The sequence below is a fragment of the Streptomyces sp. NPDC044106 genome (assembly GCF_056433985.1).
Map to the genome: position 1 here is coordinate 1 of NZ_JBWKFZ010000016.1, position 57,671 is coordinate 57,671.

A 57,671-nucleotide genomic window follows, 5' to 3' on the forward strand; every position below is an offset into this window, starting at 1 on the left:
TAGTAGCTCCGCTACGAGGACTTCCCGGCGCCTTGCGATCGCACGCACCAGACGACGCCCACTGATCCGACCGGGGATATGACACAGGCTCTCAGCAGCGGCGGACGTCCGGCACATCGAACAACGCATTCAGCAGGATGCCCAGCTGTGCGCGCTGCTCGGTGTCCAGCGGGGCCAGAACGTCCTCCGCGGCGGCCCGGCGCGCGCCGCGCAGCTCGCCGAGGGCCTTGAGTCCCGTGTCGGTCAGTTCGATGCGGATCACCCGGCGGTTGGTGGGGTCGGGCGCGCGTCGTACGAGATCGGCCGCCTCCAGGCCGTCGACCAGGGTGGTCACGGCGCGGGGCACGACTTCGAGGCGCTCGGCGAGATCGGCCATGCGCGGCGGGGTCTCGTAGTGCGCGAGGGTGCGCAGCAGGCGGGACTGGGCGGGGGTGATGCCGGTCGGCCCCAGATGGCGTTTCTGGATCCGCTGCAGCCTGCGGGTCAGCCGCAGCAACTGTTCGGCGAGCAGGCCGTCGGGGTCCGGGGTGTTCATGCGGGAACCTTATCAGGACCTTGTGCATTGTGAGTATAGGTAACAGTGAGCTATGCTCCCTGAGTCATCGTCGTCCGAGATCCCGAAGGAGCCCATGCGCCACGACGAACCCGCCTGGACGCCGCAGCCCTCAGCCTCCGGCGAGGAGCCGCAGCCGCGCCAGATGCGCCGCATCCTCCGCCTCTTCCGTCCCTACCGCGGCCGCCTCGCGATCGTCGGCCTGCTGGTCTGTGCCGCCTCGCTCGTCTCGGTCGCGACCCCCTTCCTGCTCAAGGAGATCCTCGACACCGCCCTGCCGCAAGGGCGTACGGGCCTGCTGAGCCTGCTCGCGCTCGGCATGATCCTCAGCGCGGTCGTCACCAGTGTTCTCGGCGTCCTGCAGACCCTGATCAGTACGTCCGTGGGGCAGCGCGTCATGCACGACCTGCGCACCGCGGTCTACGGCCGGCTGCAGAGCATGTCGCTGGCCTTCTTCACGCGCACCCGCACGGGCGAGGTCCAGTCCCGGATCGCCAATGACATCGGCGGCATGCAGGCGACGGTCACCTCCACCGCCACGTCACTGGTCTCCAACCTCACGAGCGTGATCGCGACGGTCGTCGCCATGCTCGCCCTGGACTGGCGGCTCACCGTCGTCTCGCTGCTGCTCCTGCCGGTCTTCGTGTGGATCAGCCGCCGCGTCGGCCGCGAACGCAAGAAGATCGCCACACAGCGCCAGAAGCAGATGGCAGTGATGGCCGCGACGGTGACCGAATCGCTCTCCGTGAGCGGCATCCTCCTCGGCCGCACGATGGGCCGCGCCGACTCCCTCACCAAGTCCTTCGCCGACGAGTCGGAGCAATTGGTCGACCTGGAGATCCGGTCGAACATGGCGGGCCGCTGGCGTATGGCCGTCATCTCGATCGTCATGGCCGCCATGCCCGCGGTCATCTACTGGACGGCTGGCCTCGCCTTCCGGATGGGCGGCCCGACCGTCTCGATCGGCACGCTCGTCGCCTTCGTCTCGCTCCAGCAGGGCCTGTTCCGGCCGACGGTGAGCCTGCTCTCCACCGGTGTGCAGATCCAAACCTCGCTCGCGCTCTTCCAGCGCATCTTCGAATACCTCGACCTGCCCATCGACATCACCGAACCCGAGAAGCCGGTGCACCTCGACAGGATCAAGGGTGAGATCCGCTTCGAGGACGTCGAATTCCACTACGACGAGAAGTCGGGCCCCACGCTCCAGGGCATCGACATCGAGATACCCGCGGGCGGCAGCCTGGCCGTGGTGGGCCCCACCGGCTCCGGAAAGTCGACCCTGAGCCACCTCGTCCCCCGGCTCTACGACGTCACGGGCGGCCGCGTCACCCTCGACGGCGTCGACGTGCGCGATCTCGACTTCGACACCCTCGCGCGCGCCGTCGGCGTCGTCTCCCAGGAGACCTACCTCTTCCACGCCTCGGTCGCCGACAACCTCCGCTTCGCCAAGCCGGACGCCACCGACGAGGAACTGGTCGCGGCGGCGCGCGCCGCCCAGATCCATGACCACATCGCGTCCCTCCCCGACGGGTACGACACGGTCGTCGGCGAGCGCGGCCACCGCTTCTCAGGTGGCGAGAAACAGCGCCTCGCCATCGCCCGCACCATCCTGCGCGACCCACCGGTCCTCATCCTCGACGAAGCGACCAGTGCCCTGGACAACCGCACGGAGCGGGCGGTGCAGGAAGCCATCGACGCCCTCTCCGCCGACCGGACCACCCTCACCATCGCCCACCGGCTCTCCACCGTGCGGGGTGCCGACCAGATCGTCGTCCTGGACGGCGGGCGCACCGTCGAGCGCGGTACCCATGAGGAGCTCCTGGAGCGCGACGGCCGTTATGCGGCCCTCGTCCGCAGGGACGCCCAACTGGAGCCCGCGACATGAAGATATGTCCGGAATGTAAGCATTGGCGGGTTACCGTGCCTGCATGCAGACCAAGACTCCGCGACGTGGCACGATTCGACTGACGCGGCGGGGCCGGATCGCCCTGATCGCGACCGGAGCCGCCGCTGCGGCCGCCGCCGTGGCGGTGCCGTTGCTGCTGCCCGATGACAACGCCGGGCCCGACTCCCTCACCATCCCCGAGGGATGGCGTTCAGGCCAGGTGTACGCCGCTGTGGACAAGGCCCTCGGCGTCCCCGCGGGCACCACGAAGAAGGCCGTCCCGAAGGCAGCCCTGAAACTTCCCGGCGAGGCGCGCGGCAACCCCGAGGGATATCTCTTCCCGGCCACATACCCGATCAGTGCCGAATCGACCCCGGAATCCGTCCTCTCGTTCATGGTGAACACGGCGAACAAGAAGTTCGGCGGCGGCCACGTCACGGCGGGAGCCGGCCAGACTCCCGTGAACGGCTACCAGACGGTCACGATCGCGAGCATGATCGAGGCCGAGGCGGGCTCCAAGGAGGAGATGGGCAAGGTTGCCCGGGTCATCCACAACCGCCTCGAACGCGGTATGCCGCTCCAGATGGACTCCACGATCAACTACGCGCTCAACCGCTCCACACTGGTCACCAGCGAACGCGACACGAAGCTCGACAGCCCGTACAACACCTACGCACGCATGGGCCTGCCGCCCACGCCGATCGGCAACCCCGGCGAGGCGGCCGTGCGGGCGGCGGCGAACCCGACGCCGGGGAACTGGTTGTACTTCGTGACCGTCAAGCCAGGAGACACACGTTTCACACCGAGCTTCGAGGAACACCAGAAGAACGTGGGGGAGTTCAACAAGGCGAAGTAGCAGGAGCCCAGGGGGGAGATCTCCTGCTCGCCGGATCGGCTGCGCCTTGACCTCAACCGTGGTTCAGGTACAACGCTTTTCACTGATCATGACGCTCAGTTGCAGGAGGAGCCGACCATGGCCGCACCGATAGCACGTGCCTTTCCCGACGTCCGGCGCGCGGATGCCGGCACGATCCTCGTCAGTTCGTGGACCCTGCCGGCCCCAGGGGTCCAGAAGCAGGCCGCGGACCTCGTGATCGAGGAGTGGGAGCAGCAGGAGCGCCCGGCGGGCATGCTCTCGTTCACCACGTTCCTGAGCGAGAACGGCCGCGAGGTCCTCAACTACGCGCAGTGGACGGATGACGACTCCTACCGGGAATGGGCGCGTGCGGCCCGACAGCCCGAGGGCATGAGCAAGGTCGACCGTATGGTCCTGGGCATCGAGCGCCCCGGCCAGGTGCGCTACGGGCTCTACCGCAGCTACGCACCCGATGAGGGACCGGACGGGGCGCCGGGTGCGCTGGTCACGCCCACGTTCGAGACGACCGGGCCGGACAGCCAGCGCGCCTTCGTCGACAACGTCATCGCGATCCTGGAGCGCACCCGCCCACCGGGGCTGCTCGCCGCGCATTTCCACACGAGCAAGGACGGCCGACGGGTGCTCAACCACGCGGAATGGCGGGACATGTCGGCCTGGCGCCGCTTCGCCGAGGGTGGGGGAACCGTGGAACTGGGCACGATGATCGAGGCCCTGGACGGCGTCACTCCGGCCCCCACCCGGCCCAGCGTGCCGCGCTACCTCCCGTACAAGAGCCTGGTGAACGTCGCCGCACCCTGAACCGGCCGCCGGGGCGTCGCAGCCGCCTCACACCGTGACCGGCGCCTCCGCCAGCAACCGCTGGATGTCACGCACCGCCGCGCGGCCCGCACGGTTGGCCCCGATCGTGCTGGCCGAGGGCCCGTACCCCACCAGATGGACGCGCGGGTCGGCGGCGGCCCGGGTGCCTTCCAGTCGGATGCCGCCGCCCGTCTCGCGCAGCCGCAGGGGCGCGAGGTGCTCGATGGCCGCGCGGAAGCCCGTCGCCCAAAGAATGACGTCGGCGTCGACGCGGCGCCCGTCGTCCCATTCGACGCCGGTCGGCGTGATCCGGTCGAACATCGGCAGCCGGTCGAGGACGCCGTCGGCCCGTGCCTGCCGGATCGCGTCGTTCACGGGCAGTCCCGTCACGGAGACCACACTCCGCGGCGGCAGGCCCTGACGCACGCGCTCTTCGACCATGGCTACCGCCGCACGCCCCCAGTCCTCGTCGAACGGCCCCTCCCGGAACACCGGGGGACGCCGGGTGACCCAGGTGGTCGCGGCCGCGTACGGGGCCATCTCCATGAGGTGCTGCGTTCCGGACGCGCCGCCGCCCACGACGACGACCCGCAGGCCCTTGAACGCCTCGGGGCCGGGGTAGATCGCCGTGTGCAACTGCCGCCCCAGGAAGGTCTCCTGGCCCGGATAGCGCGGCCAGAACGGCCGGTCCCAGGTGCCTGTTGCGTTGATCAGCGCGCGCGTCGACCAGGTGCCCGCCGAGGTCTCGACGAGGAGCCTGCCGCCGTCGCCCTCCCGGACCTTGTGCACGTCGACGGGGCGTCGCACCCGCAGGCCGAAGCGGCGCTCGTACTCGTCGAAGTACTCCCCGATGACCTGCGAGGACGGTCGTGCGGGGTCGGCGCCCCTCAGCTCCATCCCGGGGAGCGCGTGCATGCCGTGCACCTTCCCGTACGTCAGGGAAGGCCACCGGAACTGCCAGGCTCCGCCGGGGCGGGGCGCGTGATCCAGGACCACGAAGTCCCGGTCCGGCTCGAAGCCGACCCGCCTCAGGTGGTAGGCGCCGGACAGGCCCGCCTGCCCGGCGCCGATGACGACCACGTCCACGTCCTGTGGCGCCTGCGCCGCCTGTGCGGGCTGTGCCGTCTCCTGGGCGGGCGCCGCGTCTCGTACCCCGATGTCGTTCACGTTTCTACCAACCTCATCGGGGTCCGGGATCTTCCCGCCCGGCGGACGCACCGCGTTATGGGGGAGGATGGCGGTATGTCCGATGCATTCACCACCCGGGTCCTGCAGGTCACCACCGGTTTGTCCGAGACGGTCGTCGACCTCACCTCCGACTGCGAGGCATTCCTGCGCGAGACGGCGGGCGACCGCGACGGTCTCCTCAACATCTTCGTGCCGCACGCCACCGCGGGGATCGCCGTCCTCGAGACGGGCGCGGGCAGCGACGACGACCTGCTCGCCGCGCTGCACACGCTGCTCCCCGCCGACGACCGCTGGCAGCACCGCCACGGCAGTCCGGGCCACGGCCGTGACCACGTCCTGCCCGCGCTGGTCCCACCGCACGCGACCCTGCCGGTCGTGAACGGAAGCCTGGAACTGGGGACCTGGCAGTCGGTGTGCCTGGTCGACACCAATGTCGACAATCCCGACCGCCGGGTCCGGCTGAGCTTCCTGGGCTGAGCCGCCCCTTCCCGGGCTCGGCGCCCGGCATCCTCAGGAGCGGTCGCCCCGCTTCCAGTGCCGCCGGACCTCGTCGCGCTGCCGTGCGTCGATGCGGTCCGCGATCCACTCGTTCTCCGCCGTCAGCTTGCGGTAGCTCTCCAGGCGGCGTTGGGAGAGTTCACCCTCGGCCACCGCCGCCAGGACGGCGCAGCGTGGTTCCGACGTGTGGGAGCAGTCGTGGAAGCGGCAGGATTCGGCCAGGCCCTCGACGTCGGAGAAGAGCAGGGAGAGGCCGCGCGCGGCGTCCCACAGACCGACGCCGCGCAGCCCCGGGGTGTCGATCAGCGTCCCGCCCTTGGGGAGTACGAGCAGGTCGCGGCGGGTCGTGGTGTGCCGGCCCTTGCCGTCGCTGTCCCGCGCGGCCCTCACCTCCTGGAGCTCACGGCCGACGAGCACGTTGGCGAGAGTGGACTTGCCGGCGCCGGACTGCCCGAGGAGCACAGAGGTGCCGTCGCTGAGCCGGGTGGCCAACTCCTCGACGCCCGCGCCGGTCTGTGCGCTGACGGCGAGAACCGGGACGTTCGGAGCGGCGTCGCGGATGTCGTCCGCCAGGAAGCGGAGGGTCTCCGGTTCGTGGACCAGGTCGGACTTGGTCATCACGACCACCGGCTGGGCTCCGCACTCCCAGCCGAGGGCCAGGAAGCGTTCGACCCTCTCCAGCTCCAGTTCCACGGCGAGCGACACGGCGATCACCGCGTAGTCGATATTGGTCGCGAGGACCTGCCCTTCGGACCGCTTGGACGAAGTGGACCGTACGAAAGCAGTACGGCGCGGCAGCAGAACGCGTACGTCCGCCGGTTCGGTCCTGGCATCCACGGCCACCCAGTCCCCGGCGCAGACGGCCCACATCGGATCGCGTGAGGCGATGGGAGCCGGATCGGCGTCCAGGGTCAGGGCCGAGGAGCCGTCCGCGGAGAGCGTCACCACTTCGCAGCGGCCGCGGTCCACGCGGATGACGCGACCGGGCAGCAGCCCCTTGGGCGCGTGCGGGGCGAAATCCGCTTCGACTCGGTTGTTCCAGCCGTACTCCGCGAGTGGGTGAGAGGCAGCAAGTTCTTCGGGTTCTGCAAGTTCGGTCAACGGTTCAGCCCTTCGAGAAGCGCGTCGTCCGAGCCTACCGACGGGGCGGGGCGCTGCCAACAGAATCCGCTGCCGGACAGGTTCTGTAAGCATTCTGCTTATGCCGGGCTAAGTCCGTGCGCTGAACGGGAGTTCAACACCGTACTGAAACACGTGTCAACGCATTGCCCGCGGTGGACCGTCGCCAATTACCCGCGCGTTTCCGTGGCGCGGACTTCGCTTCCGATTACTCCCGATAAGCAACATGCCGCGGCACTGTGTGATGCAAACGTGACGTGATTCCGGTGGCTCAACGCCCCGCCCGCCTCCAATAGTTGGCCGCCGGTGGGTGGGATGACGAAGGAGGCAGGCGACTGCATGCGTGGCAGCGGGAGAATCACTTGGGCCGCGGGGGCCGTGGCCCTCGCCCTGGCGGTGACGGCTTGTGGGGGAGAAGGGCAGAACCAGGGATCCGCCGAAGGCGGGACCTTCCGGTTCGGCCTGACCGAACCGGCCTCGATCGACCCCGGACTGGCGTCGGAGACCACGGGGCTGATCGTCTCCGAGGTGGTGTTCACCGGTCTCTACCGAGTGACCCCCAAGGGGGAGATGGAGCCTCGGCTCGCCACGGCGGCCAGTACCAATAAAGACTGCACCCAGTGGAAGTTCTCCGTGAAGAGCGGTACGAAGTTCACCAATGGTGAACCCGTCGACGCCGCGGCATTCGTGCGCGGCTGGAACCGCTCCGTCAACCCGGAACTGGCGTCCGACGTGTCGTACCACCTTGATGGAATCGTCGGGTACGACAAGGTGCGCAGCGGAAAGGCGAAGCGGCTCAGCGGATTGACCGCGCCCGACGCCACGTCGTTGCGGGTCGACCTCACGAACAGCGATTGCGAATTCGACAAGAAGACCGCACACACGGTGTTCAGCCCGATTCCCAAGGTCGCCGAGGTCGACGGGTACAAGAAGTTCGCGGACCTGCCGATCGGAAACGGCCCGTTCAAGATGGCGGGCAAGTGGGATCACAACAAGAAGATCTCCCTGGTCCGGAACGACGGGTACGGGCTCAAGAAGGCCAAGATCGGCCGGGTCGACATCACACTGCTCAACGATCAGAGCATGTTCGATCTCGAATACCAGGGATTCCAGACCGGTCTCTTCGACTACGCGCACATCCCGCCGGGGCAACTGCGGTCCGCCGAGGCCAAGTTCAAGGCCTCGGGAAAGTGGCTGACCCAGGATGTGAACGGCATGAACTACCTGCTGCCGATCACCGACCAGGGACCGCTCAAGAGCAGGGACGCCCGCCTCGCGGTCTCGTACGCCATCGACCGCAAGGCCATCACCGAAGGCCTCTACAAGGGCTATCAGCGTCCGGCGTCCTCGATCGTCCCGCCCGCGCTGCCGAAGTCGTACCAGGACAAGCTGTGCGCGTCCTGCCTGAAGCCCGACGCCAAGAAGGCCAAGGCGCACGCGAAGGCGGCGGGTCTCAAGCCGGGCGACGAGTTGTCCATCGTCTTCAACACCGGTGTCGGACACGACCAGTGGATCCAGGCGGTCGCCAAACAGCTCGAGGACACCCTCGGGCTCAAGGTGAAGCTCCAGGGCAAATCCTTCAGGGAAGGGCTCGAGGCCGAACAGAGCGCGGACGCCACGGGCCTGTTCCGGTACTCGTGGGGCGCCGACTACCCGACGCCCGACAACTACCTGTACCCGCTCCTGCACTCCGGTTCGATCGCCAAGGACGAGAACGGCGAGGTCAAGGGCGACAACCGCAGCCGCTATCACAACCCCGCGTTCGACAAGCTCGTCGACCGGGCGCGCGCCACGAAGGACGAGAAGCGGCGGACGGCCATCTACAAGCAGGCCGAGAAGATCGCCATGGACGACATGGCACTCATCCCCACGTTCCACCGGACCGAGTACCGCTTGGTGGCGAAGGACAAGTTCAACGGGCTCGACGCCCTTTCCTTCGGGGAGACGCCGTATCTCGAAGGGATCTCCCTGAAGTAACGGGAGATGGGGAGCACGCGCGGAAGTGAAGAACCGGCAGAGGGAGAGGACACAATATGGGGCGCTTCGTTGCCCGTCGTTTCGGGCAGATGCTGATCGTCCTCATAGGCGCGACCATTGTTCTCTTCGTCTGCCTCTTCGTGCTCCCGGGCGATCCGATCGGCTCACTCGCCGGTGGTGAGAACGCCCATGACCCGGTCGTGGTGGCCGAACTGCGGGAGCGCTACGGCCTGGGTCAGCCGTTCTACGAGCAGTACTTCCACTACCTCGGCAGGCTGCTCACCGGCGACCTCGGCGAAGACTATGTGCAGCGAAGAGAAGTCAGCGAAATCCTCGCTCCCAAGCTGTGGAACACCGCGCAGCTCGCCCTGGCGGCCATCGTCATCAATATCGCCGTCGGAGTGCCTGTCGGCGTGCTTGCGGCCCTTCGCAAATACAGCATCTGGGATGTCTCGGCGACCTTCGTCTCCACGCTGACCATCGGATTCCCGACCTTCGTGATCGGCTTCCTGCTGCAGAAGTTCTTCGTCGTCGAACTGGGCTGGTTCCCGCTGCTGAGCACCGGGAACATCGAGTCCCTGGTGCTGCCCGCGGTGACACTGGCCATCGTCGACGCGGCGCTCGTGGCCCGCCTGATGCGCGGGACGATGCTGGAGGTGCTGCAGGCGGACTACATCAAGACCGCCGTCGCCAAGGGGCTGCCGCCCAGAACGGTGCTGTTCAAGCACGTGCTGCGGAACTCCATCATCCCGGTCGTCACCTACCTCGGCATCTCCCTCGGCCTGCTGATGGGCGGAGCCCTGATCGCCGAGGCGATCTTCAACTGGGACGGCGTCGGGCTCGCCCTGGTCAACGCGGTCCGCCAGCAGAACAACCCCGTCGTCCTGGGAGTGGTGACGTACGGGATCGCCGTCTTCGTCGTCCTGAGCCTGCTGGTGGACCTGCTGTGCGCGGCGCTCGACCCGCGCATCCGGGAAAGCTGACCGCCCGACCCGCTGCCGGCCCGAACGTGGCTTTGGACCCGACCAAGGAACCTGCATGAGTGAACTGACCAAGAGTCCGGCCGCTGTGTCCGACGAACCGCCGGGCGCGCCTTCGCAGACGACGTACTGGCGGGTCGTACGCGTCCGGTTCCTGCGCAACCGGCTCGCCGTGGTCGGTCTTGTCATTGTGGTGGGGCTGGTGCTCACCGCTGCCTTCGGCCCTTTGCTTGTGCCCCACGACCCGGAGACGCAGGATCTCGGCAACACCATGGCGGGGCCGTCGGCGGGGCACTGGTTCGGGACGGACGGTCTGGGCCGGGACCTGCTCTCCCGATTGGTCGCGGGGACCCGCCTCGCCCTCCTGATCGGGCTGGCGTCCATCGTCCTGACCTGCGCCATAGGTGTCGTGCTCGGAGCGCTCGCGGGCTATGCGGGCGCATGGGTCGACGCGCTGATCATGCGGACCGCGGATGTCTTCCTGGCCTTCCCGCTGCTGGTCGGCGCCATCGCCATCATCCTGGTGACGGGGCAGGGCGTCTGGCCGGTCATCGCCGCGCTCGCCCTGTTCTCGTGGGCGACGGTGGCCCGCCTGCTGCGCAGTTCCATCCTCTCCGTACGCGAAGCGGACTACGTCGCCGCGGCCCGCGCGCTCGGCGCCGGTCACCTGCGGATCGTGTTGCGGCACATCCTCCCCAACTCGATGACGCCGGTGCTCGTGTACGCCGCCTTCAACACCGGAACGGCCATCGTCAGCGTGGCCTCTCTCTCCTTCCTCGGGATCGGCGTCGCCCCAGGCGTGCCGGAGTGGGGGAACATCCTCGCCGAGGGCCGGCAGTTCATCGGCGTCAGCGATCACCTCTGGGCGTTCCCCAGCCTCGCGATCGTCCTGACCGTGCTCGGCTTCGTCTTCGTCGGTGACGGACTGCGCGACGCCCTCGACCCGAAGCTGCACTGAGGACGGCGCCCGGGACGTAACGGCGGGAGATCCGGCGGGGCCTGGGGCTCCGCCGGGAAACCGGTGAGTCAGCTGTCGGCGGTGGCCATCTGCATCACCCCTGAGCGGTAGGCGAACGAGACCAGTTGAGCCCGGTCCCTGAGCTCCAGCTTGTTCCGCAGCCGGTACACGTGCGTGCGTACGGTGGCGATGCCGATGGCGAGATCCACCGCGACCTGCTCTGTCGACCTGCCTCGCGCGATGAGCGAGAGTACCTGTCGTTCCCGCGGAGTCAGGGCGGCCGCGACGGGTTGCAGACTTCCTTCGGGCCGGCTGTCCTGCCGGCGGAACCAGGTGACCAGCCGCTCGGCGACCCTGGGGGCCAGCATCATGCGCCCCTCGGCCGCGGCGTGCACCGCCGAGATCATCTCCGCGTGGTCGACCTCTTTGACCAGCAGACCGGTGACGCCCGCGTGCAGGAGGGCGGAGATGACGTCGTCGCTGTCGTCCATGGTGAAGGCGACGATGCGGGGAGCGGGAGAGAGGTTCTCCTTGCGGAGACGTTTGATCATTTCGAGACCGGAAAGACCGTCCAGGGTGAGGCTGGTGATGATGACGTGCGGGCGCCGCGTCCTGGCAATCATCATCGCGTGAATTCCGGAAGCCGTGGAATCGATGACGCGAATGTCCTCTTCGGGTGCCAGAATTGCGCTTATCCCGTTTCGGACGACCGGCAGCTGATCACAAATCAGTACGTCGATTGGCATGTTCCCCCGTTTCACTTCCCTTATCTGGGGGCATGGGAAAGTGCACGGTACTGATACTGAAATCTTGCGCATGCGCGATCCGCGTCCGGGCGTACTGCTGCCCGTGGACGCGACGGCATAAGGCTTGATTTCCCCCGGTTTGGTCTCCCCTGTCCCCCGCGTCACTCCAGTTTCTGGTAGTGACGCTTTGGCTGATGGCAACCCTGCCGACTCTCGGGGGACAGGTCAAGGCTTGAGTTTCACTGCGCCGTGTGCTTTTGGCGACGTCACGATCGAAATCGTGACTCTACGGACGTCATATTCGAACGGTTGCGTCAGGATGGAGCGCTTGCGCCCGTCTGTGGCTGGATTTCGACGGCCTTGCTGTCCGTACTCCGGTCCTCGTGCACGGCCTCCAGATTGCGGGCGTCCCGGACGACGAACAGCAGGGCGGGGGTGAGGAACATCCAGATGGCCCCCACCATGAGGACGGTCGTCGTGGAAGTCAGGCCGCCGGCCGGACCGACGAGTGCCTGGCCCACCGGAAGCAGCCCGATGCTCCCCAGCCATTCGTACGAACTGACCCTGCTCATCGAGCCGATGGGGACGTTCTGTTGCATCGCGGTCAGCGAGAAGACGTTGAACATCGAAAGACCGATGTTGCTGAGGATCGCGGCGACGGCGATCACGGGAACCGGAGCGAGCAGCGCGATGGCCAGGAGTTGCAGACCGTAGAGGCCGAGCGGCATGAAGGAGGCGCGCATGATGAAGCGCGGCCGCATCCGAAGGGCGATCACCCCGCCCAGTACGGAGCCGAGCCCGGTGCAGGCGCTGATGATCGCCCAGGCGGAGGCGCCGCCCAGGTCGTCACGGGCCAGGGCGGGACCGAACACCTGCCAGGCGGGCAGCACGAGGAGATGGAACGAGGCGGCCCACGCCACCATCGTCCACAGCCACGTTCTGGAGCGGAACTCGCCCCAGCCCAGCTTGAGATCGTTGAAGATCGACGAGGGCTTCTCCGTCTCGTCCTTGTCCGGGGCGGAGCCGGGGGCGAGACGGATGAAGTAGAGGGCGGACGCGCTGACGGCGAAGGTCGCCGCGTCGAAGATCAGGGCGGCGCCGGGGGAGAAGAGCACGACCAGGACGCCCGCGATGGCCGGGCCGATGGTGTACGCCGTGTTCTCGCTGAGCCCCATCAGCCCGTTCGCCCGCTGCAACTGCGCGGGCTTGACGACCTCGGGCAGCAGACCCGTCGCGGCCGGGTGGAAGAAGGCGCCGGCGGTCCCCGCGATGAACTGGAGCGCGACCATCGACGACAGCGACGCGGTGCCCGTGAGCAGCATGACGCCCTGTGCGAACTGGGACAGGAAGCAGGCCGCGTCGCACAGGAGCATCAGGCGCCGACGGGACATGCGGTCGGCGATGACTCCGCCCAGCAGAAGCAGCAGCACGGTGGGTATCACGCGGGCGGCGAGCACCAGGCCGAGGGCGGTGGCGGAATCGGTCAGCTCGAGGACCGCGAAGGCGAGGGCGACCGGAACGATCGCGTCACCGATGATGGAGCTTGTCTGGCCGATGTAGAGAAGCCTGAACTCCCGCTGACCGACCAGTTCCCGCAGTTCCCCCCTGCGGGTGGTTCGACGCTTCGTCGGCCCGTCTGCGGAACTGTTCATGTCGTCCTTTCGTGAGTGGGCGCCTGCGCGGCCGGCCCGTCAGGATCCGTCTCTTGCACGTCCAGGAGGGCGTCGAGCTGGTCCGGGTCCATCGCCGCCATCAGCTCCGAGGTCACGGCCTGCGCCAGCTGCGCGACGGTGGGGCCGTCGAGCAGTACGCGGACCTGCAGCCGCACGCCGAAGTCGCGCCGCACCCTGGCCATCAGGCGGATCGCGAGCAGGGAGTCCCCGCCCATGTCGAAGAAGTCGTCGTGGATGCCGACGCGCCGACGGGAGAGCACCTGGGCGAAGTTGTCCGCGATGCCCTCCTCGATCTCGTCGCGCGGCCCGTCGGCCGACTCGGCATCGTCCCATGTTCCTGCCGGGGGCGGGAGTTGGGAGGGGTCGAGCTTGCCGTTGGGGGTGGTGGGGAGTTCCGCGAGGGGAGTGATGGTCGCGGGGACCATGTGGGACGGGAGGTGTTGCGCCAGGTGGTCGTGGAGGGCTTTGAGGGTGACCGACGTGACGGGAGTCGCGGGGGCCAGGACCGTGTAGGCGGCGAGCCGCGGGTGGGCCGGGTCACCGCGGTCGAGGGTGACCGCCGCGGCGTGGACGCCGGGGTGCGCGAGGAGGGTGCGCTCGATCTCGCCGGGCTCGATGCGGAAACCGCGGAGCTTGATCTGGTGATCGCTGCGGCCGTGGTGGTGGAGCCGTCCCGCGGGCGTGCGGTGGGCCAGGTCACCGGTGCGGTAGAGGCGCTCGCCGGGCACGTACGGGTCGGGCAGGAAGCGGCCGGCGGTCAGATCGGGGCGGTTGAGGTAGCCCTTGGTGACGCCGGGGCCGGAGACGTACATCTCGGCGACCGTGCCGTCGGCCACGGGCCGCAGCTGGTCGTCCAGGAGATGGACGGTCAGGTCCGGCAGCGCCGTGCCGATGGGTGTGCCGTGCGGGCGCGGGTCGCTCACGTCGGCCTGGGTGAGGCGGTGGTGGGTGACATGGACGGTGGTCTCGGTGATGCCGTACATGTTGACCAGGTGCGGGCTGCCGATCCCGTAATGGGTTGTCCAGTCGGCGAGTTGGGCGGGCTGGAGGGCCTCGCCCCCGAAGACGATGTGGCGCAGCCGGGTGGGGCCGTAGCCGGCGTGGGCGGCGGCCCGGGCCAGATGGGCGAAGGCGGTGGGGGTCTGGGACAGCATGGTGACCCCCTGTTCGCCGATCAGCCGCCACATGGCGTCCGGGTCGCGGGTGGTGGCGTACGGGACGACGTGGACGCGGCCACCGTGCAGCAGCGCGCCGTAGATCTCCCAGACCGAGAAGTCGAACGCGGCCGAGTGGAACATCGTCCACACGTCGCACTCGTCGAAGCCGAACAGCTCCCTCGAGGTGGAGAAGAGCCGCAGCAGGTTGTCGTGGCTGACCGCCACTCCCTTGGGACGGCCCGTGGAGCCCGAGGTGTAGATGACGTACGCGGTGTCGCGGCCCGAGACCCGGGCCCACTCACCGGCACCGGACCCGTCGCCCTCGTCCCCGAGGTCGCTGATGCCGCCGGTGTCGTCGAGGTCGACGAACGCGCCCGCCACTCCCTCGAACGCCGGGGCCAGACGTCCCGGCGCCGCCACCGCCGCACATCCGGCGTCCGCCACCGTGAGCCGCAGCCGCTCGGCCGGGTAGCCCGGATCCAGTGGTACGTATCCGGCTCCCGTCCGCAGCGCGGCGACGAGCGTGACGATCAGTCCGACGCCCCGGTCCGTACACACCCCCACCAGGGACCCGCGCCCCACGCCCGCCGCGCGCAGCCGCCCGGCCAGCGCCCCCGACAGGCGGTCGAGCTCGGCATACGTCAACGACCGGTCGCCGTCGGAGACCGCCACGCGCCCCGGCCACCGGTCCATGGCCCGTGCCAACACCGCACCTACCCCGGTGGCGCTCTGACCTGCCGGATTCTCGGACGCGTTCAACACCGCTGTTCCCCTTCTCTACAGGTTGGGCCAGTCACTCGGAGGCGGTGGCGACCCAGACGAAGTCTTCGGAGTCCGGCGCGTAAGGAGTGCGCTCGTAGTCCCCGTACTCCCGCTCGATGCGGAATCCCGCTTGTGCCAGCAAGGTGCGTATTTCCGGCGGGAACCGGTAGATGTTCCTGCGGATGTCGTGTCGGCGTTCCAGGACGAGGCCCTGTTCGTCCAGGATCTCGCTCACCCGCCGCCGCGTGATGCTCTGCTTCTCGTGGTCGAAGGTGCTGTAGTCCCACAGAGCGATCCGCCGGCCCGTACGCGGGTGACGGATCTCGTCCACGAAAAGCTGACGGTTGTGGTAGTTGGCGAAGTCCGCCTCGTGGAACACGGGAACTCCCGCGACGAAACGCGCTCCCGGCAGCATGTGGCGGCGAATGGTGGTCAGGGCCGCGAGCCAGTCCTCGTCCGTCTCGAGGTGGAACATGGTCTGGCCGCCCGCGAGGACGAGCTTGAACTGCTCATCCAGGTCGAAATCGCGCAGATCGGCTTCGACCAGGCCCACCCGCTCCTCGGGCACACCGGACTCCGAGAGATTGACCCGGCCCTGCGCCAGCATCGACGGGGAGCGGTCCACGCCCACCGCACGGTCGACGTGCTCCATGCAGGGCAGCAGGACCCGGCCCGTGCCGCAGCCGATCTCCAGCAGCGGGCCCCCGAACTCCTTGGCCTCGGTCAGCAGGAAGGGCAGGTCGAAGCTGTTGAGGTCAGCCCAGAGAACGTCGTAGATCTCCGCTTCGTGGAGGTAGTCGTCTTCGGTCCCGGTCACCGGTACTCCTGAGTTTCGTTGGCGGTGTGCAGCAGAATGCGGGCGATGTCGTGCACGGTTTCCCCGGTCAGCAGCGTGAAGTGATCGCCGGGGACGCGGTGGCGGCCGAGCGGCACCTCCGTGCACAGCGGCCGCCAGATCTCCGGGCTCACGTCGGAGGCTTCCGCGTGGAACAGCGTCACCTGACCCCGGTAGGCGCCCGGAGTGTGCCGCTGCATGGCTCTGGTGGTGCGGGCGAACACCCCGTACCTGTCGCGGAGTTCCGCGGCGCCCAGACCGAGGTCGAGGCCTTGTTCCGCCAGACCTCGGGCCGCGCCCTCCAGTGCCTCGGGCACGGGGGCGTCCCAGACGGTGTCCGGCAGCGGCACCCCGTCGGTCTTGGCGCCGCTCGACCCGAGCAGGTCCTCGACGAACGCCCGCAACGTCTCCGCCTGGGACCAGGGCCCGGTGCCGGCCGGCCACGGCGCGCTGTCGATCAGCGCGACCGGCGCGGCCCAACCGGTCGCGCAGGCGTGGCGGCGCGCCATCTCGTGCGCGACGAGGCCGCCGAACGACCAGCCGCCCAGCAGTGCGGGGCGCCTCACCCCCCGCTCGCCGAGAAGCTCCAGGTAGTGCCGGGCCAACTCCTCGACGCTCGGCTGCCGTTCTCCGGTGAGGGCTGCGTCGGCGGCGATCGCCCAGACCGGACGCGGGCCCTCCAGCAGCCGGGCGAGCGGACCGTAGCAGAAGACTCCGCCACCGATGGGGTGGGTCAGCACGATCGGATCGGTTCGCCCGGGCGCCCCCTCCCGCAGGACGATCACGCCGCCCGACGAGGTGGCCACCGGGGTGGGCCGGGTCCGCTCCCGCTCGTGCAGCATGCGCAGGTACAGCTCCCGCCTGGCCGGTGACAGCGCCTTGACGCGGTCGTCCATGGAAGGCGTGCTGCCGTCTCGCGTCACTGATTCCCTCTCGTCACCCCGGTGCTCCCGTCCCCCCCTCCGCGCGCCGCTACGGCTGCGCGGGTGCTTGCACGGGCTTCAGGCGCCGCTCGTACAGGTAGGTGTAGAAGGGGAGTTCCTCGCGGTAGTAGTCGGCGAGCAGCGCGTTGTTCTCGACCGTGTCCGGGTATTCCTTGGTGCTCTTCACGAAGCCGTTGGTGGCGCTGGCGTCCTGGTGCCAGCGCGCCGTCAGCTTCCATTCGGCCGGCATGCCGGGGGACCAGGAGAGCGCGGTGGGGTCGAACGGCAGCCCGACCCGCTCGCAGTACGCGCGCACGGTGTCCGCCGGCCGGTCGATGAGGTCGTCGGAGTCGACCACGACGGGCTCGACCCCCTGGGCCTGCGCCACTGCCAGGTAGATCTCCTGGAGACGGGCGAAGCCGACCTCCTCCCGGCGCAGTTCGGGGTTGAGAGCGTAGTGCGAGGCGATGACCTCTTGAGGGTCCCGGATGATGAAGGTGTGGCACACCTCGCGCAGGAATTCCTGATCCTCGAGAACGCCCGGGTAACGGAAATCAGTGGTGTCCTTGAAGAACAGGCTCGATTTTGCACCCATATCCCTGATCGCGGCGATGAGTTCGGCCTCGGAACGCACCACCCGGTCCCCGACCTCCGCGGAACCGAAGTCGGCGAGGCGGGAAAAGGGCTCATGCAGGGCGAGCACGTCACCCCGCCCCATCATCATGCGCAGGAACGCGGTCGAACGGGAGCGGGGCGCGCTCCACAAGGCGATGACCTGCGCCCCCGAACCTCCGCCGCGCAGCGAGTCGTTCATGTCCGGCTCCTCTTCTCGAACGGCACGGTCACCGTGGCCTGCCGCTGCGCATGGGTGAGCCGCAGCCAGCAAGCAGAGTAATCCAGAGACCGTCCCGCGGAATACTGAAAGGCTTTACGCAGAAGTTCATCGCTGAGCCACAGTCGGGTAAGCGTCACGCTTACCCCGATCAAGCGCCGGTGGTGAGGACAGTCCCTGGGACTTTCTTTATCGTTTCGAATCGGTACCCGAAGTCCGGCCGAAATGGAGAGCTGCCATGAGCGAGCTGGTCAAGAGACTGGCCAAGCTGCCCGAGAGTCGCCGGGCGGAGTTCCTCGCGCAGCTACGCTCGGGAGCCGAGGACCGGCGCGGCCAGGAACTGGCGCCCAGGAACACACAGGAGCCCGCGCCCCTGTCCCACGCGCAGGAAACCCTCTGGTTCATCGACCGGCTCGCGCCCGGCAGGGCCACGTACAACGTCGCCGCAAGCTTCCGCATCCGTGGCGCACTCGACGTACCCGCCCTGGGCCGGGCGCTGCGGACCGTCGTCACCCGCCACGAGACGCTGCGGACCTCCCTGGTGGACGCGCACTCCGGCCTCGTGCAGCGGGTACTGCCCGCGGACGATCACCGGGTCACCGTCCCGCTCGCCGTCCGTGACCTCTCCTCGGCGCCGCAGGGCGCCGCCGCGGCGGGCCGGGACTTCGCCGCCGAGCTGGGGCGCACCCCCTTCGACCTCACCCGAGCGCCGCTGTGGCGCGCCGGGCTGGCGCTTCTGGGGGACGAGGACCACCTCTTCGTGTTCGTGGTCCACCATGTCGTCTTCGACGGCTGGTCGGCCGGGGTGTTCGCGGACGAACTCTCGGCCGCCTATGCGGCCGAGACGGCATCACGAGCGGCGGATGCGGGTGCCCATGCCGATCCGGATGCGGGTGCGGATTCCGATGCACTGGCCCCTCTGCCCGTCCAGTACGGCGACTACGCCGAGTGGCAGCGGCGCCGTCTGACCGGGGACACCTACGAACAGCTGGCCGCCTACTGGCGGGAACGATTCACCGGCGCCCCCACCCTTGAGCTGCCCACCGACCGGGCCCGGCCGACGGAGACGACGTACGACGGCACCTATCTGCGCCAGGTCCTGGCTCCGGAACTGACGGGCTCGGTGGCACGGCTCGCCCGCTCCTGCGGCGTGACACCGTACGTCGTCCATCTCTCCGCCTTCCTCCTGCTCCTGCACCGCTACAGCGGTCAGGACGACATCGTCATCGGTACGCCCACGGCCAACCGTGACCAGGTCGAGGTCGAGCGGCTGATCGGCTTCTTCGTCAATATGCTCCCGCTGCGCGCCGACCTCTCGGGCGCCCCGACCTTCCGTGAGCTCGTGGGACGCGTCGGAGAGCTGGCGCGCGAGGCCTTCGCGCACGGGGAACTGCCCTTCGAGAAGATCGTGGAAGTGGCGCGGCCCCGCCGGGACCCTTCGCGTTCCCCCCTGTTCCAGGTCGTGTTCGCCTTCCACAACACGGCCGACAACGGCCTCGGCCTGCCCGGGCTCGACGTCCGCCAGGAGTACCTCGACGCGGGCACCTCCCGCTTCGACCTGAGCTGGAACGTCACCGAGCGCCCCGAAGGCAGCGTCGTGGAGGCGGAGTTCAACACCGACCTCTTCGACCACGAGACCGTCGAGGGCTTCCTCGACCACTACGAGCAGGCCCTCACCGCGGTCCTCGCGGACCCGGAGCTGGCGGTCCCGAGGACCCCGCTCCTCACCCCGGCGGCCCGCAAGGAGATGGTGACCCGGTGGAACGGGCCCGCCCTCGCCGTCCCCGACCTCTCCGTCCCCGCGCTGTTCGAGGAGCGGGTACGGGCGACGCCGCACGCCGTCGCCCTGGTCGCCGGCGCCGAGCGGCTCACCTACGCCGAGCTCAACCGGCGGGCGAACCGGCTGGCCCGGGTTTTGCGGGCCCGCGGCGCGGCGCCCGGTGAGCGGGTCGCGCTGTGTCTGCGCCGTACGCCCGACCTGATCGCGGGTGTCCTCGCGGTACTCAAGTCCGGCGCCGCGTACGTGCCGGTCGACCCCGGCTATCCGCAGGCCCGCATGGCGTCCATCCTCGACGATGCCGCGCCGGTCGCCGTCCTCGCCCACGAGGAGTGCGCCCGGAGCCTGCCCGGCGGCCACGACGTGCTCGTACTGGAAGAACTGGCGGACGCCGTGTCCGGCGAGGCCGACGACGACCCGGCTTTCGCGGTGGCTCCCGGGGACGTCGCGTATGTCCTCTACACCTCCGGCACGACCGGCCGCCCCAAGGGTGTGCTCATCGAGCACCACTCGGTCATCGGATTCGTCGCGGCCATGCGGGACCTCTTCGAGATCACCCCCGACGACCGCGTGCTGGGCTACGCGTCGGCCAACTTCGACGTCTCCGTCGGCGAGATGTTCAACGCGCTTCTCACCGGCGCGCAACTGCACCTGGTCGCGGACGAGGTGCGCCTCGACGTCGGCAGGCTGCAGGAGCTGCTGGAGAAGGAGCGCGTCTCCGTCGTCGATCTGCCGCCCGCGGTCCTGGCCCTCCTCGACCCCGACCGGCTGCCCGATCTGCGCATCGTCTTCGTCGGGGGCGAGGCCTTCCCCGGGGAGCTGGTGAACCGCTGGAACCGCGAAGGGCACCGCTTCTTCAACGGATACGGCCCGACGGAATGCACGGTCACCATGGTCGTCCACGAGTGCCCCGGGCACTGGGACGCGTCCCCGCCCATCGGGCTGCCCATCGCCAACCACGTCGCGCACGTCGTGGACGAGCACATGGAGCCGGTGCCCTACGGTGTGGTCGGCGAACTGCTCGTGGGCGGCGAGGGGTTGACGCGCGGATACCTCGGGGAGCCCGGACTCACCCGCGAGAAGGTGATCGCCGACCCGTTCGACAGCACCGCGGACGGCCGTCTCTACCACACCGGTGACCTGGTGCGCAGGCTCCGTGACGGCAGTCTCGTCTTCGTCGGGCGCAAGGACCAGCAGGTCAAGATCCGCGGCCTGCGGATCGAACTGGGCGACGTCGAGGCGGCGTTGGCGTCCTGCCCCGGCGTCAGCCAGGTGGCCGTGGTGCCCTGGGCGGACCCGCAGGGTGAGCGGCACCTGGTGGCCTACACCGCGTCCTCGGGCGAGACGGTCGAACCGGCGCGGCTGCGGGCCCACGCCGCCGACCGGCTGCCCGGCTACATGGTGCCGTCCTTCTTCGTCGCGCTGGAGACGCTCCCGCTCACCGTCAGCGGCAAGGTCGACCAGCGGGCGCTGCCGGACCCGGACCCGGACCGCTCCGCCGTGCGTGAGAACGGCGGCACACTGCCCCGCACGGAGACCGAGCGGGTCATCGCCGAGGAGATCTTCGCCCGGACCCTGCGCCGGGATCGGGTAGGGGTGCACGACGACTTCTTCGCCATCGGGGGCAACAGCCTGCAGGCCGCCCAGCTGATGTCGCTGCTGTCCGAGCGCTTCCAGGTGCGGGTCGGCCTCGCGGAGTTCTTCCGCTCTCCCACGGTGGCCCATCTCGCGGAGTCCGTCGACCGGCTGCGCGACCGGAGCAGCGGCAGCGACGACCTGCTCGCCCTGATCGAGGGGATGTCCGACGCGGACGCGACCCGTCTCATGGAAGCGGGCGCCGCGGACATCACCGATGGGGCGGGCGTCGCGCACGAGCAGGGCTGACCGGGCGTCACGGACCGTACGATCGAGAAGAGACCAGCATCATGCACTTCGGCTTCACCGCGGACCAGGAAGCGTTCCGCGGCCGCGTACGCGAAGAGCTCGGCGCCGACGACGTCCGGGCCGAGTTGGAGCGGCTCGCGGCGGACACCGGCCGGGAACCGGACGTCCGCCCGCTGTACCGGGCGCTCGGCCGGCGCCGTCTGCTGGCCGCCAACTGGCCGCGGGAGTACGGCGGCCGGGACGCGACGCTGGCGGAGGCCTCGATCGTCGCCGAGGAACTCGCGCGGGCCGGTGTCCCCGACACGCTGCACGTCAACACCGTGCAGATCGTCGGGATGTTCCTGCTGCACGCGGGGTCCGAGCGGCTCAAGGCGCGCTACCTGCCCGCCGTCGGCGAGGGCCGGAGCTTCGCGAGCGTGCTGTACACGGAGCCGGAGGCCGGTTCCGACCTCGCGGGGCTGCGGACCACGGCGGTACGGGACGGCGACGACTTCCTGCTCAGCGGCGTGAAGGCGTACAACCTCAAGAGCGACGTCACCGATATCGCGCTGTGCGCCGCGCGGACCGGTGACCCCGACGGGCGCTACCAGGGCATCACCCTCTTCATGGTGGCCATGGACGCCCCGGGGGTGCGCCGCGAGACCATCGCGGGGATCGCCGACGAACAGTTCCACCGGGTGGTGCTCGACGAGGTACGCGTCCCGGCCGCCGACGTCGTCGGCGGGGTCGGCCAGGGCTGGCAGCTGCTCACCCAGGCACTGGCCGTGGAACGCACCGGCCTCGACTACTCCCTCAAGGCCGAGTCCTGGTACGCGGCCGTGACGGCGGGCGGCCTCGAACCGGAGGAAATGGAGCGCTGCGGGCGCTTCGGTGCCGAGGTCGAGGCCGCGCGGCTGCACACCTGGTGGGTACTCGGGCAGCTCGGGCGCGGGCTCGACGAGGCCGACACCACCTGCGCGGCCGTGGCCAAGTACGTCACCAGCGAAGTGGCCAGGTCGGTGGCGGAATGGGCGAGCACGCTCCCGCCCTCCTCCCGGCCGGCCGCGGCGGCGTCGACCCTGGAGGCCGCGTACCGGGAGGCGCCCGGCCTGACCTTCTCGGCCGGGACCTCCGAGATGATGCTCCAGATCGTCGCCGCGGGGGAGAGCGGCGGCACCGGCGCGGCTTCGGAAGCCGCCGAGGACACCCTGACCCGCCATCTCCGGCAGGCACTGCGCTCCCGCTTCGCCTCGGTCACGGCGGCCCTCAAGCTCGGCGTGGACGCCGTCCACGGCGCCCCGGCGGTGGACGGCACGTCCTGCCCGGGCTGGCCCGCGCTGGTCGAGATCGGCGCGCCCGGATTCGAAGTGCCCGCGGACGCGGGCGGACTCGGGCTCGGCCTGCCCGGCTCCCTGGTGGTGTGCGAGGAACTCGGACGCGCCGCCCTGAGCGGACCGTACCGGGCGACGGCGCTCACTGCCGACGCGGTCGGACTCTGTGTGGCCGACGGCGCGCACGAGACCGTACTGCACGGCTTGAGCTCGGGTGAACTCACCGTGGAAGCGGGCTCGTTCGGGGCCGCGGAACCGCTTGCGGCGCACCCGGCCGACGGGGGCTGGACCGTTTCACTCAGCGCGACCGACGGCGCAAACGAGCCGGACACCACCCACCGGCTGCTGTTCCTGAAGACCGCGGACGGCCTTGTTCCGGCCCTGCTTTCCACCGACGGCCTCGGCGCTCGCGTCGACGTGTTCGTCCCGCACGACTGCGCACTGGGCCGTCCTTCACCGGCGCAGTGGGCGGAGCTGACGGCCCGTGCCCGCATCCGGCAGGCCGCGTACCTGCTCGGCCTGGCCGAGGGAGCACACGCCGCGGCACGCGCGCACACCCTGCGCCGCGAGCAGTTCGGCTCCGTACTCCACGACTTCCAGGGCGTCTCCTTCGCGTTGGCGCGAGCGGCGACCCGGTTGGAGACGGTCCGCCTGGCCGTGCTCCGGGCGGGCGAGCTCGCCGACGAGGACCGGCCCGCCGGGCGTGCCGCGGTGGACGCGCTGGCGCTGGCCGCCGAGACGGCGGCCGAGGTCACGGCGAGCGCCGTGCATGTCTGCGGGGTGCGCGGCCTGACCGCGGAGCTGCCGGTGCAGCGCCACTACCGCCTCGCCCGCACGGAGGCCGTCCGCATGGGGGCATCGGCCGGGCTGTTCCGCGAGGCCGGCCGGCTGCGGCTGTCGGGCCGGGCCGACCTGGAGCTGCTGACCGCACCGCCCGGATCGCCCTGAGAGCCGCACGGCCCGGGAGGGCGGACCCGGTCCTCGCGTGACGCCGGACCACTTGAGCACACCGAAGCAGCAGACCAGCACACGAGCAGACGACGACCGAGAACCGAGGAGACGTCCATGGCCGCATCCGTACAGCCCGAGGCCGAGGCGCGCGAGAACGAGCCCCAGTACCGCGTGGTCGCCAACGACGAGGAGCAGTTCTCCATCTGGCCGCTGGGCCGCGAAGTACCCGCGGGCTGGCGCGACATGGGCGTCAGCGGGCCGGAGAAGCGCTGCCTGGAGCACATCGCCGAGGTGTGGACCGATCTGCGGCCGCTGAGCCTGCGCCGGGACATGGCGGCCGAGGCGGCCGACCGCTCCCCGGCGCTGCCCCGATGACCACGGAGGCCACTGTGGACCGGTGGCTCCTGGGCGACAGGCTGCCGGAGGCCCGTGCCCGGCTGATCGCCTTCCCGCACGCCGGGGGCGCGGCCGGTGCCTACCGGCAGTGGTCGCTGTGGGCGGGCCCGGACATGGAGCTGCACGCGGTGCAGTACCCGGGCCGCGCCGGACGGTTCAGGGAACCGGCACACACCCGGTGCGAGCCCCTGGCGCACGACATAGCCGCCCGGCTCCAGGCGTTCACGGACCTGCCGCTGATCCTCTTCGGTCACAGCATGGGCGCCCTGGTGGCGTTCGAGGTGGCGGTGGAGCTGGAGCGGACGTACGGCATCCGGCCCGCGCACCTGATCGTCTCGGGCGCTCCGGCCCCCTCCGTGCCCTCCCGCACCACGGGGATGCGCTCCGATGTCTCCGACGACGCGCTGGTCGCCGCGATGCGTGATCTCGGCGGCAGCAAGGAGGAGGTGCTCGCCGACCCGGAGCTGCTGCCTCTGATCCTGTCGGTGATGCGCGCGGACCTGGCGATCGGCGAGAGCTACCGGCCGCGCGCCAGGACACGGATCGGCGCCCCCGTCACCGTCATGTCGGGCGTCGACGACGCCTTCGCCACGGCCGGGGCCGTCCAGGAATGGCGGGAGTACACCACCGGGGAGTTCCGGCACCTGTCCTTTCCCGGCGCCCACTTCTACCTGCACGACGAGCAGGCACCGCAGGTCTTCGGCCGGGTGCGCGAAGTGGTCGAGCGGTGCGCGGCCGACGGAGCACGACGGCCGGACGGACGACGGAGCGAGCACACCCAGTGACGTACGCGCAACCGCTGGTCCACCAGCTCTTCGAGGCGCAGGCCGCCGCCGCGCCGGACGCCGTGGCCGTGGTCCGGGGCGCCGTCTCGGTGAGCTACCGGCAACTGAACGAGCGCGCCGACGCGTTGGCACGGCTGCTGCGCGCGCGGTGCGCCGACGGCGCCGACGGCGCGGACGGCATGGACGACGCGGACGGAGTCGACGGCGTGGACGGGGGGCCCGCCGGGGAGCCGGTGGTCGCCGTCCGGATGCCGCGCGGTCCGGAACTCATCACGGCGCTCCTCGCCGCCGCCAAGGCGGGCGTCGCCTACCTGCCGCTCGATCCCGGCCTGCCGGCGGACCGCACCCGGTACCTGCTGCGGTCCGCGGGAGCGCGACTGCTGCTCACCGACGGCAGGCGCGTGCCGGACGCCGAATCCGAGGCCGTCGCCGGTGCCCTGCCCGTGGTCGACGTGCGCGCCGGGACGGACGGTGCCGACGCCGCCGACGGCGACGCGTACGGCGACCCGCGCCGCCTCGCCTACCTCATCCACACCTCCGGTTCCACCGGCCGCCCCAAGCCCGTGGCCGTCGAGCACCGGTCCCTCGCCAACCACGCGCAGGCCGTACGGGCGCTCTTCGGACTGTCACGTACGGACCGCGTGCTCCAGTTCACCAATCCCGGGTTCGACGTGCTCGGCGAGGAGGTCTTCCCGACCCTGGCCGCAGGCGGCTCCCTCGTCGTCCTCGACGACACCGCGCTGCCACCCGCCGCCCTGGAGGACTTCCTCCGCACGCACCGGGTGACCGTCGCCAACCTCCCCACGCCGTACTGGGCACAGTGGTGCGCCGACCTCGAACAGAGCCCACGCGCCCTGCCGCCGGAGCTGCGCCTCCTCGTCGTCGGCAGCGACACCACGCACACCCGCGGCCTGGCCGCCTGGCGCAGGCACAGCGCCGTACCGGTGATCAACGCCTATGGCCTGACCGAGACCACGATCACGGCCACCGCCGCCGTCTACCCGGCCGACGTCCGGCTCCCGGCCGGCAGCACCCTGCCGATTGGCACCGCACTCGACGGCACCCAGGCACACGTCCTGGACGCGGCGATGACGCCCTGCCGCCCCGGTGAGACCGGCGAGCTGTACATCGGCGGCCTCGCGGTGGCCCGCGGCTACCCGGGCCGGCCCGGCCTCACCGCACTGCGCTTCGTACCGGACCCGTTCGCCGCGCACCCGGGCGGCCGCCTCTACCGCACCGGCGACCTGGCACGCCGGGACGCGGACGGCGCGATCGAGTTCCTCGGCCGCGACGACCACCAGGTGAAGATCCGCGGCCACCGCGTCGAGCCCGCCGAGGCGGAGGCGGCACTCGCCCAGGACCCGGCCGTACGGGAGTGCGCCGTGGTGCCCGTGGTCACCGGGACCGGTCCCGCCCGGCTGGTCGCCTACATCGTCGGGGACGCCGATCCGCAGCGGCTGCGCGCGCTGGCCGCGCGCTCCCTGCCCGACTACGCGATCCCCTCGGCGTACGTCCCGCTGCCCGCCCTGCCGGTCACCGCCCAGGGAAAGCTGGACCGCAAGGCCCTGCCCCTGCCCGAAACGGAAGTCCGCCAGGGCCCCTACGTACACCCCGTCGGAGCGGACGAGGAACGGCTGGCGGCCCTGTGGAGCGAGGTGCTCGGCGTCCCCCGGGTGGGGCGGACCGACGACTTCCTCGGCCTCGGCGGCGACTCCCTGCACATGGCCCGGTTGCTCGGCCGCATGGAGCGGGAGTACGGGACGCGCGTGGCCGCGCGGGAGTTCCTGGCGGCCGGCACGGTCCAGGGTGTCGCCGCGCTGGTCCGCGGCGGCCCGCCCGCGGCGCCCCCGGTACGCAGGACCACCGCCCCCTTGGACGCGGTCTCACCCGGGGAGCAACGCCTGTGGTTCCTCGGCCAGTTGAGGCAGGCGGCAGGCGTCGCGTACAACGTGCCCAGCGCGCTGCGGCTGCACGGCGACCTCGATGTCACCGCGCTCCGGCTCGCGCTCGGGGACGTCGTCGAACGGCACGAGCGGCTGCGCACCTCCTTCCACTTCCGGGATGGCCGGCTGACCGCCGAGATCGCGCGGGACGTGACGGTTACGGTGCCGGTCATCGACCTGAGCGTGGAGCGGCAGGGCGCGGAGGCCGCGCTGGCACGGGCCGAGGAGCTGGCGCGACAGCCGTTCGACCTGGCGAGCGCCCCGTTGCTGCGCACCGCGCTCTTCAAGGTGGCGCCCGATGACCACCTGCTTGCCGTGGTCACCCACCACATCGTCTCCGACGGGGTGAGCAGCGACGTTCTCGACCGGGACCTCGCAACCGCCTACGCTGCGCGCCGAGTGGGCCAGGCACCGCCGTGGCACGAACCCGCCACCGGCTACCGCGACTTCATCGCCCTCCAGCACGACCCGGGCGACACCTTCGCGACCGACACCGTCGTCAAGGACGTCGTGGAACGGCTGCGCGGAGCGCCGACAGTCCTGCGGCTGCCCACGGACCATCCACGGCCCAAGGCCATGAGCTTCGGCGGACACCGCCTCTCGCGGAACACCCCGGACGGTCTCCTCGCCGCGGTCACCAGGCTCGCACGGGAGGAGGGGACCACCCCGTACTGCGTGGTCCTGACCGCACTCGGCGCCGCCTTGAGCGAACTCGGCGGGCAGGACGACCTGTTGATCGGCTCGCCCGCGGCGGGCCGGCCGGGGCCCGACTTCGAGGACGTCATCGGCTTCTTCGTGAACACGGTCGTCCTGCGGCTCGACTTCCGCGGCGCCCGCTCCTTCCGCGACGCGCTGCGCCTCGCCCACGGGCAGGTGCTCGACGCCATCGAGCACGAGTACGTCCCCTTCGACCGGCTGGTGCGCGAACTCGTCACCGAACGGGTGCTCTCCGTGCCCCCGCTCGTGCAGGCCGCCCTCGCCTATCAGGGGCCGCGGCGCCCCGAGGCCAGGATCCCGGGAGTGCGGGCCACACCGGTGCCGCTGCACAACGGCACCGCGAAGTTCGATCTCACGCTGGAGATCGAGGAGGTGGCGGGGGAGATGGTGACTACCGTCGAATACAGCACCGACCTCTTCGCGCGTGGCACCGTGGAGAACTTGCTCGACCGCTGGACAGCGGTGGTTTCAGAGGCGGTCGTACGGCCGGATGCGGTCCTGCGCGGCCAGGACGTAAGGGGAGGGGCGAGGACATGACGAACTCGGGCACGCCGGGGGTGACGGCCGGACGGGAGCCGGGCCTCGAACAGCTGCGTGCGGTGTGGTCCCAGGTGCTGGGGCGCGACCGCGTCGCGGCGGACGACAACTTCTTCAGCCTCGGCGGGGATTCGATCACGGCGATCCGGCTGGTCGCCGAGGCACGCGCGGCCGGCCTGGAGATCAGCGTGGAGGACGTCTTCCTGCACCCCACGCTCGGTGAGCTGGCCCGTGAGGCCGTGGGCGCTTGTGACGCACCGACCGCTCAGGAGCCGCCGGAGGGCGCCGCGCTCACGACGACGCTGGCCGACCTCGACCCCGCGCTCGTGCCCGCGGGCGTGGAGGCCGCCTACCCGCTGTCCTCGCTCCAGTTGGGCATCCTGTACCACTGTGAGCTGAGCGACGATCCGCGGCTCTACCACGATCTGACCAGCGTGCGGGTGCGCGGCCCGTGGCGCGAAGAAGCCCTGCGGGACGCGGTGGCCGCGCTCGTCGACCGCCACGAGATGCTCCGCACCTCCTTCGAACTCGCCGAGTACCGCGAGCCCCTGCAACTGGTGCACGGCACGGCGACCGTCCCCCTGGAGACACAGGACCTGAGCGGCCTCACCGAGGAGGAGCAGCGCAGGGCCCTGGACGACTGGTGGCAGCGGGAATCGGCGACCTCCTTCGACGAGACGAAGGCCCCGCTGCTCCGCGTCCACGTCGGCGTCCTCTCTTCGGACTCCTTCCACCTCTCCCTGTCCGTGCACCACGTCCTCCTTGACGGCTGGAGCTTCGCGCGGCTCGCGACCGAGGTACTGGTCGAGTACGAGCGGCGGCTGGGGCACGAGGGGCCGGGGCTCGAACCGATGCCGCGGGTCCGCTACCGGGACTTCGTGGCGGCCGAGCAGAGCGCCGCCCGGGACGCCGCGTCGCGCACGTACTGGACGCAACTGCTCAAGGGCATGGAGCCGCTCGTGCTCCCGGCGGCCTCCGGCGCCGACGACCCTGAAGCGGCGGTGCTGGTACAGGAGTTGCCCGACGCGCTGGCCGTGGGGGTGCAACGGGCCTCGGCCGTACTGGGAGTGCCGGTCAAGAGCGTCTTCCTGGCCGCGCACCTGTGGGCGATGGGCGAAGTCTGCGGCACCGAGGACGTGGTGAGCGGCCTGTGCGGGAACGGGCGACCGGAGTCGGAGGGGGCGGACCTGGTACTCGGTGTGTTCCTCAACGTGCTGCCGGTGCGCGTACAGGTGGAGCACGACACCTGGTCGGAGCTGGTACAGGCGGCCTTCGACGCGGAGCGCGACCATCTGGCCCACCGCACCTACCCGTTGGCCCGGATACAGAAGGACCTGGGACACGCCCCCTTCGAGGCGATGTTCAACTACACGGACTTCCACGTCTTCGACCAAGTCGACACCCTGCGCGGTATCAGCGCCGACCGGTGGAGCTTCGCCGACCGCACGAACTTCCCGGTACTCGTCGAGATCAACCGGCTTCCGCAGCGGATGTCCTACGAGATGAACATCCGGGTGGACCACGCGGAGGCGTCCGCGACTCTCGCGCCCAGGATCGGGGAGTCGATGGTGCGGGCCCTGGAGGCCATCGTGCGCGAGACGAAGTGACGTGGACGCGGCAGCGAATCAGTGACAAGCGGAAACGAGGTTGAACAGTGGAGTACCGACGCTTCGGCAGGCTCGGGTATCAGGTCAGCGAAGTCGGCTATGGAATGTGGGGAATAGCCGGAGGTGAAGGCGGCTGGTCGGGCGCCGATGACGCGACCGGCCAGGATGCGCTCGACGAGAGCATTCGGCTCGGCTGCAATTTCTTCGACACGGCGTGGATCTACGGTCGTGGCCACAGTGAGGAATTGCTCGGCCGGCTGCTGAAGAGGCACCAGGAAAAGCGGCTCTACGTCGCCACGAAGATCCCACCGAAGGACCGCAACTTTCCGTCCACGCGGGACTCCAGGCTCGCCGATGTATTTCCCGAGGATCACATCCTCGAATACACCCGCAAGAGCCTCGAAGGGCTGGGCACGGAATCGATCGACCTGCTCCAGTTCCATGTGTGGGAGGACGGCTGGGCCGACGATCCGCGCTGGCAGGACCCCATCCGCAGGCTGAAGGACGAGGGAGTCGTCAAGGGGGTGGGCATCAGCGTCAACCGCTGGGAGCCGACCAACGTCCTGAAGACGCTCGACACCGGGCTCATCGACGCGGTCCAGGTGATCTACAACATCTTCGACCAGGCCCCGGAAGACGAGTTGTTCACCGCCTGCCAGGAGCGGGACATCGCCGTCATCGCCCGGGTGCCCTTCGACGAGGGCACCCTGACCGGCACCCTCACGCACGAGACGACCTGGCCCGAGGACGACTGGCGCAGCTCGTACTTCGTACCGGAGAACCTGCACGCGAGCGTCGACCACGCGGACCGCCTCAAGGAGGTGGTGCCCGCGGACATGACGATGCCCGAGCTCGCGCTCCGGTTCATCCTCCAGCATCCGGCCGTGAGCACCGTGATCCCGGGCATGCGCAGTGTCCGGCACGTCGCGGCCAACCTAGGGGTGAGCGGGGCGGAGCCGCTGTCGCGGGAGCTGTACGCCGAGCTGCGCCGGCACCGCTGGGACCGGACGCCGACGGCCTGGTCCCAGTAGGGGCCGGCCAGAAGCACCGAAGGGAGGGGGCAGGGAGATCGACTCCCTGCCCCCTCCCTTCGCGGGTGGCTGTACGGATGGCTGTACGGGCGGCTCAGCCGGCGGCGCCCTGCCCCGCCTGCGTGATCCAGTGGTGGCCGCCGTGCGTGAAGCGCGTCTGGCGTGCCGTTCCGGGCGCGTCCGCGAGGTCGAGCAGCCGTTGGACCTGGACGTTGCCCCGGTACAGCGTCGCTTCGACCGTTCCGCTCACGCCGGCCGCGAGGTGGTCGACGCCGCTCGCCGCCGCCCGTCCCGTCGCGTCGTGGAAGCGTCCCTCGTAGACGGCGGTGCCGAGCGTGGCGGACAGCCTGCGCAGCAGGGCGGTCGAGGGCTTGTCGAGGCAGGCCTGGTACAGCGCGTCGAGGCAGGGCCCGAGCACGTCGAGGCCGGGCGCCTCGTACACGCCGCGGCACTTGGTTCCGTTCACGCGGTTCTCGACCACGGCGCGCAGCGATATCCCGTGCCGGCCGCCGAGTTCGTTGGCCCGCAGCATCGCATCCAGCGGGGTGACCGCCGTCCCGTCCATCGCCACGGGGCGCCCGCCCTCGAAGCGGACCGTGAACGTCTCGGGCTCGGCGGCCGCGTCCTGCGGCCACACCGTCATCAGCGGTTTCACCGAAGCGGGCGCGGTCGTCAGCGACTCCAGCGCGTCGCTCTCGTGGGAGAAGCCGGCGAGGCTGCCGTCGACCGAGTACGCCGCCCAGTCGGTGAGCTCCTCGGGGTAGCCGAGGCCGGCCAGGTAGGTGCTCATGTGCGTGCGGGTCGGGAACCGCTCCAGCATCCACGCCCGCGTCCACGGCGTGAACACCGTGAGGTCGGGAGTGAAGCGCGCCGCGTAACGGGCGAACCTGGACTGGTCGTTGCCGCCGCCCACGCATCCGTGGGCGAGGACGTCGCACCCGTCGGCGCGCAGGACGGGGCCGAGCCCGCCGACCAGGACCGCGCGTGAGGCGCCCGTGGTGTTCCAGTAGCCACCCTCGTACGTCGCCTGGTACGTGACGAGATCGAGCGCGGTGCCGGCCATCTCGGCACGGAGGTCAACGGCCCGGGACTTCAGGCCGAAGCGGGAGAGGCACGCGGCCAGCTCCTCCGCGGGCAGCGGCGCCTGCTGGCCGATGTCGGCGACATAGCAGGTCACGTCGACGCCGTTCTCCGCCAGCCAGGCGGCGACGGCGGTGGCGGAGAGCCCGCCGGATGTGAGCAGACCCACACGCAGGCCTTTGAGTTGTTTCAAATCCATCTGCGTATTACCCCCGTGGCCGTGCGTCGGCATAGTGGATACTCAATTCCAGAACGGACCGAGCCGTGACATTAGTATCCCCGTTCTCGCCGCGTCAACGTTCGTTCCACCGGTGACGGCCGGGTCGCTGAAGGAGCCACCTCTGTAATTACGGTGCTTACGAACGTGGTAAGCGCCGAACGGTATCGCGGCTGTTGGCGGCGGCCTTACCTTGTTCCGGGATATTCGGGGAATCAAGATTCGCATTCCCGGTTCGGGACTTCGGGTTCGGTCCGAACACTCAGGGCACAGTAGGCCGCCCACGAAGCGGCCCGTCAAGGGGGCTTCCGGTATGTCAGAGCGGTATCGAGTCCGGTCGAGCGGCGGCGTTGCGGAGCGATCCGCCGACGATCCGGGAGACCGCACCGTCCTGCAGCTCTTCGAGGCCAGGGCGGCCGGGACACCGCAGGCGCCCGCTGTCACCCACGGTTCGCTCACGCTCTCCTACCGCGAGCTCGACGAGCGGGCCAACGCGCTCGCCCGGCGGATGAGCGAACACGGCGTCGGCCGCGGCGACTTCGTCCCGCTCGTCGTCGACGGGGGAGTGGAGCTGCCGCTCGCGATGATCGCGGCGATGAAGCTCGCGGCGCCGTTCGTCCCCGTCGACGACTCCGGTCCCACCGACCGCCTCGCCCGGATGATCGGGACGCTCGACGCCAAGGTCGTGCTCTGCTCCGAGGGCGGCAGGAAACTCCCGCCCGGCATCCCCGCACTCCCGGTCCTGCCCACCGTCCCGGCACACGGCACCGAGCCGCCGGCCGCGCCCCCGGCCACCCTGGACGACATCGTCTACGGCTTCTACACCTCCGGCTCCACCGGGCTGCCCAAGTGCACGCTCAACGTCCACCGGGGCCTCCTCAACCGCTTCGCCTACATGAGCCGCCGGCTCAGCGGCCGCTCGGACGAGGTGGTGCTGCAGAACAGCCGCCACCAGTTCGACTCCTCGCTCTGGCAGTTGCTGTGGCCCCTCACCACGGGGAGCCGGGTGGTCATACCCGAGCGCTCGGGCATCCTCGACCTGGCGGCGACCGTGGACGTCATCCACCGACACGCCGTCACCACCACCGACTTCGTGCCCTCGATCTTCAACACGCTGGTGGAGCTGCTCACCGCGGAGCCGCGGCTGATCGAGCGCCTTGGCTCCCTGCGGCGGCTCCTCATCGGCGGCGAGGAGATGACGGCGGACGCGATCCACACCTTCAGGTCCTATCTGCCGGACGTCGACCTCATCAACACCTACGGCCCGACCGAGGCATCCATCGGCAGCGTCTTCCACACCGTGGGCGACGCCGACCGTGACCCCATGCCGATCGGCCGCCCCATCGACAACACGTACGCGGTGCTCGTGAACGATCGCGCGGAGCCGGTGGAGACCGGCGAGACCGGCGAAATCTGGATCGGGGGCGAGTGTCTCGGCCTCGGCTATGTGAAGGACCCCGCGAAGACCGCGTCCGTGTTCGTGCCCAACCCCTTCCCCGACATCCCCGGCGACCGGCTCTACCGCACCGGTGACCTCGGCTACCAGCGTCCCGACGGACTCCTCCAGTTCGTCGGACGCCTCGACCACCAGGTCAAGATCGGCGGCGTACGGATCGAGCTTTCGGAGGTCGAAGCGGGGCTGCTGCGCCATCCGCAGGTGCGGGAAGCCAAAGTGATCGTGCACGAAGAGGGCGGAAGCCGGGCGCTGGTCGCCTTCGTGACCGTACGCTCCGCCGGACTCGGGCCCGCCGGGCTCAAGGAGCACGCCGCCGCGAGCCTGCCGCCCGCCCTGACACCACGCCGCTTCGTCGTCCTGGACGCCATGCCGCTGACCCCCAACGGCAAGGCCGACCGCAAGGCGCTCAAACAGCTCGCCGCGCACCGGCCCGACGCCGGACCGGACCAGCAGGAAGCGCCGGAGCGGAGCGGCCGGGACGGCACGGACGTCACGGACGTCACGGACCAAGGGCCGGACTCCGTGGAGGCCGCCGTCCGCACCATCTGGCTGGGCTTCCTGCCGGTCGGCCGGGTCGGCCCGGGCGCCGACTTCTTCGACCTGGGAGGCGACTCGCTCGGCGCCCAGCGCCTCGCCGTCGCCCTGAGCGAGAGGTTCGGCACCCGCGTGTCGGTACGTGACGTGTACGAGCGCCCGACAGTGAACCAGCAGGCCGCTCTCCTGACCGGACGTGACGACCCCGATCCGTCCCCGGACAAGGGCGCCGTCGACGCAGCGGCCCGCGAGCTCAAGGAACTGCTCGACGCCGACGCCGTGTTGCCGAGCGACATCATGCCCCTGTCCGCCGCCGCCACCTCCGCGCCGCCGCGCGAGGTGCTGCTGACCGGCGCCACCGGCTTCGTGGGCGGTCAACTGCTGCACGACCTGCTGGTGCACACACAGGCCGACGTGTACTGCCTGGTACGGGCGGACGACGCCGAGAGCGCCCGGCAGCGGATCGTCGCGAACCTGCGGGAGTACCGCCTCTGGGACGAGACCCACGCGGAGCGGATCAAGGGGCTGCCAGGAGACCTGCGGCTGCCCCGACTCGGCCTCGGCGAGGGGGAGTTCACCGCGCTGGCCGAGCGCGCCGACACCGTCATCCACAACGGCGCGATGATCAACCTCGCCCGCGGCTACCACGCTCACCGGGGTGCCAACGTCCACGGCACCCTGGAGATCCTCCGCTTCGCCACGGCCCACCGCGACAAGCACCTGCACTTCATCTCGACCCTCGGAGTGTTTCCCCCCGAGGGGGACGGCACCGGATTCATCCCCGAGGGCCCCGTGCCGGGCGATGCGGTGCCCGGCGACGGCTACAGCCAGTCGAAGTGGGTGGCCGAACGGTTGCTCGCCGAGGCCGCCACGCGCGGACTGCCCGTCACCGTCCACCGCTTCGGCGAGGTCACCCCGCACTCCGTGACAGGCGTACCGAGCCGCTGGGGCCTGCACGACCTCCTGGTCAAGGCCTGCCTGCGGACAGGGATGTGGTTCTCGAGCCCCATCGTCACCGACTACACGCCGGTGGACCGCGTCAGCGAGATCGTGGTCGCCGCCGTCTGCACGGGCGAGCGCGGGTGGCTGCACGAGGTGCAGCCGCACGCCGTGGGCTTCGACGCGCTGATGGCCGTCTTCCAGGAGACGTTCGGCCTCACCCAGGTGCCGTACCCGGTGTTCTGGGAGGAGGTGCGGCGCCGGTCGGCGGCGGCACCGGACGACCGCGACCTGGTACGCGCCCTCGCCCTGCTCCCCCCGCCCACCGGCTCCGACGCCGACACCGGTGACGGCGGACTGCTGGTGAAGGAGAGCCTGGCCGATCTGTTCCGGCAGGACCCGGCCGCGGTGGGCAGGGAACGGGCCGAGCGGCTGGCGGCCGGGGCAGGACTGTCGTGGCCGCCCGTCGGGGACGACGTGTTCCGGCGGTACGCCGCCTTCTACCGCTCGATCGGCTGGTAGCCGCATGCCCATCACCGATGCCGGCGCGACAGTCTGGCTGACAGGTCTGCCGAGCGCAGGGAAGACCACGATCGCGTACGCGCTTGCGGAGCGCCTGCGGGGCGAGGGCCGCCGCGTCGAGGTGCTCGACGGGGACGAGACCCGTACGTTCCTCTCGGCGGGCCTCGGCTTCTCCCGCGCGGACCGGGACACCCATGTACAGCGCGTCGGCTTCGTCGCCGAACTGCTCGCCTCGCACGGAGTGACCGTCCTCGTACCGGTGATCGCGCCGTACGCGGACAGCCGGGAGGCGGTGCGCGTACGGCACCGCCGCGAGGGCACCGCATATGTCGAGGTGCATGTCGCGACGCCGGTCGAGGTGTGCTCCGTACGCGATGTGAAGGGCCTGTACGCCCAGCAGGCGGCGGGCGGGATATCCGGGCTCACCGGTGTCGACGACCCGTATGAGGCGCCCGAGTCGCCGGACCTGCGGATCGCGTCGCAGGACCAGACCGTGCAGGAGTCCGCAGCCGTGCTGTACGCGCTGCTCGTCGAGAGGGATCTGGCATGACGACCAGCGTGTCTTCGCCGCCGCAGGTGCCCGAGAAGCCCTACGTGCTGAGCCACTTGGACGCTCTGGAATCCGAGTCGGTGCACATCTTCCGCGAGGTCGCGGGCGAGTTCGAGAACCCGGTGATCCTCTTCTCCGGCGGCAAGGACTCGATCGTCATGCTGCACCTGGCGCTGAAGGCGTTCGCCCCCGCGGCCGTGCCGTTCGCGCTCCTTCACGTGGACACCGGGCACAACTTCTCCGAGGCGATCGACTACCGCGACCGGGTCGTGGAGCGGTACGGGCTGCGGCTGCACCTGGCCTCCGTGCAGGAGTACATCGACGCGGGCAAGCTGCGCGAGCGCCCCGACGGCACCCGCAACCCGTTGCAGACCGTGCCGTTGACGGAGAAGATCCAGAGTGAGCGGTTCGACGCCGTGTTCGGCGGCGGGCGGCGCGACGAGGAGAAGGCGCGCGCCAAGGAGCGGGTGTTCTCGCTGCGCGACGAGTTCTCGCAGTGGGACCCGCGCCGCCAGCGCCCCGAGCTCTGGCAGCTCTACAACGGCCGGCACGCGCCGGGCGAGCACGTCCGCGTCTTCCCGCTCTCCAACTGGACCGAGCTGGACGTCTGGCAGTACATCGCCCGCGAGGACATCGAGCTGCCGAGCATCTACTTCGCCCATGAGCGGGAGGTGTTCCGGCGCTCGGGGATGTGGCTGACCGCCGGGGAGTGGGGCGGGCCGCGCGCCGACGAGCCGGTCGAGAAGCGCCTGGTGCGCTACCGCACGGTGGGCGACATGTCCTGCACCGGCGCCGTCGACTCCGACGCGACGAGCCTGGAGCAGGTCATCGCGGAGATCGCCGCGTCCCGGCTGACCGAACGGGGCGCGACCCGCGCCGACGACAAGCTGTCCGAGGCCGCGATGGAAGACCGCAAGCGCGAGGGGTACTTCTAGACATGACCACCAGCACCAGCACCACCACCAGCATCCGCAGCAGCAACCCCACGGGCGTCGGCGCCGCTGCCGCCGCCACCGGGACACTCCGGCTGGCCACGGCCGGTTCCGTCGACGACGGCAAGTCGACCTTGGTGGGGCGGCTGCTGCACGACTCCAAGTCGATCCTGACCGATCAGCTGGAGGCCGTCGAGCGGGCTTCGCGCAGTCGCGGCGACGCCGGACCCGACCTGGCACTCCTGACCGACGGCCTGCGGGCCGAGCGGGAGCAGGGCATCACCATCGATGTCGCCTACCGCTACTTCGCCACCACCCGGCGCCGGTTCATCCTCGCCGACACCCCAGGGCACGTGCAGTACACGCGCAACATGGTCACCGGTGCCTCCACCGCGGAACTGACCGTCATCCTGGTCGACGCGCGCAAGGGCGTGGTCGAGCAGACCCGCCGCCACGCCGCCGTCGCCGCCCTCCTGCGCGTCCCGCACGTGGTCCTCGCGGTGAACAAGATGGACCTGGTCGACTACGCCGAACCCGTCTTCGCCGCCATCGCCGACGAGTTCACCACCTACGCCACGGAACTCGGTATCCCCGACGTCACCGCCATCCCCGTCTCCGCCCTCGCCGGCGACAACGTGGTCGACCCTTCCGCGTACATGGACTGGTACCGCGGCCCCACCGTCCTGGAACACCTGGAGACCGTTCCGGTCGGCGACGACCCGGCCACCTGCCACGCCCGTTTCCCGGTGCAGTACGTCATCCGCCCACGGAGCAGGACGCACCCCGACTACCGCGGATACGCGGGACAGATCGCCGTCGGCGCGTTCCGCGTCGGCGAATCCGTCACCGTGCTGCCCTGCGGACGTACCTCCACCATCACCGGCATCGACGCGCTCGGCACCGCCGTCGACGTCGCCCGTGCTCCCCAGTCGGTCACCCTTCTCCTCGCCGACGACATCGACATCTCCCGCGGCGACCTCCTGGTGCCCAGCGGTGCGGTGCCCGTCGGCAGCCAGGACGTCGAGGCCACCGTCTGCCACGTCGCCGACACTCCTCTCACCGTCGGCCAGCGCGTCCTGCTCAAGCACACGACCCGCACCGTCAAGGCCGTCGTCAAGGAGATCCCTTCGCGGCTTACCCTGGCGGACCTCTCCCAGCACCCCGCCCCCGGCCGGCTCGTCGCCAACGACATCGGCCGCGTCAGGGTCCGCACCGCCGAACCGGTCGCGCTGGACTCCTACGCCGACTCCCGGCGGACGGGCTCCTTCCTCCTGATCGATCCCTCCGACGGCACCACGCTCGCGGCTGGAATGAGCACCGGTCAGCCGCCGGCGCAGTCGGGGCACCGCCCGCGGAACGTCACCTCGGCCGCCGAGACGGTGAAGCCGTAACGCTCGGCGGGCGGCAGGTCGGCCAGGGGATCGCCGTCGGGACGGACGTCCCGGATGGCGCCGCAGCCCGAGCACACCAGGTGCTGGTGGGGCCGGTGAGCGTTCGGGTCATAGCGTTTGGCACGGCCGTCGACGGCAACTTCGGCCACCTCGCCGAGCGTGACGAGCTCGCCCAGGGTGTTGTAGACGGTGGCGCGCGAGATCTCCGGCAGCAGGAGGGCGGCCTGGGCGAGCACCTCGTCGGCGGTCAGGTGCACATGGTCGCCGGCGAGCACCTCGGCGACCACGCGACGTTGGGCGGTCATCCGCCAGCCGCGTCCGCGAAGGCGTTGCAGCAGGTCACTCATGACACCAGCCCTATCTGTGCTCGGTCCGACGATGGAAGGTGCGCGCGCCCGTCTGTCGTATTGACTTGTCTGCCGTATTGACTTGGATTCGGTCCATCGTAGGATCGGTTCCGGCTGCCGGCCAAGGGACAGGGCAACAGCTGGGAACTACACGTGACTTCAGGAGACGGGCTCCTCGAGCCCGGCATCCGGATCCGCGGCTCGCGCGCCGCACGCATCGCGAGCGGTCGGTCGGACCTGTGCCCCCGACTGTTCCACCACCCTCAGCTCCAGAGCACCGCGATCCGCCCCCTCCGGAAGGATTCCCATGACTGAGAACCACGACGCGATCGTCACCGACCCCAAGCCGGAGGAGACAGGGAGCGGTTGCCCCGTCGCGCGCGCGGCACACCCGACCCAGGGCGGCGGGAACCGGCAGTGGTGGCCGGAGCGGCTCAACCTGAAGATCCTCGCCAAGAACCCCGCCGTGGCCAACCCGCTGGGCGAGGAGTTCGACTACGCGCAGGCCTTCAAGTCCCTGGACCTCCCGGCCGTGAAGCGGGACATCGCCGAGGTGCTCACGACCTCCCAGGACTGGTGGCCCGCCGACTTCGGCAACTACGGCCCGTTCATGATCCGGATGGCCTGGCACAGCGCAGGCACGTACCGGATCAGTGACGGGCGCGGCGGCGCAGGCGCAGGCCAGCAGCGCTTCGCCCCGCTCAACAGCTGGCCGGACAACGCCAGCCTCGACAAGGCCCGGCGGCTGCTGTGGCCGGTCAAGAAGAAGTACGGCCAGAGCCTGTCCTGGGCCGATCTCCTGGTCCTCACCGGCAATGTGGCCCTGGAGTCGATGGGCTTTGAGACCTTCGGCTTCGCCGGCGGCCGCGAGGACGTGTGGGAGCCCGACGAGGACGTCTACTGGGGCCCCGAGACCACCTGGCTCGGCGACGAGCGCTACACCGGCGACCGCGAACTGGAGAACCCGCTCGGCGCGGTCCAGATGGGCCTCATCTACGTCAACCCCGAGGGCCCGAACGGCACTCCGGACCCGATCGCCGCGGCCCGCGACATCCGCGAGACGTTCCGCCGGATGGCGATGAACGACGAGGAGACGGTCGCCCTGATCGCGGGCGGCCACACCTTCGGCAAGACCCACGGCGCGGGCCCGGCCGACGCGGTCGGCGACGACCCCGAGGCCGCCCCGATGGAGCAGATGGGCCTCGGCTGGCGCAGCACGCACGGCACCGGCGTTGGCGCCGACGCGATCACCAGCGGGCTCGAGGGCATCTGGACCGACACCCCGACCACGTGGGACAACAGCTTCTTCGAGATCCTCTTCGGCTACGAGTGGGAGCTGTTCAAGAGCCCCGCGGGCGCCTTCCAGTGGCGGCCGAAGGACGGCGCGGGCGCGGGCACCGTGCCCGACGCGTTCGACGCGTCGAAGACCCACGCCCCGACGATGCTGACGACCGACCTCTCGCTGCGGCTCGACCCGGTCTACGAGCCGATCTCGCGCCGCTTCAAGGAGGACCCCCAGGCGTTCGCCGACGCCTTCGCGCGAGCCTGGTTCAAGCTCACCCACCGCGACATGGGTCCGGTCGTGCGCTACCTCGGCCCCGAGGTCCCGAGCGAGACGCTGCTGTGGCAGGACCCGCTGCCCGAGGCGGCGTACGAGCGCATCGGCGCCGAGGACGTCGCCGCCCTCAAGGCGCGGATCCTCGGCTCTGACCTGTCGGTGTCCCAGCTGGTGTCCACCGCGTGGGCGGCGGCTTCCTCCTTCCGCGGCAGCGACAAGCGCGGCGGTGCCAACGGCGCGCGCATCCGCCTGGAGCCGCAGCGCGGCTGGGAGGTCAACAACCCCGACGAGCTGGCGACGGTCCTGAGCACCCTGGAGGGCATCCAGGAGTCCTTCAACTCGGCCCGCACCGACGGCAAGCAGGTCTCGCTCGCGGACCTGATCGTGCTCGCCGGCGGCGCGGCGGTCGAGCAGGCCGCCAAGGACGCAGGCTTCGAGGTCGAGGTGCCCTTCACGCCGGGCCGCGTCGACGCCTCGCAGGAGCAGACCGACGTGGAGTCGTTCGCCGCGCTCGAGCCCGGCGCGGACGGGTTCCGCAACTACGTCGGCAAGGGCAACCGGCTGCCCGCCGAGTACCTGCTGCTCGACCGGGCCAACCTGCTGACCCTGAGCGCCCCGGAGATGACCGTCCTCGTGGGCGGCCTGCGCGTCCTGGGCGCGAACCACCAGGGGTCCAAGCTCGGCGTGCTCACCACGAGCCCCGGCACCCTGACCAACGACTTCTTCGTGAACCTGCTCGACCTGGGCACGCAGTGGAAGTCGACGTCCGAGGCGCAGGACACCTTCGAGGGCCGCGACGCGGCCACCGGCGAGCTCAAGTGGACCGGCAGCCGCGCGGACCTCGTCTTCGGGTCCAACTCCGAGCTGCGCGCGCTCGCCGAGGTGTACGCGAGCGACGACGCGAAGGAGAAGTTCGTGCACGACTTCGTCGCGGCGTGGGCCAAGGTCATGGACCTCGACCGGTTCGACGTGGCCTGACCGGGGCCGACGCCGGGTGATCCGCACGCCGTGCCGGGCCGGCCCCCACGCGGGCCGGCCCGGCACGGCTCCACCGCGGGGCGGTCACCCGATCTCCACCACCCGGGCCCAGGCGGGCGGCGTGTCCGGCGTGTAGTCGGGGTCGTCCTCGTCCGCCCGCCCGGAGCCCGGCCGCCGGGGAAAGAGACCCACCACCGTCCGGCACGGAGGTGGCGCGTCCGGCCACGGTGTCTGGCCGTCGGTCAGCACCACGATGACATCGGGACGAGGCCGCGCCCGCAGGGCCCTGGCGAAACCCGCACGCAGATCCGTGCCCCCGCCGCCCGTCAAGGGAATCCCCTCGGACCGGCACAGCCGGTGCACCGACGCGGCGGCCGCGTCGCACGGCAGCACGCCGACCAGATCGCGCCGGCCGCCGACCGCCCGCGAGATGGCGGCCACTTCGAGCAGCGCACTGCCCAGTTCGGCGTCGCTGACCGAACCGGATGTGTCGATGACGACGCAGACCCGGGGCGGCCTGCGCCGCAGGCTCGGCAGGACGACGCCGGGCGCCCCGGCCGAGCGGCGCGCGGGGCGGCCGTAGGTGTAGTCCTCACCCGCGCCGGGCCCGGAGACCGCCGAGCGGACGGCCGCGCCGAGCAACTCCCGCCACGGCTGCGGCGGATGGAAGGCCTCCTCCGCCCACCGCCGCCACCCTCCGGGCGCACTGCCGGGCCGGGCCGTGATGCCCTGCGCCACCCGGAACCGCACGGCGTCCCGTTCCTGCCCACTGAGCCCGTGGGCACCTTCCGGCCCCCGGTCCCAGTCGCGCGCCCGGCCGTCGGCGCCGCTGCCGCAGTCCAGCCAGGCCATGCCCTGCGTCCTGGGCCCGAGCCGGAACTGACGCAGGTAGTCCTCCATCAGCTCCCCCTCGTCCAGCCCCAACGTCTCGGGCACGACGGCCCCTTCGGGCCGTACCAGGCCGTCCCCGAACGCGTCGTCGTTGATCTCGCAGTCCGCGGCGATGTTCATCCGCAGCCGTTCCGCGGCGCCGGTGAGCCCGCGCTCGCGCGCCACCCGGTCACTGCGTCCGTGGTGGTCGCGCAGCAGGTGGGAGACCTCGTGCACCCATACCGCGGCCAGCTCTTCCACGGGTGTCCGGTCCACGAAGGCCGGTGAGACGTAGCAGCGCCAGTACCGGTCGACCGCCATCGTCGGCACCTGCCGGGACGCGACGGCGTGCAGGGCGAACAGGGCCGTGGCCAGGTAGGGCCGGGCGCGGGCCGCCTGCAGACGGGCGGCGAAGAGCTTGTCGAGGTCCAGCGCCCGCTCCGCGTCGGGGATCACCGGCCCGCCCTGGCGGCGGCACGGGCCGCGGCGCGGTCCGCCCGCAGGGAGAGCGAGACCGTTCCCGTCAGCCGTTCGATGGAGGCCGGGACGTCCCAGTCCTCGCGCCGCAGCGTGGCCAGGGTGGCCGCGGGGACGACGACGAGGTCCGGCGCCCCGGTCTCCACGGCCCGGACAAGGAGCGCCCACGCCGCGTCCCAGCGGGCCTTGTCCGGCCGGTGCCGGACCGCGTCGACCACGGCGTCGAGGACGGCCTGGCGCAGATCGCCGCGTTCGGGCAGGACGGCGGCGGCCGGGTCGGCGAGGAGATCCTCGGGGTCGGGCAGGTCTATCCGGTCCAGAGCGGCAAGGAGTTCCAGCCCCGGGCCGTCTCCCACGGCGCCCCTCACGAGCAGGGAGAGCACATCGCGGGACGAGTCCGCGGCGGTGGCGAAGGCGATCAGGCGCAGTGCCGTCTCCCAGCTCCGGGGCGAGGGCCAGGCGCCGCCGCGGCGCGCCTCGTTGCCGGGCATCTGGTGGACGAGTTTCGGCCGGGCGGCCAGCAGCCCGCACACCGCGCGGCGGGCGAACGCGACGGATTCCGGCAGCTTCGCCGGGTCGAGCAGGGGCAGCGTCGCCCGCGGCCAGACGCCGCCGAGTCCGCGTACGACGACGTCGTGGTCGTGGGTCCACCGCAGGTGGACGAACCGGTTGGCGAGCGGCGCGCTCAGCTCCCAGCCGTCGGCGGCCGACGAGCGCGGGTTGGCGGCGGCCACGATCCTTACGCCGGGCGGCAGTTGAAGGGCGCCGATGCGCCGTTCGAGGACCAGGCGGAGCAGGGCGGCCTGGACGGCCGGCGGGGCGGTGGAAAGCTCATCCAGGAAGAGCAGCCCGCGGCCGGCCCGTACCAGGCGTACCGCCCAGTCCGGCGGGGCCATCGGGACGCCCTGCTCGGCCGGATCGTCCCCGACGACGGGCAGGCCGGAGAAGTCCGACGGCTCGTGCACGCTGGCGATGACGGTGGTCAGCGGCAGATCGAGGGTGTCGGCGAGCTGGGTGAGGGCCGCGGTCTTCCCGATGCCCGGTTCTCCCCACAGAAGCACGGGAAGGTCGGCGGCGACCGCGAGGGTCAGGGCTTCCAACTGGGTGTCCGGGCGGGGTTCGGTCGTCGAGTCGCGCAGCAGGCCCAACAGCGCGCTCGCGACGTCCAGTTGGTCGGGTCGAGGTGCGTGCTTGGGGATGTCGACCAAGTCGTCGGGGGCGTCGACAAGAGCGGGCGTGGCGTGGGAGGGCATGTGGGATCACCTTGGGTGTGTGTCGGCTGAGGGGTGCGTGGGCGGCGAGGGGCGAACCGGTCGCAGTCCGGCCCCGACTGCCGCCGTAAGCGTTATGAGGTCAGTGCGTGGTAGGGCGGCGCGGCCGGGTCCGGCGGTCGCGCAGGTCCGGCCGATCGGGGGCCCGAGCGGGGTCGATGAGCCCGGCCCTGTACAGGCCGTAGGTGACGCGCCGGTCGGCGGCCTCCGTCAGCGCGTCCCGCAGCGGTCCTTCGCGCAGCAGCGCGTCGGGGCCGAGCAGCTCTTCCACGACGGCCAGGGCGCCGGTGATGTCGCCGTGGTCGAGCCGTTCGCGGACGCCGCTGAGGCAGTCAGGACGGCGGTGCGCCTCGTCGATGACCCGCAGGCAGGGGAGTGGTGTGCCGGTCAGCGCGGCCAGCAGCTCCTCCCTGCGGATCTCGGCCGGATCGTGGTCCAGCGGCGCGAGGACTCCGTCGACCAGGGCGATGCGGTGCTTGGCGCCCCGGCACTCGACGAGGCGGGCGCGCCCTGTCCGCTTCGTGGCCGCACCGGTGGCTGTGTCCGTGGCCGCGGACGGCGACGCGACCGGCGTGAATTCCGGTACCAACGCCGACGCGACCAGCGGATGCAGCCGGTCGGCCCCGAAGGCGCCGGAGCGGATCAGCGCGAGATCGGGCGGCACCCAGGTCGCCGCGTCGGGCAGCACCGGCAGGGCGGATACGTCGCCTTCGGCAGGAGTCACCGTGATCCGCGGCGCGCGGGACGGTTCGCCGCCGTCGGCGTCGAGCTCCAGGATCAGCCGTCGCCCGGCGCCGAGTCGCACGACGACAGGTCCTGGGGGCCGTCCGTCGGCACGCAGGAGGAGCTCCGCCTCGGCCGCCCATCGGCCGACCGCGCAGGGGAGCCCCTGTGTCGGCCCCCGCTCCGGAGTCTCCGGCCGGTCGGCCCCGGACCGGGTCCGCAACTCCTCCGTCCTGCGTGCGTCCCACAGGTGGCGGTGCAGGTCGAGGCGGAAACGCCGATGCGGGTGGGGGTGCGGGTGCCGCGCGGCCCCGGCGTCGGCGTGGGTGCCGTCCCACACCGCGAGGCTGATCCGCTGCCCGGCATCGGCCCAGGCGGGCGGGGTCCGGGCCACGAGATGCAGCGGACGTACGCCGGCCCGGCCCGGTGTGTCGTACCGGGCCAGGGCGATGGTCAGTCCCGGGCGCAGCAGACCGTCAGGAGCGATCCTCGGCATGTGCCAGCGCAGCAGGTCAGGTGCCAAGTGGCGGAGGTCGGCCCGGAGCCGGGCCGCGACGGCCCGGCCGTGAGTGCGGGCGACGACGCGTGGGCTGAAGTCGACGTCGACGCGTGCGGCGGCGCATGCCCCGGCCCAGTCACCGAGGCGGCGGCGCGCGGTCGCGGTCTCGATCATGGAGGCCGGTACGGCGAACTCCCGCACGCGCGGCCAGAACGAGAAGGGGGAGTGAGGTGGGAAGGGCCCGTAGGGGCGGCTGGAGAGGCGGGAATCCCGGTTCGCGAGCTGAGTGAGCATCAGCACTCACCTTGCGCGGACGGGGCCCCCAATCTGTCAACAGAGTGAGTCGTCATCGCGGTGATCGTAACGGTGCCGCCCCGATCTGTCAGCACCGTTTTCCGGGGGGTGCGACCGATACGGAGCGCTTGGGGAACCCATAAGGCTGGCTTATGACGTCATAAAGATGACCCGCCTACTTACTTAGGCTTGCCTTAGCTTAGGCTTCCCCTTGAGTCACTCCATCACCGCTCGAAGGGAACCTGAACATGCCTCGCCCTCTGCGGGTAGCCATTGTCGGAGCCGGCCCGGCCGGAATCTACGCCGCCGACGCGCTGCTCAAATCCGCAGTGGCGGTCGAGCCGGGTGTGTCGATCGACCTCTTCGAGCGGATGCCGGCGCCCTTCGGCCTCATCCGCTACGGCGTCGCCCCGGACCACCCGCGCATCAAGGGCATCATCACCGCCCTGCACCAGGTGCTCGACAAGCCCCAGATCCGTCTCTTCGGCAACGTCGACTACCCGCGCGACATCAGCCTGGACGACCTGCGCACCTTCTACGACGCGGTGATCTTCTCCACGGGTGCCACGGCCGACCGGGCGCTGGACATACCGGGCATCGACCTCGACGGCTCGTACGGCGCCGCCGACTTCGTCTCCTGGTACGACGGCCACCCGGACGTGCCGCGCACCTGGCCGCTGGAGGCGGAGAAGGTCGCCGTCCTCGGCGTCGGCAACGTCGCGCTCGACGTGGCGCGCATCCTCGCCAAGACCGCCGACGAACTGCTACCCACCGAGATCCCGCCGAACGTCCACGACGGGCTCAAGGCCAACAAGGCCCTGGAGGTCCACGTCTTCGGCCGCCGCGGCCCCGCGCAGGCGAAGTTCAGCCCGATGGAGCTGCGGGAGCTGGACCACTCCCCGAACATCGAGGTCATCGTCGACCCCGAGGACATCGACTACGACGACGGGTCGATCGCCACCCGGCGTGGCAACAAGCAGGCCGACATGGTCGCCAAGACCCTGGAGAACTGGGCCATCCGCGACATCGGCGACCGGCCGCACAAGCTGTTCCTGCACTTCTTCGAGTCGCCGGTCGAGATCCTCGGCGAGGACGGCAAGGTCGTCGGCCTGCGCACCGAGCGCACCGCCCTCGACGGCACCGGCAACGTCAAGGGCACCGGCGAGTTCAAGGACTGGGACCTCGGAGCGGTCTACCGTGCCGTCGGCTACCTCTCCGACGAATTGCCCAAGCTGCCCTGGGACATCGCGTCCGGCACGGTCCCCGACCAGGCGGGACGGGTAATCGAGGAGAGCGGCGAGCACCTGCGGTCGACGTACGTCACCGGGTGGATCCGGCGCGGCCCCGTCGGCCTCATCGGCCACACCAAGGGTGACGCCAACGAGACGGTCGCCAGTCTTCTCGACGACCGTGAGAACGGGCGGCTGCTCACCCCCGCCGAGCCCGAGCCCGAGGCCGTCGACGCCTTCCTCGGCGAACGGAACGTCCGCTTCACCACGTGGGACGGCTGGTACCGCCTCGACGCCGCGGAGAAGGCGCTCGGCGAGCCGCAGGGCCGCGAGCGAGTGAAGCTCGTCGAGCGCGAGGACATGCTCAGGGCCAGCGAAGCGTAGGGCCCACGGGTCCCGGTGGGTACGGGGGCGTCGCGCGGTCTCGTCCGGCACGGAGCGGGCGGGCCACGCGCACGCCCCCTCCGCTTGCGGCGCCCCGCCTCGTCCCGCCGCCGCGCCGTGCCCGCTTCGTGCCATATCGCCGAGCTGGCCTGATTCCCCGCGTACCCACGCGTGTTGCCGCCGCACCGACGTAGGATGACCAGTCGATCGGGCACGGCCGGGCCCGGCGGGTCCGGGCCGGAGGTGAGGTTCGCGGAGCGGGGGCGGTGCGGGGCAGGACCCATGGAGCTGGGCGTGGACACGGACATGCACTTCCGTCTGCTCGGGCCGGTCGAAGCGTGGCGCGCGGGCCGGCGCCTCGCGCTCGGCGGGCCCAAGCCCCGGGCCCTGCTCGCCGCCCTGCTCCTCGAGCCGGGGCGGGTGGTCTCCGCCGAGGCGCTGATCGACGTGATCTGGGGCGAGAACCCGCCGGACACGGCGAGATCCCTGATCCAGTCGTACGTCTCCGCGCTGCGTCGCGCGCTGCCCGCCGACGTCATCGAGACCCGGCCGCCGGGCTACCTGATCCACGCGGACACCGACCTCGTCGACCGGGCCGCGTTCCAGCGGCTCACCGCGGAAGGCCGGCAGGCGGCGGCCGCCGGGGACCACGCCGCCGCGGCCCGGTCGCTCGGCGCGGCCCTCGCCCTGTGGCGCGGGCCCGCCCTCGGCGGCATCGGCGAGGCGTTGCGCGCCACGGCCGATCAGCTCGAAGAGGCGCGGCAGGCGGTCCTCGAGGAGCGGATCGCCGCCGATCTCGCGCGAACCGGCCATGAGACGGAGCTGGTCGGCGAGCTCACCGCCCTGGTCGCCACCCACCCCACCCGCGAACGGCTGCGCGGCCAACTGATGCTCGCCCTCTACCGGTTGGGCCGCCAGGCCGACGCGCTCGCCGTGTACGCGGAGGGGCGCGACGTGCTCGCCGAGGAGCTGGGGCTCGATCCGGGGCCGGGGATCCAGGCGATGCACGAGGCGATCCTGCGGGCGGACGCGTCGTTGCTGCCCGCCGCGGACAGCGTACGGACCGCCACCCGCACCCCGGCCCCCGCGGCCGGCCCGCCGCCCTCACCCGGTCCGGATCACGAGCACGCCGCCGACGCCACCCCGGCCTCCGCGGACGCCGCGACCCGGACCCGGCCGACCACCCACACGCACGACAACGGCGACGACGCCACGCAGGGCCACACCCGGCCGCCGCCCCCACCCGCCCTCCTGCCGGCCGCCATCGGCGACTTCACCGGCCGGGCGGCGCAGCTGAGCGAGGTGCGCGCCGCCCTGACCCCGCCGGGAGCGCGGCAGGCCATGCCCGTCGTGGTGATCTCCGGTCCTGGCGGCATCGGCAAGTCCGTCCTCGGCGTCACGGCCGCGCACCGGGCCGCAGACGCGTACTCCGACGGACAGCTCTACGCCGAACTGCGGGGCGCCACCGACCCGGTGGCGCCCGGCGAGGTGCTCGGCCGCCTGCTGCGCGCCCTGGGCGCCGACCCGCCGGAGGGGGACGCCGAGCGCAGGGACCTCTTCCGCAGCCTCGTCGCGGGGCGCCGCGTCCTGCTCGTCCTCGACGACGCGGGCAGCGAGTCCCAGGTGCGGCCGCTGCTCCCGGGAAGCGCCACGTGCGGGGTGCTGATCACCGCCCGCGCCCGCCTCGGCGCCCTGCCCTGCACCCACCGCACCGACCTCGACGTGTTCGACACGGAGCCGGGGACCGACCTGCTCGCCCGGGTCGCGGGCGCGGAGCGGGTGCGCGACGACCCCGAGGCGGCCCGCCGCATCGTGGAGCTGTGCGGCGGACTCCCCCTCGCCCTGCGCATCGCCGGGGCCCGCCTCGCGACACGCCGCCACTGGTCGGCACGGACGCTCGCCGAACGGCTGGCCGACGAGCGCCATCGTCTGGACGAGCTCTCCGTCGGTGACCTGGAGGTCCGGGCCGGCCTAGGCCTGAGCTACCGCGCGCTGGACGCCCCGGCCCGCACCGCCCTGCGCCGCCTCGGCCTGCTCGCCGCGCCCGATGTCGCGTCCTGGGTGGTCGCCGCGCTCCTCGACGCGCCCGAGAGCGAGGCGGAACGGGTGGTCGAGCAGCTCATCGACGCCCAACTGCTGCACTGCAGCCTGGTGGACCGCGCGGACCAGCCGCGCTACCGGCCGCACGATCTCGTACGCGTCTACGCGGCCGAACGCGCCGAGGCCGAGGACACCCCCGCCGAACGCGCCGCCGCCGTCGGCCGGGCCCTCGGCGCCGGCCTCTGGCTCACCGGCCGCGTCGCCTCCGCCACGCCGTCCGGAGCGGTCGAACTGCACCGGGGCTTCCTCGACTCCTCCGGTCCGCTCCGCGCGGCGCCCGGCGCCCTGCACCGCCTCGTGCGGCCGGCCGGGCCCGAGGCCACCCGGCGGGCGCTCGCCGACCCCGCGGCGTGGTTCGAGGCCGAGGCCGACGCGTTCGCCGCCGCCGTGGAGCGGGCAGCGGCCTATGACCTGCACACCCTGGCCTGCGAGGCCGCCGCCGCCCTGTGCTCCTCCGCGTACGCCGTCGGGAACCGCTTCGAAGCCTGGTGGCGCAGCCACGACGCGGCGCTGGCCGCGGCCCGCCGCGCCGAGGACCGCTCGGGCGAGGCCCTGCTGCTCATCGGTCTCGGCCAACTCCGCTACGAACAGGACAGGTTCAGCGAATCGCAGGACTACTTCCGGCAGGCGGCCGCCATCTGCGCCGACCTCGGCGACGCGCGCGGCCGGGCCGCCGCCCTCGCCGGACTCGGCAGCGCCCTGCGCGAGGCGGGACGGCTGCGCGCCGCCCTTGACATGCTGGGGCGCGCCGTCGAGGGCTTCCGCGGGCTGCACGACGACCCGGGGCTCGGTCTTTCCTGCCGTTTCGCGGGCACCGTCCACCTCGAACTCGGCGCGCACGACGCCGCCTTCACGCTCCTCGACGAGTCCCTGCGCGCCTACCGCAGGCTCGGCAGCCGCCGCGGTGAGGCGCTCACGCTGCGGTCGCTGAGCCTGGTGCACCGCTCGCTCGGCGCCTACGCCGAGGGCGAGCGGCTCGCCGACCGCTCCGTGGCCCTCCTCGCCGCCCTCGGGGACCCGCTGATGTCGGCGTACGCGGTGCAGGCGCGGGCCAAGTGCCGGATGCGGCTGGGGCGTTCGGCCGAGGCGGCCGCGGAGCTGCGGGGCGTGCTCGAGACCTGCCGCGCCCACCGCGACCGCTTCGGCGAGGCGCTCGCGCTGCGCACGCTCGGCGAATGCGAGCTGGCCGCCGGGCGCGTCGACGAGGCCGAGCGGCGGCTCACCGCGGCGGCCGGTCTCTGGGCGGCCCTGGAGCTGCCGCTGGCCCGCGCCCGTACCCTGCGCGATCTCGCCGCGGCGCGGGAGGCCGCGGGCGAACCGGCGCAGGCTGCGGCGCTGCGGGCGGAGGCGCGGGGCGTCTTCGCGGCGTACGAGGCGCGCGAACGGCACGAGCCCGGCATCTGAACGCGCTGCGGCAGCAGCGCACTTGGCTCGGATTTGCAGAGGAATTGCAGCGACCCGCGGCAGGCTCTACGTGTCGGCGGCGCAGAGGCCGGCAGCGACAGCGGATCTAACGGGGGAGAGGCCACTGTCGCGTGCGGCCCATACGACCGAGCAGTCGGGCGTATGGGCCGTCTGTCGCGTGGCGCCACCGCACGGCCGGGGGACTTCCGGGGGCGGGCTGCAGCCCGCCCCCGGACGTGTGTCCCCCTTCGCTGCCAGGAAGACGTCCGTCCCGAAGGGCCCGAGCATGCCGCCGATCATCCTCATGAGCGACCCCCGGGTCGTCGACATCCCCGTCGACGACTGCGGCGAAGGCCTCGTCGACCTGCGCCACCTGCCCTTCGTGGATGTCGACGGCCGCCTCGCCGACCCGGCCGGTGCCTACGCCCAGCTGCGCGAAGGCGTCGTCTGGCGGCTGGCCCGCGCCGCGCGGCTGCTGCCCGAAGGCCTGCGCCTGCTGGTCACCGAGGGCTACCGGCCGCTCGACCTGCAGATCAAGTACTTCGAGGAGTACGCCGCCGAACTCAGACGGAGCCACCCGCACTGGGCGGAAGGCCACCTCCACCGCCAGACGAGCCGCTCCCTCTCGCCGCCCGAGGTCGCCCCGCACGTCGCGGGCGCCGCCGTCGACGTCACCCTGTGCACCACGAGCGGCACCGAACTGGACCTGGGCACACCGGTGAACGCCGGTCCTGAGGAGAGCGACGGCGCCTGCTACACCGACACCGACCGCATCTGCGCCGAGGCCCGCCGCAACCGCCGCACCCTCACCGCGGCCCTGGCCACGGCGGGTCTCGTCAACTACCCGACCGAGTGGTGGCACTGGTCCTACGGCGACCGCTACTGGGCCCTCGCGACGAGCAGCCCCCGCGCCCACTACGGCGCGGTGGCCTTCGGCGCCCAGCGGTGATCAGTCCAGCTTCTTGAGCAGTTCGGCGGCGAGCGGGGCGGAGGACGCCGGGTTCTGGCCGGTGACCAGGTTGCGGTCGACGATCACGTGCGGGGCCCACGGCTCGCCCTCCCGGAAGTCGGCGCCGCCCCGCACCAGGCGGTCCTGGAGCAGCCACTCGGCGCGGTCGGCGAAGCCCGCCTGGGCCTCCTCGGCATTGGTGAAGCCCGTCAGGCGGTACCCCGCGAAGGCCGGGGTGCCGTCGGCCTTCGCGGCCGCCAGGAGCGCGGCCGGGGCGTGGCAGACGATGCCGAGCGGCTTGCCCGTCTCCAGGGCGCGGGTGAGCAGGCGGCCGGAGTCGGCGTCGACGGCGAGGTCCTCCATGGGGCCGTGGCCGCCGGGGTAGAAGACGGCGGCGTAGTCGTCGAGGTCCACCTCCGCGATCTTGACGGGTCCCTGGAGCTCGGTGAACGCGGCGAGCGAGGCCTCCACCCTGTCGGCGCCCTCCTGGCCACCGTTGACCTCGGGCGCGAGGGAGCCGCGGTCGACCGTGGGGACGACACCGCCGGGAGTGGCGACGACGATCTCGTGGCCCGCGGCCTTGAACGCCTCGTACGGGGCGACGGCCTCCTCGGCCCAGAAGCCGGTCGGGTGGCGGGTTCCGTCGGCCAGCGTCCAGTGGTCGGCGCCGGTCACCACGAACAGGATCTTCGACATGGGTACTCTCCGGAACGGGTCGGATCGTGTGCAGCGATCTTTCGACCGTAGACCGATCGGGCGGCGGTTTCCAACCTCCGCGCTCAGCGTCCGGGCGCGCCGGCCCGCAGCCCGTCCATGACGAGGTCCATGAGGCGGCCGGCCCGGGACTCCCAGTCGCTGCGCGGGTCGATCTGCCAGAGGCCGGCGATGGCGAGCAGGAAGTCGTCGGGGGTGACTCCCGGCCGGATGGTGCCGGCCTCCTCGTTCGCCCGCAGCAGGTGCGCGACGGCCTCGGTCAGTGGGCCGGGACCCACTCCGGCCAGGCTGCCGAGCGCGCTGGTGGCCTTGCGTATGGCGTCGGCCAGACCGGCCTTGGCCATCCCGAACCGGACGAGCCGGTCCATCCACTCCCGCAGCGCCCGGTCGGGGGGCCGGCTCGCCAGCAACTGGCAGGCGGCGTCGCAGACGTGCTGGACCTCGTAGCGGTACACCTCGAGGACGAGCGTCTCGCGGTTGGGGAAGTTGCGGTAGAACGTGCCCTGGCCTACGCCCGCCTTCTTCGCGATCACGCTGAGCGGCGCGTCGCTCGCCCGCGTCAGCTCCTCCAGGGCCACCTCGAGGATCCGCTCGCGGTTGCGTTGCGCGTCCGAGCGCAAGGGCTGGTTCTTGTGCTGCCCCATGGGCTCTCCTTCCCCTTCCGCGCACCACGGCCCGGTTGAGCCTTGCTGAGCGGACAACTGTCCGCTAGGTTCAACCACTAGCGGACATCTGTCCGCTTGAGGTCACCATAGCGGCAGCCGCGGCCGCCGGGGGCCCCTGCCGTCGAAGCGGCGGGGCGCCCCCGTCCCAGTTCAGCGCCACCCTCTCCCGAACTCCCCGCCGGGACCGCCTCGTTCGACGCGATTCGCGAAAGAAGGCTGCTCATGGCTCCATCGACGTCCAGTGCCGTCACCCTGAACATCAACGGTGAGAAGCACACACTGTCCGTCGACCACCGCACCACGCTGCTCGACGCACTGCGTGAGCGGCTCGATCTGACCGGCACCAAGAAGGGCTGTGACCAAGGCCAGTGCGGGGCCTGCACAGTGCTGATCGACGGCCGACGCGCCGTCTCCTGTCTGCAGCTCGCGGTCGCCGCCGAGGGACGTGAGATCACCACGATCGAGGGCGTCGCGGACGGCGACCGGCTGCACCCCGTGCAGCAGGCCTTCCTCGACCTCGACGGTTTCCAGTGCGGCTACTGCACGCCGGGGCAGATCTGTTCCGCCCTCGGCGCACTCCAGGAGCACGCCGACGGCTGGCCCAGCGCCGCCACCACCGACGTACGGCCCGAGGCGGGCGTGCCCGAGCTCACCGCCGAGGAGATCCGCGAGCGGATGAGCGGCAACCTGTGCCGCTGCGGCGCGTACGTGTCGATCGTGCAGGCCGTCGCGAAGGCGGCGCGCGCCGAGGAGGAAGCGGTATGAGGGACTTCGGCTATCAGCGGGTGTACGACGTGCCGGGCGCGGTGGCCGTGCTCGGCGCCGACCCCGAGGCCCGCTACCTCGGCGGTGGCACCAACCTCGTCGACCTGATGAAGAGCGGCGTGGAGCGGCCCGCGCTCCTCGTCGACGTACGCGAACTGCCCCTGGACCGGATCGAGACGACCGCCGACGGCGGGCTGCGCATCGGCGCGACCGTCACCAACAGCGACCTCGCCGCCCACCCCGAGGTGCGCCGCCGTTACCCGGCGCTCTCCCAGGCGGTCCTCGCGGGCGCCTCCGGCCAGCTGCGCAACATGGCGACGGTCGGCGGCAACCTCCTGCAGCGCACCCGCTGCGGCTACTTCACCGACCTGGCGAGGCCCTGCAACAAGCGCGAGCCCGGCACCGGCTGCTCCGCCGTCGAGGGCGAGCACCACAACCACGCGATCCTCGGCGCCACCGAGCACTGCGTGGCGATCCACCCCTCCGACATGGGGGTGGCCCTGGCCGCCTTCGACGCCGTCATCCACTACGAGACGGCGGACGGCCCCGGCGAACTGCCGATCGCCGAGTTCTACCTGCCCGTGGGCGACACCCCGCACCTGGAGACCGCGCTGCCGTCCGGCGCGCTGATCACCGGTGTGAGCCTGCCGCCCGCCCCCGTCGCGGCGCTCTCCCGCTACCGCAAGGTGCGTGAGCGCGCCTCCTACGCCTTCGCCATCGGCTCGATCGCGGCGGCCCTCGACGTACACGACTCAGTCGTACGGGACGTACGCATCGGCATCGGCGCGGTCGCCTCGCGGCCGTGGCGGGCCCGGGCCGCCGAGCAGGCGCTGACCGGCGGCCCGGCGAGCGCCGCAGCCTTCGCCGCCGCGGCCGACGCCGAACTGGCGGGCGCCCGCGCGCTGCCCGGCAACGGCTACAAGGTGACGCTGATCCGCAACCTCGTCGTGGCCCTGCTGACCGAACTCACCGAGGAGGCCACCCGATGACCACGACCACCGCAACCACCGCGGTGACGGGCGCCGTCGGCACCGCGCACTCCCGCGTCGAGGGCCGCGAGAAGGTCACCGGCGCCGCCCGCTACGCCGGCGAGATCCCCTTCGCCGACCTCGCCCACGGCTGGCTCGTGCTGTCCACGATCGCCCGCGGCCGGGTCCGCTCGGTCGACGACGCCCCCGTCCTCGCGATGTCCGGCGTCCTCGCCGTGCTGCACCACGGGAACGCGCCGCGCGTCGACGCGGACTACGTGGGCCTGCTGGGAAAGCCCGACCCGCTCATCGGACTCTTCCAGCACGACCGGGTTCCCTTCGTGGGCTGGCCGGTGGCGCTGGTCGTCGCCGAGACGTCCGAGCAGGCCAGAGCGGCCGCCGACGCGCTGGTGGTCCAGTACGACCAGGAACCGCACGACGTCGACTTCTCCGCGGGACGTCCGGGCACGTACACACCGGACGGCGACGGTATGCGTACGGAGAAGGGCGACCTGGAGGCCCAGCTCGCCGCGTCCGCCCACCTGGTGGACGCCGAGTACACCACGCCCGAGGAACACCACGCGTCGATGGAGCCGCACGCGGCGATGGCGCGCTGGGAGGGCGGGCGCCTGGAAGTGGCCGACTCCAACCAGGGCAGCACCTGGGTCGCCGACGAGCTGTCGAAGCTGTTCTCCCTCGACCCCGCCTCGGTGCGGGTGCGGTCCGAGCACGTCGGTGGGGCCTTCGGGTCCAAGGGGCTGCGGGCCCACCAGGTCGCCGCCGCCATGGCGGCGACCGCGCTCGACCGGCCGGTCCGCGTCGTCATGACCCGCCGGCAGATGTTCTCGCTCGTCGGCTACCGCAGCCCCACCGCGCAGCGCGTCCGGCTCGGTGCCGACCCGGACGGCCGGCTGCGCGCCTTCGACCACCAAGGGCAGAGCCTGTCGTCCACCGTCCACGAGTTCGTCGAGACGAGTGCCGGCTTCGCCCGCCCGATGTACGGGGCCGACGCGCACCACACCGTCAACCGCGTCGTACGCCTCGACGTGCCGACCCCGACCTATGTGCGGGCCCCGGGCGAGGCGCCCGGCTCCTTCGCGGTGGAGTCCGCGCTCGACGAACTCGCCGAGAAGTGCGGCATGGACCCCATCGCGCTGCGGGTCCGCAACGAACCCGAGACGGGCCCCGTCTCCGGCCTGCCGTTCAGCAGCCGCAACCTGACGGCGTGCTACGAGGAGGGCGCCCGCAGGTTCGGCTGGGCGGACCGCGACCCGCGGCCGGGGCTGCGCCGCGAAGGGCGCTGGCTGCTCGGCACCGGCATGGCCGCCGCCACGTTCCCGGTGCTCGTCGCCCCGAGCACGGCCGCGGTGACGGCGGAGGCCGACGGCACCTTCACCGTGCGCATCACCGCGGCGGACGTCGGCACCGGCGCACGGACCGCCCTCACCCTGATCGCCGCGGACGCCCTGGAAGTGCCGCCGGAGCGCGTGCACGTGCGGATCGCGGACAGCGACTTCGGTCCCGCGATGATCGCGGGCGGCTCCATGGGCACCCGCTCCTGGGGCTGGGCGATCAACCTCGCGGCCCGCGAGCTGCGGGAGAAGCTGGTCCCCGGCGGGGAGATCCCGGCAGAGGGCATCACCGCGCGCTCAGACACCAGCGAGGCCATCGGCGCGCTCACCCAGAAGGAGCGGCACTCCTTCGGCGCGCAGTTCGCCGAGGTAGCCGTGGACGTCACCAGCGGCGAGGTACGGGTGCGGCGCATGCTCGGCATCTTCGCCGCGGGCCGGATCGTCAACCCGCTGACCGCCCGCAGCCAGCTGATCGGCGGCATGACCTGGGGCCTGTCGATGGCGCTGCACGAGGAGGCGGTCAGGGACGCCGCGTCGGGCGGGCTCGTCGGCCCCGACCTCGCGGGCTACCACGTCGCCACCCACGCCGACGTGCCGCACATCGAGGCGGACTGGGTGGCCGACCCGGACGACGACGACCCGGTCGGCATCAAGGGCATCGGGGAGATCGGCATCGTGGGCGCAGCGGCGGCCGTCGCCAACGCGGTCTGGCACGCGACGGGTGTGCGCCACCGCTCCCTGCCCATCCGCCCCGACCGCGTCCTGCGGCCGCTGACCGGGCCCGGGGACGACACCCGTGCTTGACATCGCCGCCGACCTGGACCGGTGGATCAGGGAGGGCCGGGACTTCGCCGTCGCGACCGTCGTGAGCGTCGGCGGCAGCGCACCGCGCGGTCCCGGCGCCGCCATGGCCGTCGACGGCGGCGGCACCGTCATCGGCTCGGTCTCCGGCGGCTGCGTGGAAGCGGCGGTCTACGACCTGTGCGTCCAGGCCCTCCAGGACGGCGAAGCCACCGTCGAGCGGTTCGGCTACAGCGACGAGGATGCCTTCGCCGTCGGGCTGACCTGCGGCGGAACCATCGAGGTCCTGGTCGCCCCGGTGGCCGCGGACGCACCGGACAGGGCGGTGTTCGCCGCCGCCCTTTCCACCGCCGCCCGCGGCGGGGCGACGGCCCTGGCCCGAGTCTTCAGGGGCCCGGCCGAACTGCTCGGCAGGCCGCTCCTGGTGGCCCCCGCAGGATCGGACGGGGAGCGGCGGAGCGGAACGTACGAAGGGACGCTGGGCGGCCACCCGGAGCTGGACCGCACCGCGGTGGGGGAGAGCCGCGCCCTGCTGGCGGCCGGCCGCACCGGGGAGTTCGTCGTCTCCGAGAGCGGCGCGCACTGCGGAAGCGAGGTGACGGTCCTCGTCGAGTCGAGCGTGCCGCCGCCCCGCATGATCGTCTTCGGTGCCGTCGACTTCGCGGCGGCCCTGGTCCGCGCGGGCAAGTTCCTCGGCTACCACGTGACGGTCTGCGACGCCCGCCCCGTCTTCGCCACCCGGGCCCGCTTCGCGGAGGCCGACGAGGTCGTGGTCGAGTGGCCGCACCGCTATCTCAGCGAGACGGAGACGGACGGCCGCACCGTCCTGTGCGTCCTCACCCACGACGCCAAGTTCGACGTGCCGCTGCTCGCGGCGGCGCTGCGGCTGCCCGTCGCGTTCGTCGGCGCGATGGGATCGCGCCGCACGCACGAGGACCGCAACCGCAGGCTGCGCGAGGAAGGCATCACCGAGGACGAACTGGCCCGGCTGCGCTCGCCGATC

42 protein-coding genes (1 of these 42 running past the window's edge) are annotated in these 57,671 nt (G+C 71.5%); 26 read left to right on the plus strand and 16 right to left on the minus strand.

From position 1 onward, the window contains the following. Window positions 1-91 precede the first annotated feature (91 nt). Window positions 92-535, minus strand: coding sequence for a MarR family winged helix-turn-helix transcriptional regulator (locus AC07DI_RS27630; protein WP_478906666.1), 444 nt, complete (start codon window positions 533-535; stop codon window positions 92-94). A gap of 94 nt (window positions 536-629) precedes the next feature. Here AC07DI_RS27630 and AC07DI_RS27635 point away from each other — a divergent pair, with 94 nt between their 5' ends. The 3 genes from AC07DI_RS27635 to AC07DI_RS27645 all read left to right on the plus strand — a co-directional run bounded on the left by AC07DI_RS27635 (window position 630) and on the right by AC07DI_RS27645 (window position 4,113). Continuing rightward, the gene (locus AC07DI_RS27635; RefSeq protein WP_478906668.1) at window positions 630-2,438 is read left to right on the plus strand and encodes an ABC transporter ATP-binding protein; all 1,809 of its coding nucleotides are present in this window, start codon (window positions 630-632) and stop codon (window positions 2,436-2,438) included. A 43-nt stretch (window positions 2,439-2,481) separates the two neighbouring features. Further along, entirely contained in the window at window positions 2,482-3,294 is an 813-nt protein-coding gene (mltG, locus tag AC07DI_RS27640; protein WP_478906670.1) for an endolytic transglycosylase MltG, read from the plus strand. A gap of 117 nt (window positions 3,295-3,411) precedes the next feature. Continuing rightward, a complete protein-coding gene (locus AC07DI_RS27645) occupies window positions 3,412-4,113 on the plus strand; it encodes an antibiotic biosynthesis monooxygenase (protein WP_478906671.1) in 702 nt (233 codons plus the stop codon). Window positions 4,114-4,140: 27 nt separating this feature from the next. Here the strand turns inward: AC07DI_RS27645 and AC07DI_RS27650 are convergent, their stop codons facing one another. Next, window positions 4,141-5,199 (minus strand): NAD(P)-binding domain-containing protein, encoded by a 1,059-nt coding sequence (locus AC07DI_RS27650; RefSeq protein ID WP_478906898.1) that lies wholly within the window; start codon window positions 5,197-5,199, stop codon window positions 4,141-4,143. 156 nt (window positions 5,200-5,355) lie between these two features. Between AC07DI_RS27650 and AC07DI_RS27655 the strand changes: the two genes are divergently transcribed. Further along, window positions 5,356-5,778 (plus strand): secondary thiamine-phosphate synthase enzyme YjbQ, encoded by a 423-nt coding sequence (locus AC07DI_RS27655; protein WP_478906673.1) that lies wholly within the window; start codon window positions 5,356-5,358, stop codon window positions 5,776-5,778. 33 nt (window positions 5,779-5,811) lie between these two features. On the opposite strand, the gene rsgA is transcribed toward AC07DI_RS27655, so the two are convergent. Next, the gene (gene rsgA / locus AC07DI_RS27660) at window positions 5,812-6,900 is read right to left on the minus strand and encodes a ribosome small subunit-dependent GTPase A (RefSeq protein WP_478906675.1); all 1,089 of its coding nucleotides are present in this window, start codon (window positions 6,898-6,900) and stop codon (window positions 5,812-5,814) included. Window positions 6,901-7,257: 357 nt separating this feature from the next. Here rsgA and AC07DI_RS27665 point away from each other — a divergent pair, with 357 nt between their 5' ends. From AC07DI_RS27665 to AC07DI_RS27675, 3 genes are read left to right on the plus strand one after another with little or no spacing between them, the layout of a single operon-like run. Beyond that, window positions 7,258-8,895 carry a peptide ABC transporter substrate-binding protein gene (locus AC07DI_RS27665; protein ID WP_478906677.1) on the plus strand — a complete coding sequence of 546 codons (1,638 nt, stop codon included), beginning with the start codon at window positions 7,258-7,260 and terminating at the stop codon, window positions 8,893-8,895. Window positions 8,896-8,951: 56 nt separating this feature from the next. Continuing rightward, window positions 8,952-9,878, plus strand: a complete 927-nt coding sequence (locus AC07DI_RS27670) for an ABC transporter permease (RefSeq protein ID WP_384253172.1) — start codon at window positions 8,952-8,954, stop codon at window positions 9,876-9,878. A 55-nt stretch (window positions 9,879-9,933) separates the two neighbouring features. Beyond that, the gene (locus tag AC07DI_RS27675; RefSeq protein WP_384253169.1) at window positions 9,934-10,833 is read left to right on the plus strand and encodes an ABC transporter permease; all 900 of its coding nucleotides are present in this window, start codon (window positions 9,934-9,936) and stop codon (window positions 10,831-10,833) included. 68 nt (window positions 10,834-10,901) lie between these two features. Here the strand turns inward: AC07DI_RS27675 and AC07DI_RS27680 are convergent, their stop codons facing one another. The 6 genes from AC07DI_RS27680 to AC07DI_RS27705 all read right to left on the minus strand — a co-directional run bounded on the left by AC07DI_RS27680 (window position 10,902) and on the right by AC07DI_RS27705 (window position 17,743). Next, a complete protein-coding gene (locus tag AC07DI_RS27680) occupies window positions 10,902-11,579 on the minus strand; it encodes a response regulator (RefSeq protein ID WP_384253166.1) in 678 nt (225 codons plus the stop codon). Between the two features lie 314 nt (window positions 11,580-11,893). Further along, window positions 11,894-13,231, minus strand: coding sequence for an MFS transporter (locus AC07DI_RS27685; protein ID WP_384253163.1), 1,338 nt, complete (start codon window positions 13,229-13,231; stop codon window positions 11,894-11,896). Then, window positions 13,228-15,114: an amino acid adenylation domain-containing protein gene (locus AC07DI_RS27690; protein WP_478906680.1), complete on the minus strand. Its 1,887-nt coding sequence runs from the start codon at window positions 15,112-15,114 to the stop codon at window positions 13,228-13,230. The genes AC07DI_RS27685 and AC07DI_RS27690 overlap by 4 nt, the downstream gene beginning before the upstream one ends. 88 nt (window positions 15,115-15,202) lie before the next feature. Beyond that, entirely contained in the window at window positions 15,203-15,988 is a 786-nt protein-coding gene (locus AC07DI_RS27695) for a class I SAM-dependent methyltransferase (RefSeq protein WP_478906682.1), read from the minus strand. Further along, window positions 15,985-16,902: a thioesterase domain-containing protein gene (locus AC07DI_RS27700; RefSeq protein WP_478906684.1), complete on the minus strand. Its 918-nt coding sequence runs from the start codon at window positions 16,900-16,902 to the stop codon at window positions 15,985-15,987. The genes AC07DI_RS27695 and AC07DI_RS27700 overlap by 4 nt, the downstream gene beginning before the upstream one ends. Before the next feature lie 76 nt (window positions 16,903-16,978). Further along, on the minus strand, window positions 16,979-17,743 hold the full coding sequence (locus tag AC07DI_RS27705) for a sulfotransferase-like domain-containing protein (RefSeq protein WP_384253151.1): 765 nt from the start codon (window positions 17,741-17,743) through the stop codon (window positions 16,979-16,981). A gap of 256 nt (window positions 17,744-17,999) precedes the next feature. Between AC07DI_RS27705 and AC07DI_RS27710 the strand changes: the two genes are divergently transcribed. The 7 genes from AC07DI_RS27710 to AC07DI_RS27740 all read left to right on the plus strand — a co-directional run bounded on the left by AC07DI_RS27710 (window position 18,000) and on the right by AC07DI_RS27740 (window position 30,699). Next, entirely contained in the window at window positions 18,000-21,422 is a 3,423-nt protein-coding gene (locus AC07DI_RS27710) for a non-ribosomal peptide synthetase (protein ID WP_478906686.1), read from the plus strand. A gap of 41 nt (window positions 21,423-21,463) precedes the next feature. Beyond that, window positions 21,464-23,680 carry an acyl-CoA dehydrogenase family protein gene (locus tag AC07DI_RS27715; RefSeq protein WP_478906688.1) on the plus strand — a complete coding sequence of 739 codons (2,217 nt, stop codon included), beginning with the start codon at window positions 21,464-21,466 and terminating at the stop codon, window positions 23,678-23,680. Between the two features lie 117 nt (window positions 23,681-23,797). Beyond that, window positions 23,798-24,058: an MbtH family protein gene (locus tag AC07DI_RS27720; RefSeq protein WP_384253142.1), complete on the plus strand. Its 261-nt coding sequence runs from the start codon at window positions 23,798-23,800 to the stop codon at window positions 24,056-24,058. Between the two features lie 14 nt (window positions 24,059-24,072). Beyond that, on the plus strand, window positions 24,073-24,864 hold the full coding sequence (locus AC07DI_RS27725; protein ID WP_478906690.1) for a thioesterase II family protein: 792 nt from the start codon (window positions 24,073-24,075) through the stop codon (window positions 24,862-24,864). Further along, the gene (locus AC07DI_RS27730; RefSeq protein ID WP_478906692.1) at window positions 24,861-28,061 is read left to right on the plus strand and encodes an amino acid adenylation domain-containing protein; all 3,201 of its coding nucleotides are present in this window, start codon (window positions 24,861-24,863) and stop codon (window positions 28,059-28,061) included. Before AC07DI_RS27725 ends, AC07DI_RS27730 begins: the two co-directional genes overlap by 4 nt. Beyond that, on the plus strand, window positions 28,058-29,668 hold the full coding sequence (locus AC07DI_RS27735; protein ID WP_478906694.1) for a condensation domain-containing protein: 1,611 nt from the start codon (window positions 28,058-28,060) through the stop codon (window positions 29,666-29,668). The genes AC07DI_RS27730 and AC07DI_RS27735 overlap by 4 nt, the downstream gene beginning before the upstream one ends. Before the next feature lie 47 nt (window positions 29,669-29,715). Next, window positions 29,716-30,699 (plus strand): aldo/keto reductase, encoded by a 984-nt coding sequence (locus AC07DI_RS27740; RefSeq protein ID WP_478906696.1) that lies wholly within the window; start codon window positions 29,716-29,718, stop codon window positions 30,697-30,699. Between the two features lie 94 nt (window positions 30,700-30,793). Here the strand turns inward: AC07DI_RS27740 and AC07DI_RS27745 are convergent, their stop codons facing one another. After that, entirely contained in the window at window positions 30,794-31,948 is a 1,155-nt protein-coding gene (locus AC07DI_RS27745) for an argininosuccinate synthase domain-containing protein (RefSeq protein ID WP_384253128.1), read from the minus strand. 361 nt (window positions 31,949-32,309) lie between these two features. Here AC07DI_RS27745 and AC07DI_RS27750 point away from each other — a divergent pair, with 361 nt between their 5' ends. From AC07DI_RS27750 to AC07DI_RS27765, 4 genes are read left to right on the plus strand one after another with little or no spacing between them, the layout of a single operon-like run. Further along, window positions 32,310-35,447 carry a non-ribosomal peptide synthetase gene (locus AC07DI_RS27750; protein ID WP_478906697.1) on the plus strand — a complete coding sequence of 1,046 codons (3,138 nt, stop codon included), beginning with the start codon at window positions 32,310-32,312 and terminating at the stop codon, window positions 35,445-35,447. 4 nt (window positions 35,448-35,451) lie between these two features. Continuing rightward, window positions 35,452-35,997: an adenylyl-sulfate kinase gene (gene cysC, locus AC07DI_RS27755; protein ID WP_478906699.1), complete on the plus strand. Its 546-nt coding sequence runs from the start codon at window positions 35,452-35,454 to the stop codon at window positions 35,995-35,997. Further along, window positions 35,994-36,932, plus strand: coding sequence for a sulfate adenylyltransferase subunit CysD (gene cysD / locus AC07DI_RS27760; RefSeq protein WP_478906701.1), 939 nt, complete (start codon window positions 35,994-35,996; stop codon window positions 36,930-36,932). Before cysC ends, cysD begins: the two co-directional genes overlap by 4 nt. A 2-nt stretch (window positions 36,933-36,934) precedes the next feature. Next, complete coding sequence (locus AC07DI_RS27765) at window positions 36,935-38,320, plus strand: sulfate adenylyltransferase subunit 1 (protein ID WP_478906703.1); 1,386 nt, start codon at window positions 36,935-36,937, stop codon at window positions 38,318-38,320. Here AC07DI_RS27765 and AC07DI_RS27770 read toward each other — a convergent pair. After that, window positions 38,251-38,667: a Fur family transcriptional regulator gene (locus tag AC07DI_RS27770; RefSeq protein WP_384253115.1), complete on the minus strand. Its 417-nt coding sequence runs from the start codon at window positions 38,665-38,667 to the stop codon at window positions 38,251-38,253. The two genes, AC07DI_RS27765 and AC07DI_RS27770, sit on opposite strands and share 70 nt — an antisense overlap. Before the next feature lie 307 nt (window positions 38,668-38,974). On the opposite strand from AC07DI_RS27770, the gene katG reads away from it, so the two are divergent. Further along, complete coding sequence (gene katG, locus AC07DI_RS27775) at window positions 38,975-41,203, plus strand: catalase/peroxidase HPI (protein ID WP_478906705.1); 2,229 nt, start codon at window positions 38,975-38,977, stop codon at window positions 41,201-41,203. 84 nt (window positions 41,204-41,287) lie between these two features. Here katG and AC07DI_RS27780 read toward each other — a convergent pair whose 3' ends face one another. The 3 genes from AC07DI_RS27780 to AC07DI_RS27790 form a co-directional block, all read right to left on the minus strand. Further along, on the minus strand, window positions 41,288-42,529 hold the full coding sequence (locus tag AC07DI_RS27780) for a vWA domain-containing protein (RefSeq protein WP_478906707.1): 1,242 nt from the start codon (window positions 42,527-42,529) through the stop codon (window positions 41,288-41,290). After that, the gene (locus AC07DI_RS27785; RefSeq protein ID WP_478906709.1) at window positions 42,526-43,803 is read right to left on the minus strand and encodes an AAA family ATPase; all 1,278 of its coding nucleotides are present in this window, start codon (window positions 43,801-43,803) and stop codon (window positions 42,526-42,528) included. Before AC07DI_RS27785 ends, AC07DI_RS27780 begins: the two co-directional genes overlap by 4 nt. A 100-nt stretch (window positions 43,804-43,903) precedes the next feature. After that, a complete protein-coding gene (locus AC07DI_RS27790) occupies window positions 43,904-45,337 on the minus strand; it encodes a hypothetical protein (protein ID WP_478906711.1) in 1,434 nt (477 codons plus the stop codon). 248 nt (window positions 45,338-45,585) lie between these two features. On the opposite strand from AC07DI_RS27790, the gene AC07DI_RS27795 reads away from it, so the two are divergent. The 3 genes from AC07DI_RS27795 to AC07DI_RS27805 all read left to right on the plus strand — a co-directional run bounded on the left by AC07DI_RS27795 (window position 45,586) and on the right by AC07DI_RS27805 (window position 51,403). Further along, the gene (locus AC07DI_RS27795) at window positions 45,586-46,950 is read left to right on the plus strand and encodes an FAD-dependent oxidoreductase (RefSeq protein WP_478906713.1); all 1,365 of its coding nucleotides are present in this window, start codon (window positions 45,586-45,588) and stop codon (window positions 46,948-46,950) included. Between the two features lie 195 nt (window positions 46,951-47,145). After that, the gene (locus AC07DI_RS27800; RefSeq protein ID WP_478906715.1) at window positions 47,146-50,454 is read left to right on the plus strand and encodes an AfsR/SARP family transcriptional regulator; all 3,309 of its coding nucleotides are present in this window, start codon (window positions 47,146-47,148) and stop codon (window positions 50,452-50,454) included. Between the two features lie 286 nt (window positions 50,455-50,740). Continuing rightward, entirely contained in the window at window positions 50,741-51,403 is a 663-nt protein-coding gene (locus AC07DI_RS27805) for a M15 family metallopeptidase (protein WP_478906717.1), read from the plus strand. Here AC07DI_RS27805 and AC07DI_RS27810 read toward each other — a convergent pair whose 3' ends face one another. Together AC07DI_RS27810 and AC07DI_RS27815 are read right to left on the minus strand one after the other, a co-directional pair. Continuing rightward, on the minus strand, window positions 51,404-52,099 hold the full coding sequence (locus tag AC07DI_RS27810; RefSeq protein WP_384253092.1) for a type 1 glutamine amidotransferase domain-containing protein: 696 nt from the start codon (window positions 52,097-52,099) through the stop codon (window positions 51,404-51,406). It lies immediately after the preceding gene. 83 nt (window positions 52,100-52,182) lie between these two features. Beyond that, window positions 52,183-52,761 carry a TetR/AcrR family transcriptional regulator gene (locus tag AC07DI_RS27815; protein WP_384253089.1) on the minus strand — a complete coding sequence of 193 codons (579 nt, stop codon included), beginning with the start codon at window positions 52,759-52,761 and terminating at the stop codon, window positions 52,183-52,185. Between the two features lie 243 nt (window positions 52,762-53,004). On the opposite strand from AC07DI_RS27815, the gene AC07DI_RS27820 reads away from it, so the two are divergent. The 4 genes in view from AC07DI_RS27820 to AC07DI_RS27835 are tightly spaced (each overlapping or abutting the next) and all read left to right on the plus strand, a layout consistent with a single transcriptional unit that may run on beyond the window. Then, window positions 53,005-53,547, plus strand: a complete 543-nt coding sequence (locus AC07DI_RS27820; RefSeq protein ID WP_384253086.1) for a (2Fe-2S)-binding protein — start codon at window positions 53,005-53,007, stop codon at window positions 53,545-53,547. Next, window positions 53,544-54,536, plus strand: coding sequence for an FAD binding domain-containing protein (locus tag AC07DI_RS27825; protein WP_478906720.1), 993 nt, complete (start codon window positions 53,544-53,546; stop codon window positions 54,534-54,536). The genes AC07DI_RS27820 and AC07DI_RS27825 overlap by 4 nt, the downstream gene beginning before the upstream one ends. Beyond that, the gene (locus tag AC07DI_RS27830) at window positions 54,533-56,671 is read left to right on the plus strand and encodes a xanthine dehydrogenase family protein molybdopterin-binding subunit (RefSeq protein ID WP_478906722.1); all 2,139 of its coding nucleotides are present in this window, start codon (window positions 54,533-54,535) and stop codon (window positions 56,669-56,671) included. Before AC07DI_RS27825 ends, AC07DI_RS27830 begins: the two co-directional genes overlap by 4 nt. Continuing rightward, window positions 56,664-57,671 carry the 5' portion of an XdhC family protein gene (locus AC07DI_RS27835; RefSeq protein WP_478906724.1) on the plus strand. 165 nt of this gene lie beyond the right edge of the window, so only the first 1,008 of its 1,173 coding nucleotides appear in the window; the start codon lies at window positions 56,664-56,666; its stop codon lies off the right edge, out of view. Before AC07DI_RS27830 ends, AC07DI_RS27835 begins: the two co-directional genes overlap by 8 nt.

Bases quoted from the DNA above. Each gene is read 5' to 3' on its own strand.
- AC07DI_RS27795 (WP_478906713.1), top strand. From the start codon at position 45,586: ATGCCTCGCCCTCTGCGGGTAGCCATTGTCGGAGCCGGCCCGGCCGGA.
- AC07DI_RS27655 (WP_478906673.1), top strand. From the start codon at position 5,356: ATGTCCGATGCATTCACCACCCGGGTCCTGCAGGTCACCACCGGTTTG.
- AC07DI_RS27665 (WP_478906677.1), top strand. From the start codon at position 7,258: ATGCGTGGCAGCGGGAGAATCACTTGGGCCGCGGGGGCCGTGGCCCTC.
- katG (WP_478906705.1), top strand. From the start codon at position 38,975: ATGACTGAGAACCACGACGCGATCGTCACCGACCCCAAGCCGGAGGAG.
- AC07DI_RS27805 (WP_478906717.1), top strand. From the start codon at position 50,741: ATGCCGCCGATCATCCTCATGAGCGACCCCCGGGTCGTCGACATCCCC.
- AC07DI_RS27705 (WP_384253151.1), bottom strand. From the start codon at position 17,743: ATGAACGACTCGCTGCGCGGCGGAGGTTCGGGGGCGCAGGTCATCGCC.
- AC07DI_RS27680 (WP_384253166.1), bottom strand. From the start codon at position 11,579: ATGCCAATCGACGTACTGATTTGTGATCAGCTGCCGGTCGTCCGAAAC.
- AC07DI_RS27800 (WP_478906715.1), top strand. From the start codon at position 47,146: ATGACCAGTCGATCGGGCACGGCCGGGCCCGGCGGGTCCGGGCCGGAG.
- AC07DI_RS27810 (WP_384253092.1), bottom strand. From the start codon at position 52,099: ATGTCGAAGATCCTGTTCGTGGTGACCGGCGCCGACCACTGGACGCTG.
- mltG (WP_478906670.1), top strand. From the start codon at position 2,482: ATGCAGACCAAGACTCCGCGACGTGGCACGATTCGACTGACGCGGCGG.
- AC07DI_RS27630 (WP_478906666.1), bottom strand. From the start codon at position 535: ATGAACACCCCGGACCCCGACGGCCTGCTCGCCGAACAGTTGCTGCGG.
- AC07DI_RS27720 (WP_384253142.1), top strand. From the start codon at position 23,798: ATGGCCGCATCCGTACAGCCCGAGGCCGAGGCGCGCGAGAACGAGCCC.
- AC07DI_RS27670 (WP_384253172.1), top strand. From the start codon at position 8,952: ATGGGGCGCTTCGTTGCCCGTCGTTTCGGGCAGATGCTGATCGTCCTC.
- AC07DI_RS27770 (WP_384253115.1), bottom strand. From the start codon at position 38,667: ATGAGTGACCTGCTGCAACGCCTTCGCGGACGCGGCTGGCGGATGACC.
- AC07DI_RS27645 (WP_478906671.1), top strand. From the start codon at position 3,412: ATGGCCGCACCGATAGCACGTGCCTTTCCCGACGTCCGGCGCGCGGAT.
- AC07DI_RS27785 (WP_478906709.1), bottom strand. From the start codon at position 43,803: ATGCCCTCCCACGCCACGCCCGCTCTTGTCGACGCCCCCGACGACTTG.
- AC07DI_RS27830 (WP_478906722.1), top strand. From the start codon at position 54,533: ATGACCACGACCACCGCAACCACCGCGGTGACGGGCGCCGTCGGCACC.
- cysC (WP_478906699.1), top strand. From the start codon at position 35,452: ATGCCCATCACCGATGCCGGCGCGACAGTCTGGCTGACAGGTCTGCCG.
- AC07DI_RS27815 (WP_384253089.1), bottom strand. From the start codon at position 52,761: ATGGGGCAGCACAAGAACCAGCCCTTGCGCTCGGACGCGCAACGCAAC.
- AC07DI_RS27750 (WP_478906697.1), top strand. From the start codon at position 32,310: ATGTCAGAGCGGTATCGAGTCCGGTCGAGCGGCGGCGTTGCGGAGCGA.
- AC07DI_RS27700 (WP_478906684.1), bottom strand. From the start codon at position 16,902: ATGGACGACCGCGTCAAGGCGCTGTCACCGGCCAGGCGGGAGCTGTAC.
- AC07DI_RS27635 (WP_478906668.1), top strand. From the start codon at position 630: ATGCGCCACGACGAACCCGCCTGGACGCCGCAGCCCTCAGCCTCCGGC.
- AC07DI_RS27825 (WP_478906720.1), top strand. From the start codon at position 53,544: ATGAGGGACTTCGGCTATCAGCGGGTGTACGACGTGCCGGGCGCGGTG.
- AC07DI_RS27715 (WP_478906688.1), top strand. From the start codon at position 21,464: ATGCACTTCGGCTTCACCGCGGACCAGGAAGCGTTCCGCGGCCGCGTA.
- AC07DI_RS27735 (WP_478906694.1), top strand. From the start codon at position 28,058: ATGACGAACTCGGGCACGCCGGGGGTGACGGCCGGACGGGAGCCGGGC.
- cysD (WP_478906701.1), top strand. From the start codon at position 35,994: ATGACGACCAGCGTGTCTTCGCCGCCGCAGGTGCCCGAGAAGCCCTAC.
- AC07DI_RS27820 (WP_384253086.1), top strand. From the start codon at position 53,005: ATGGCTCCATCGACGTCCAGTGCCGTCACCCTGAACATCAACGGTGAG.
- AC07DI_RS27685 (WP_384253163.1), bottom strand. From the start codon at position 13,231: ATGAACAGTTCCGCAGACGGGCCGACGAAGCGTCGAACCACCCGCAGG.
- AC07DI_RS27790 (WP_478906711.1), bottom strand. From the start codon at position 45,337: ATGCTCACTCAGCTCGCGAACCGGGATTCCCGCCTCTCCAGCCGCCCC.
- AC07DI_RS27765 (WP_478906703.1), top strand. From the start codon at position 36,935: ATGACCACCAGCACCAGCACCACCACCAGCATCCGCAGCAGCAACCCC.
- AC07DI_RS27710 (WP_478906686.1), top strand. From the start codon at position 18,000: ATGAGCGAGCTGGTCAAGAGACTGGCCAAGCTGCCCGAGAGTCGCCGG.
- AC07DI_RS27675 (WP_384253169.1), top strand. From the start codon at position 9,934: ATGAGTGAACTGACCAAGAGTCCGGCCGCTGTGTCCGACGAACCGCCG.